Source organism: Actinopolymorpha alba DSM 45243, assembly GCF_000373925.1.
In the GTDB taxonomy this organism is placed as follows: Bacteria; Actinomycetota; Actinomycetes; order Propionibacteriales; family Actinopolymorphaceae; genus Actinopolymorpha; species Actinopolymorpha alba.
Map to the genome: position 1 here is coordinate 1 of NZ_KB892787.1, position 45,924 is coordinate 45,924.

The 45,924-nt window shown below is 66.6% G+C and carries 43 protein-coding genes, 1 tRNA gene and 2 pseudogenes; 23 read left to right on the forward strand and 23 right to left on the reverse strand.

Translation table 11 applies throughout. The features are described from left to right. Positions 1-649: 649 nt before the first annotated feature. A complete protein-coding gene (locus tag B141_RS0129235; RefSeq protein ID WP_020578743.1) occupies positions 650-1,009 on the forward strand; it encodes a YciI family protein in 360 nt (119 codons plus the stop codon). A 21-nt stretch (positions 1,010-1,030) separates the two neighbouring features. Here the strand turns inward: B141_RS0129235 and B141_RS0129240 are convergent, their stop codons facing one another. Then, the gene (locus B141_RS0129240; protein ID WP_237742842.1) at positions 1,031-2,230 is read right to left on the reverse strand and encodes an RNA polymerase sigma factor; all 1,200 of its coding nucleotides are present in this window, start codon (positions 2,228-2,230) and stop codon (positions 1,031-1,033) included. Positions 2,231-2,396: 166 nt separating this feature from the next. Between B141_RS0129240 and B141_RS48005 the strand changes: the two genes are divergently transcribed. After that, positions 2,397-3,311 (forward strand): helix-turn-helix domain-containing protein, encoded by a 915-nt coding sequence (locus B141_RS48005; protein WP_084678598.1) that lies wholly within the window; start codon positions 2,397-2,399, stop codon positions 3,309-3,311. Between the two features lie 56 nt (positions 3,312-3,367). On the opposite strand, the pseudogene B141_RS51805 reads toward B141_RS48005, so the two are convergent. Both B141_RS51805 and B141_RS50425 read right to left on the reverse strand, forming a co-directional pair. After that, positions 3,368-5,263 (reverse strand): annotated as a pseudogene (locus tag B141_RS51805) (CocE/NonD family hydrolase); the annotation flags it as partial. Then, the gene (locus tag B141_RS50425) at positions 5,152-5,529 is read right to left on the reverse strand and encodes a hypothetical protein (RefSeq protein ID WP_020578747.1); all 378 of its coding nucleotides are present in this window, start codon (positions 5,527-5,529) and stop codon (positions 5,152-5,154) included. The pseudogene B141_RS51805 and the gene B141_RS50425, both read right to left, overlap by 112 nt. Positions 5,530-5,843: 314 nt before the next feature. Between B141_RS50425 and B141_RS53005 the strand changes: the two genes are divergently transcribed. Continuing rightward, on the forward strand, positions 5,844-6,998 hold the full coding sequence (locus B141_RS53005; RefSeq protein WP_084678600.1) for an outer membrane protein assembly factor BamB family protein: 1,155 nt from the start codon (positions 5,844-5,846) through the stop codon (positions 6,996-6,998). 8 nt (positions 6,999-7,006) lie between these two features. Here the strand turns inward: B141_RS53005 and B141_RS49820 are convergent, their stop codons facing one another. Beyond that, positions 7,007-7,159 (reverse strand): hypothetical protein, encoded by a 153-nt coding sequence (locus B141_RS49820; protein WP_020578750.1) that lies wholly within the window; start codon positions 7,157-7,159, stop codon positions 7,007-7,009. A 269-nt stretch (positions 7,160-7,428) separates the two neighbouring features. On the opposite strand from B141_RS49820, the gene B141_RS0129270 reads away from it, so the two are divergent. After that, on the forward strand, positions 7,429-8,976 hold the full coding sequence (locus tag B141_RS0129270; protein ID WP_020578751.1) for an FAD-binding oxidoreductase: 1,548 nt from the start codon (positions 7,429-7,431) through the stop codon (positions 8,974-8,976). A gap of 31 nt (positions 8,977-9,007) precedes the next feature. On the opposite strand, the gene B141_RS0129275 is transcribed toward B141_RS0129270, so the two are convergent. Both B141_RS0129275 and B141_RS0129280 read right to left on the reverse strand, forming a co-directional pair. Beyond that, positions 9,008-9,517, reverse strand: coding sequence for an NUDIX hydrolase (locus B141_RS0129275; protein ID WP_040422674.1), 510 nt, complete (start codon positions 9,515-9,517; stop codon positions 9,008-9,010). Between the two features lie 83 nt (positions 9,518-9,600). After that, positions 9,601-10,149: a hypothetical protein gene (locus tag B141_RS0129280; protein ID WP_237742843.1), complete on the reverse strand. Its 549-nt coding sequence runs from the start codon at positions 10,147-10,149 to the stop codon at positions 9,601-9,603. Positions 10,150-10,451: 302 nt separating this feature from the next. Here B141_RS0129280 and B141_RS50925 point away from each other — a divergent pair, with 302 nt between their 5' ends. Beyond that, the gene (locus B141_RS50925; protein ID WP_020578754.1) at positions 10,452-11,651 is read left to right on the forward strand and encodes a 4a-hydroxytetrahydrobiopterin dehydratase; all 1,200 of its coding nucleotides are present in this window, start codon (positions 10,452-10,454) and stop codon (positions 11,649-11,651) included. Between the two features lie 80 nt (positions 11,652-11,731). On the opposite strand, the gene B141_RS0129290 is transcribed toward B141_RS50925, so the two are convergent. Both B141_RS0129290 and B141_RS52600 read right to left on the reverse strand, forming a co-directional pair. After that, on the reverse strand, positions 11,732-12,139 hold the full coding sequence (locus tag B141_RS0129290) for a nuclear transport factor 2 family protein (protein ID WP_020578755.1): 408 nt from the start codon (positions 12,137-12,139) through the stop codon (positions 11,732-11,734). A gap of 242 nt (positions 12,140-12,381) precedes the next feature. Beyond that, positions 12,382-12,642 (reverse strand): annotated as a pseudogene (locus B141_RS52600) (ATP-binding protein); the annotation flags it as partial. Positions 12,643-13,417: 775 nt separating this feature from the next. Between B141_RS52600 and B141_RS43435 the strand changes: the two are divergent. Both B141_RS43435 and B141_RS0129310 read left to right on the forward strand, forming a co-directional pair. Then, a complete protein-coding gene (locus B141_RS43435; RefSeq protein ID WP_474775232.1) occupies positions 13,418-14,146 on the forward strand; it encodes a VOC family protein in 729 nt (242 codons plus the stop codon). Between the two features lie 48 nt (positions 14,147-14,194). Then, complete coding sequence (locus B141_RS0129310; protein ID WP_020578759.1) at positions 14,195-14,692, forward strand: class I SAM-dependent methyltransferase; 498 nt, start codon at positions 14,195-14,197, stop codon at positions 14,690-14,692. Positions 14,693-14,741: 49 nt separating this feature from the next. Here the strand turns inward: B141_RS0129310 and B141_RS46320 are convergent, their stop codons facing one another. Together B141_RS46320 and B141_RS0129320 are read right to left on the reverse strand one after the other, a co-directional pair. Continuing rightward, positions 14,742-15,521: a GNAT family N-acetyltransferase gene (locus tag B141_RS46320; RefSeq protein ID WP_020578760.1), complete on the reverse strand. Its 780-nt coding sequence runs from the start codon at positions 15,519-15,521 to the stop codon at positions 14,742-14,744. Between the two features lie 131 nt (positions 15,522-15,652). Continuing rightward, the gene (locus B141_RS0129320; protein ID WP_020578761.1) at positions 15,653-16,798 is read right to left on the reverse strand and encodes an epoxide hydrolase family protein; all 1,146 of its coding nucleotides are present in this window, start codon (positions 16,796-16,798) and stop codon (positions 15,653-15,655) included. A 63-nt stretch (positions 16,799-16,861) separates the two neighbouring features. On the opposite strand from B141_RS0129320, the gene B141_RS0129325 reads away from it, so the two are divergent. Both B141_RS0129325 and B141_RS0129330 read left to right on the forward strand, forming a co-directional pair. Continuing rightward, positions 16,862-17,833: a helix-turn-helix transcriptional regulator gene (locus B141_RS0129325; protein ID WP_020578762.1), complete on the forward strand. Its 972-nt coding sequence runs from the start codon at positions 16,862-16,864 to the stop codon at positions 17,831-17,833. Beyond that, on the forward strand, positions 17,830-18,732 hold the full coding sequence (locus B141_RS0129330) for an aminoglycoside phosphotransferase family protein (RefSeq protein ID WP_026257667.1): 903 nt from the start codon (positions 17,830-17,832) through the stop codon (positions 18,730-18,732). Before B141_RS0129325 ends, B141_RS0129330 begins: the two co-directional genes overlap by 4 nt. A 115-nt stretch (positions 18,733-18,847) precedes the next feature. On the opposite strand, the gene B141_RS0129335 is transcribed toward B141_RS0129330, so the two are convergent. Both B141_RS0129335 and B141_RS51810 read right to left on the reverse strand, forming a co-directional pair. Beyond that, on the reverse strand, positions 18,848-19,480 hold the full coding sequence (locus tag B141_RS0129335) for a class I SAM-dependent methyltransferase (protein ID WP_020578764.1): 633 nt from the start codon (positions 19,478-19,480) through the stop codon (positions 18,848-18,850). Continuing rightward, positions 19,480-19,821 (reverse strand): hypothetical protein, encoded by a 342-nt coding sequence (locus tag B141_RS51810; RefSeq protein ID WP_020578765.1) that lies wholly within the window; start codon positions 19,819-19,821, stop codon positions 19,480-19,482. The genes B141_RS0129335 and B141_RS51810 overlap by 1 nt, the downstream gene beginning before the upstream one ends. A 102-nt stretch (positions 19,822-19,923) precedes the next feature. Here B141_RS51810 and B141_RS0129345 point away from each other — a divergent pair, with 102 nt between their 5' ends. Next, positions 19,924-20,514 (forward strand): helix-turn-helix domain-containing protein, encoded by a 591-nt coding sequence (locus B141_RS0129345; RefSeq protein ID WP_020578766.1) that lies wholly within the window; start codon positions 19,924-19,926, stop codon positions 20,512-20,514. Between the two features lie 714 nt (positions 20,515-21,228). On the opposite strand, the gene B141_RS0129355 is transcribed toward B141_RS0129345, so the two are convergent. Beyond that, positions 21,229-21,636, reverse strand: a complete 408-nt coding sequence (locus B141_RS0129355; RefSeq protein ID WP_020578768.1) for a hypothetical protein — start codon at positions 21,634-21,636, stop codon at positions 21,229-21,231. Positions 21,637-21,815: 179 nt separating this feature from the next. Further along, positions 21,816-22,991 (reverse strand): serine hydrolase domain-containing protein, encoded by a 1,176-nt coding sequence (locus B141_RS0129360; protein WP_020578769.1) that lies wholly within the window; start codon positions 22,989-22,991, stop codon positions 21,816-21,818. A 200-nt stretch (positions 22,992-23,191) separates the two neighbouring features. Here B141_RS0129360 and B141_RS0129365 point away from each other — a divergent pair, with 200 nt between their 5' ends. Beyond that, complete coding sequence (locus tag B141_RS0129365; protein WP_020578770.1) at positions 23,192-23,785, forward strand: TetR/AcrR family transcriptional regulator; 594 nt, start codon at positions 23,192-23,194, stop codon at positions 23,783-23,785. Here B141_RS0129365 and B141_RS50935 read toward each other — a convergent pair. The 7 genes from B141_RS50935 to B141_RS0129405 form a co-directional block, all read right to left on the reverse strand. Beyond that, complete coding sequence (locus tag B141_RS50935; RefSeq protein WP_202805962.1) at positions 23,774-24,409, reverse strand: hypothetical protein; 636 nt, start codon at positions 24,407-24,409, stop codon at positions 23,774-23,776. The two genes, B141_RS0129365 and B141_RS50935, sit on opposite strands and share 12 nt — an antisense overlap. A gap of 134 nt (positions 24,410-24,543) precedes the next feature. Beyond that, positions 24,544-24,879: a hypothetical protein gene (locus B141_RS0129375; RefSeq protein WP_020578772.1), complete on the reverse strand. Its 336-nt coding sequence runs from the start codon at positions 24,877-24,879 to the stop codon at positions 24,544-24,546. A gap of 81 nt (positions 24,880-24,960) precedes the next feature. Then, positions 24,961-25,365, reverse strand: a complete 405-nt coding sequence (locus tag B141_RS0129380) for a type II toxin-antitoxin system HicB family antitoxin (protein ID WP_202805963.1) — start codon at positions 25,363-25,365, stop codon at positions 24,961-24,963. Continuing rightward, complete coding sequence (locus tag B141_RS53010) at positions 25,362-25,586, reverse strand: type II toxin-antitoxin system HicA family toxin (RefSeq protein WP_040422677.1); 225 nt, start codon at positions 25,584-25,586, stop codon at positions 25,362-25,364. The genes B141_RS0129380 and B141_RS53010 overlap by 4 nt, the downstream gene beginning before the upstream one ends. A gap of 421 nt (positions 25,587-26,007) precedes the next feature. Then, a tRNA-Arg gene (locus B141_RS0129395) sits at positions 26,008-26,083 on the reverse strand. Between the two features lie 404 nt (positions 26,084-26,487). Beyond that, positions 26,488-27,522, reverse strand: a complete 1,035-nt coding sequence (locus B141_RS0129400; protein WP_020578776.1) for a TAXI family TRAP transporter solute-binding subunit — start codon at positions 27,520-27,522, stop codon at positions 26,488-26,490. Continuing rightward, complete coding sequence (locus B141_RS0129405) at positions 27,519-29,627, reverse strand: TRAP transporter permease (protein WP_020578777.1); 2,109 nt, start codon at positions 29,625-29,627, stop codon at positions 27,519-27,521. The genes B141_RS0129400 and B141_RS0129405 overlap by 4 nt, the downstream gene beginning before the upstream one ends. 16 nt (positions 29,628-29,643) lie before the next feature. On the opposite strand from B141_RS0129405, the gene B141_RS43450 reads away from it, so the two are divergent. Next, complete coding sequence (locus tag B141_RS43450; RefSeq protein WP_084678601.1) at positions 29,644-31,329, forward strand: FAD-binding oxidoreductase; 1,686 nt, start codon at positions 29,644-29,646, stop codon at positions 31,327-31,329. Here the strand turns inward: B141_RS43450 and B141_RS0129415 are convergent. After that, positions 31,277-32,362: an aldo/keto reductase gene (locus B141_RS0129415; RefSeq protein ID WP_020578779.1), complete on the reverse strand. Its 1,086-nt coding sequence runs from the start codon at positions 32,360-32,362 to the stop codon at positions 31,277-31,279. The genes B141_RS43450 and B141_RS0129415 overlap by 53 nt on opposite strands. 120 nt (positions 32,363-32,482) lie before the next feature. Here B141_RS0129415 and B141_RS0129420 point away from each other — a divergent pair, with 120 nt between their 5' ends. From B141_RS0129420 to B141_RS0129445, 6 genes are all read left to right on the forward strand, one after another. Continuing rightward, positions 32,483-33,133 carry a TetR/AcrR family transcriptional regulator gene (locus tag B141_RS0129420; protein WP_020578780.1) on the forward strand — a complete coding sequence of 217 codons (651 nt, stop codon included), beginning with the start codon at positions 32,483-32,485 and terminating at the stop codon, positions 33,131-33,133. A 155-nt stretch (positions 33,134-33,288) separates the two neighbouring features. After that, a complete protein-coding gene (locus tag B141_RS0129425; RefSeq protein ID WP_020578781.1) occupies positions 33,289-34,182 on the forward strand; it encodes a TIGR03621 family F420-dependent LLM class oxidoreductase in 894 nt (297 codons plus the stop codon). Positions 34,183-34,472: 290 nt separating this feature from the next. Next, complete coding sequence (locus B141_RS49830; protein ID WP_157181386.1) at positions 34,473-34,820, forward strand: hypothetical protein; 348 nt, start codon at positions 34,473-34,475, stop codon at positions 34,818-34,820. Between the two features lie 308 nt (positions 34,821-35,128). Beyond that, a complete protein-coding gene (locus tag B141_RS0129435) occupies positions 35,129-37,039 on the forward strand; it encodes a phosphoenolpyruvate carboxykinase (GTP) (RefSeq protein WP_020578783.1) in 1,911 nt (636 codons plus the stop codon). Positions 37,040-37,215: 176 nt separating this feature from the next. Further along, positions 37,216-37,446, forward strand: a complete 231-nt coding sequence (locus B141_RS0129440) for a hypothetical protein (protein WP_020578784.1) — start codon at positions 37,216-37,218, stop codon at positions 37,444-37,446. Next, entirely contained in the window at positions 37,443-38,333 is an 891-nt protein-coding gene (locus tag B141_RS0129445) for an SPFH domain-containing protein (RefSeq protein ID WP_020578785.1), read from the forward strand. Before B141_RS0129440 ends, B141_RS0129445 begins: the two co-directional genes overlap by 4 nt. A gap of 117 nt (positions 38,334-38,450) precedes the next feature. Here the strand turns inward: B141_RS0129445 and B141_RS52390 are convergent, their stop codons facing one another. Then, positions 38,451-40,187: an acyltransferase gene (locus tag B141_RS52390; RefSeq protein ID WP_020578786.1), complete on the reverse strand. Its 1,737-nt coding sequence runs from the start codon at positions 40,185-40,187 to the stop codon at positions 38,451-38,453. Positions 40,188-40,611: 424 nt separating this feature from the next. Between B141_RS52390 and B141_RS0129460 the strand changes: the two genes are divergently transcribed. The 5 genes from B141_RS0129460 (at position 40,612) to B141_RS0129485 (ending at position 45,785) form a co-directional block, all read left to right on the forward strand. Further along, on the forward strand, positions 40,612-41,196 hold the full coding sequence (locus B141_RS0129460) for a type IV toxin-antitoxin system AbiEi family antitoxin domain-containing protein (RefSeq protein WP_020578788.1): 585 nt from the start codon (positions 40,612-40,614) through the stop codon (positions 41,194-41,196). Beyond that, on the forward strand, positions 41,193-42,107 hold the full coding sequence (locus B141_RS0129465) for a nucleotidyl transferase AbiEii/AbiGii toxin family protein (protein ID WP_020578789.1): 915 nt from the start codon (positions 41,193-41,195) through the stop codon (positions 42,105-42,107). The genes B141_RS0129460 and B141_RS0129465 overlap by 4 nt, the downstream gene beginning before the upstream one ends. An 898-nt stretch (positions 42,108-43,005) precedes the next feature. Further along, positions 43,006-44,037, forward strand: a complete 1,032-nt coding sequence (locus B141_RS0129470) for a hypothetical protein (protein ID WP_157181388.1) — start codon at positions 43,006-43,008, stop codon at positions 44,035-44,037. A 255-nt stretch (positions 44,038-44,292) separates the two neighbouring features. After that, a complete protein-coding gene (locus B141_RS43455) occupies positions 44,293-45,081 on the forward strand; it encodes an aminoglycoside phosphotransferase family protein (protein ID WP_020578791.1) in 789 nt (262 codons plus the stop codon). A gap of 290 nt (positions 45,082-45,371) precedes the next feature. Continuing rightward, positions 45,372-45,785 carry a nuclear transport factor 2 family protein gene (locus B141_RS0129485; RefSeq protein ID WP_202805965.1) on the forward strand — a complete coding sequence of 138 codons (414 nt, stop codon included), beginning with the start codon at positions 45,372-45,374 and terminating at the stop codon, positions 45,783-45,785. Positions 45,786-45,924: the final 139 nt, after the last annotated feature.

Sequence of the window (45,924 nt, forward strand, 5' to 3'; positions counted from 1 at the left end):
TCCTGCTGCGGCTGGTCCTGTGGCTGGTCCTGCTGCGGCTGGTCCTGCGGCTGCGGCTGATCCTGTGGTTGGTCCTGCGGAGGCTGCGGCGGCGCAGGATCGGTTGGGTTCGGATCAGGCTCCGCGACAACAGATCCAACGGGATCCGAGGTTGAGGTGACGCTCGTCGGCCCGCTGGAGGCAAAGCCTGCGTTAACCAAGAGAGCGAACGAAAACGCCGCAAATACGGCGAGCCATCTGAATGCCGATCTCATACGACCTCCGCATTGTTCGAACCCAAGTCAACCTGGGATATATCGCTGACTTGACCGGGTCGGTTTCCTGTGGAGAAGTCAATGATTCTCGATCACATCTCGCGAGAACGACTCCCCTCGACAGGGGTGGTCGACGCCACTCCTTAGTAGTGGTCAGGGGCGCTATCTGCTTTTCGCGAAGCTAGTCGTTGTCCCACGTCCAGCGGCTACGCCCACGCGGTTACGCACGCCCAGCGTGCGCTGGACGGTGGCGATGTGGTTCTTGACGGCGGGCTGATGAGCGCCGCCGTTGGCCGCCGGAACTTCGGCAAGAAATTCGGCGGAACCTGTCGAGGACCGGTGCCGGCCGTTCGTTACACGGACGACGCAGCCCCTTCCAACCACGAGGAGCAACGATGAAGTACGCGATGCTGATCTTCGGCGACGACCGCGAGTGGACCGCGCTGTCCCCGGCCGACGAGCAGGACGTAATGAAGCAGGTCTACGAGTGGTACGAGCGGTGGCAGCCGACCGGCAAGATCGCCGACGGCGGCGCCGAGTTGCAGCCCCGGGACACAGCAAGGACGGTGCGCGCCGGCGCGAACGGCCAGCCGGTGATCACCGACGGGCCGTACCTGGAACTCAAGGAGGTCATCGGCGCGGTCATCATGCTGGAGTGCGACGACATTGACGAGGCCGGGCGGATCGCGGCCACCTGGCCACTCGCCGCCGGGATGAGCGCACTGGAGGTCCGTCCGGTGATGAGCCGCGAATAGCGGCGACGCTGGGCGCCGGTCTCACAGCCGGCGCCTCAGCTCACCCACCCGACGCGACATCAGCTCCCGTTCGGCCGGGTTCGTCGCCAGCTCCAGTGCCCGCTCCGCCGCCGTCAGCGCCTCGGCCGGACGGTCGAGCGTGGCCAGCAGGTCGGCCCGGGCGGCGTGCCACAGGTGGTAACCGGCAAGCCGGTCCCCGAGAGCGTCGACCTCATCCAGGGCCGGGGCCGGGCCCACCGCGAACCGCGTGGCCACTGCCCGGCTCAGCAGCACTACCGGCGACGGGTCCAACGCGGACAGCCGGTCGTACAGCGCCCGCACGTCGGCCCAGTTGGTGGCCTCGTACGAAGCGGCCAGGGCGTGTAGCGCGGCGATGCCGGCCTGCAGTTGGTACGGCCCGGGCCGGCCCTGGCGCACCGCCGCCCGCAGCCGCAGCGCCGCCCGTTCGATCGCCGCTTTGTCCCACAACCGCCGGTCCTGCTGGTCGAGCAGCACGATGCGGCCCCACGAGTCGAACCGCGCGTCGGCGCGGGCGTGGTGCAGCTCCAGCAACGCTGCCAGGCCGGCGGCCTCCGGCTCACGGGGCAGCAGCTCGGCGAGTTGGCACGCCAGCTCGACCCCCTCGCGGGCCAGCTCGCGCCGCTGGGCGGACCGGCCACTGGACAGGTATCCCTCGTTGAAAACTAGGTAGATCACCGCGAGCACGGCCGGTAGCCGGTCGACGTACTCATGTGGCTGTGGCACCTCGAACCGGATGCCGCGCTCCCGCAGTTGGCGTTTGGCCCGGGAAAGCCGCTGCGCCATCGTCGGCAGCGGCACCAGGAACGCGGCGGCGATCTCGGCCGTGCTCAGGCCGCTGGCGGCGTACAGCGTCAGCGCGACCCGGGCCGGCTCGGCGAGGTCTGGATGGCAGCACCCGAAAACCATGGCCAGCCGATCGTCCACGCCCGGTTCCGGCGGCGCTACCGCGGCCACCTGTGCCACCTTCTCGCGGCCGACGGCGTCGCGGCGTAGCCGGTCCAGCGCCTTGCGCCAGCCCGTGGTGACCAGCCAACCGGTGGGGCTCTCCGGCACACCCTCGTCGGGCCAGCGTTTGAGCGCTTCGGCCACCGCGTCCGACAACGCCTCTTCGGCCCGGTCGAAGTCGCCGAGCCGCCGGCTGAGCGCGCCGAGCATGCCGGCCGCGTCCATCCGCCAGATCCGGTCCAACAGTTCTGCCACGTCGCCCACCACACCAGGGTGCAATACCGCGGACCGCGCCGGACTCGCCTTCGCCATCAAGATCGCCCGGGTGCTCACCGGTACCGAATCCGAGCCTCGCGTACGTCCCGTGAGAGCAGCAAATCAGGTCAAGCGGTCGGCCTGGTCCAGGACGCACTATGTGGTCATGGGTTCACGGCCGGACGTATTCGCCACGTTCGTCGAGGTATTGACGAAGGCGCTGGACGACCATGATGCGACGGGGGCTGACCTGGCGGAGCGGGTGCACCTGTCGCGCTTCCACTTCGATCGGGTGATTGCCGCGACGGCCGGGGAGCCGCCGACGCGGTTGCGCCGGCGGGTGCTGTTGGAGCGCGCCGCGTACCGGCTGGTGACCACGGAACGGTCCGTGCTGGAGGTCGCGGTGGAGGCGGGGTACTCCACGCATGAGTCGTTCACGCGTGCCTTCACGAAGGCGTACGGCTCGTCGCCCGTCCAGTGGCGCGAACGCCCGACCCGGATTCCGATCGAGGCGCCGAGTGGTGTCCATTTCCATCCGCCGGACAGCTTGCGGCTGCCGGCCCAGACGAAGGTGAGCGCGATGAACATGCTGGTCACGATGGTCGAGCATCACGTGTGGCTGGTCGGGGAGATGCTGGCGCGGGCGGAGACGCTTCGCGCAGACCAGGTGGACGCACCGATCGAGCTCTCGGTCGAAGGCGTCGACGACGAGCCCACGATGCGGTCGCTGCTGTCGCGGCTGGTCGGCCAACTGGAGATGTGGAGCGCCGCGATCCAGGGACGGGAGTACGACTTCGCGGTGGAGCACCCCGAGGACATCGCTCACCTGCGGGCACGGTTGGCCGAGGTGGGGCCAACCTTCCTTACCCAGGTCCGTGACGTCTGCGAGCAAGGTCGCCTTGACGAGGCGATCGTCTGCCCGGGTGATCAGGTGGAGGTCTACACCTTCGGCGCTGTCATCGCGCATGTCCTCACGTTCGCGGCGCACCGCCGCACCCTGGTGGCCGGTGCCCTACACGATGCGGGGTTCACCGACCTCGACGGCGGCGACCCGATCCGCTGGATCACCCACCGTGCTTGAGGTTCGGGGAGGGCGCGTTCAGTACGGGGAGATCGAGGTAAGTCCTGCCCCAGTTCAAGGGTGAAGGTTTCCCCCGCCGGCCCGTACCTCGCGAAACACGCGGCGTCGTGGCCGGCGATCGCCACCCGGACTCGGTGGCCGGCCCGGAGGATGGCAGACACGGGCAACAGCTCGACAACAAGATCGAGGTACTGGCCGGGCACGACGGGTAGGCAGTCGGCCTGGGCGAAGCTTCGTGGTACGCCAAGGCGGGTTGGTTCGGCGGGGCCGGCCGTCTGGCGGTGGATGAACCGCAAGCAACCTTCGGTCAGGTACGTCACCTCGCCGCCGGGGCCGACGTCCTCGAGATAGACGTAGATCGCACCGTCAGACCCTGAGGTGGCCAACCGAAGCGCCACGACCGGGAAACCGAGGATGTGAACGTCAGCAAGGGACGGCGTACCGGTGAAGGTCAGGAGGGCGTCGTCGGCGGCCCTCCGGTCGGGATAGCTGGCGCCCTGGCCGAGGTCGATGGCAAGCCACCTGTTGGTACGTCCCGACGACGCGGTGGGGTCGACTGCGTGGCGCATGGTCTTTGCCGAGCCCGCCTCCTCTGTCAACCCACCCGCCGGGTCCAGGTAACGTCGCCGCACCTCGAGACCGTCGGGCGGCCACGAGCTGACCGTCTGCCACTCGTCGGTGCCGAGAGTGCCGAAGCGCAAGGTGCCGTGTCCGTCGGGCTGCTCGTTTCGCTGGACGTACCTCGTGAAGAACTCCACCAGCCGCCGGTCCTGCTCCTCGGGGCTGAGGTCGCCGCTCTCCAGGGTGCCGTCCGGGCACACCGTGTCCGCCAGGGTGTCTCCGCCGTGGCCCCAGGGTCCGATCTCGACCTCCTGGTAGTTGGAGAGGGTCGCGAACCGCGCGAGCGTTCCCGCCGCGAACGCCCCGTCGAGCCAGCCGGCGCGGACCAGCATGGGGACGCCCGCAGACTCGATAGCCTCCCGCGCGGAAGCCGGCGCGGTCGCCTCCCAGTCGAGGGCGTCCGCGCGGTCGTCGCGGAAAGGCAGGCGACCCATCAGCTCTCGGACATCGACGTTGGCCTGGTGCTCCCTGATCGCCTGCTCAAGAAGGGCGGGGCCGTTCGGCCCGTCCACCGGCTTGACCGGAGCGGGAAGCGGGATCTCCTCCACCGGCAGGCCGGTAACCGCCGCGAGCCGCTCCAGCGCCCCATCAACGCGGTCCTTGAGCTGGCTTTCGCACATCCACCGAGCGAACCGATCCGCGGTCGCGCACCCGCCTGGATAGAAGAGCTGCCGGTACGGGTCGAAGGGACTGAACAACGCGGCAACGGCGAACAGGTGAGGATTGCGGAGCCGGGCGACGAGCTCGGCCGCCTGGCCCTCGTACGACACTCCGTACGCGCCCACCCGCCCATCAGACCAAGGCTGCGCGGCTACCCAGGTGATGACCTCGTCGTAGTCGGCGATCTCGCGCTCGCCAAGCTCACCCGTCCGCGTGCCGAACGACGCTCCGGTGCCACGGGCATCGACCAGGACCAGCGCGAAGCCGGCGGCATTCCACAGGTCACCGGCGGCGACGTTGGAGTCCGCCTCCAGCTCGGGTCCCGACGGCGCTTGGGCACGGTGGTAGCGGGTCGACTTGACGATCGTACTGACCCTGCCGCCAGCGGCGGTCTGCTCGACCGGCAGCCAGACGTCGACCGCGAGCCGAACGCCGTCGCTGACCGGTACATACAAAGACTGGACCCGGCGCGTCACGTCAATGGTCACGCGCTGGATCGTGACACACCCGACCGCGTCCAGTGAACGTATTAAGTGGGGTACCGGTCGGAACTGAGTGGTCACTCGAGAAACTCGATAGCTCGGAGTCTCTGCCCCTGCAACGCGACCAGCTCCGGCGGGGTGTCGTTGCGCCAGGCCAGGCGCGGGTGGTAGTCGTCGAAGCTGGGCCATGTCACTGGTTGCCTGGGGTCAGCCGAGTTCCAGGTGATAGACACCTCGTCGAACTTATTGTGGTTGATCTCCACCCGCTCTCCGTCGAAGTCGAGGAGAGCCGGACAGTCGACGAACCACTCATCGTCGTTGAGATCCCAGACAAGCCACGTCTGCGTCAGTCGACGCCCGACAAGAGAGCGGAGCCGGCGGCCGTGCTCGGCACTGATGCTGGGCAGGCCGATCAGCCACCGAGGTTGATAACCGGATATGCCGAAGTCGAACACGTAGCGATTCTCCAGAATCTGTCCCTGACTCCGTTGTCATAGGTCTCCACCGGCTCGTGACCGACGCCGTGGGCAGCGAGGCGAGCCAAGATATCGTCGAGCCCTTCCACTCCGAGAGTGAACAGGGCATGGCCTGCCCGGTCGGCATGGGCGAAGTGCAGTGAAGTACAGCTACGGCCCGGGTATCACGACCCCGCCGGAATCGCCGCCATCGGCCCGATGACCTGTGTGTGAAGCCGCCCCTCGGTGCGTAGCCCGCTACGATCGTCCGCGTGCCGGTGAATGCCAAGCGAGCAGCTCGCGCGGTCTTGGTCATGTTGGTGGTGGCTGCGGGGCTAGCCGGTTGCAAGCCCGATGATCGGCGGGGTTTGGCGCCGCCTGGGCCTACCACTCCAGTTCCGACGCCATCGCGCTCCTTGTCGCCAGTGCCGGTCGATCGAGCCGACTGGAGTATCAATCTTGAGGGGGACTCGGTCGAGATCGCACCTGTGTTTGCGGGCGGTGACGTCTTCGTTGTTACGCATCACGGCAAGCTGGCCGCCTTGGATGCGCGGTCCGGGGCTGCACGCTGGCGACACGATCTTCGCGATCTCAGCTCCGCATTGGCCGTAGCAGACGCACGTTTGTACGTCCTCAGCAAGGCCGCCAACGCCCCTGAGTGTCAGCTGCGCACTTTCGACACTGCCAACGGAGCTTCCCTGTGGTCGTGGTCCTCCGCCCGCTGTCCGGCCGTGCGTGGAACTATGGCTGACGGCGCCGTCTACCTAACGGTGGACGGCGTCGACGATGGCACAGGAGATACACGGGACCAAGATCCCTCCCGCATAGTCGCGCTGGACGCTAGGACAGGCCGTCCTCGCTGGAGTCATCGATTCGATACCGCCGCACAGCTGTTGGAGCCCGTGGTCGAGGATCGCACCGTCTTTGTCAGTACCAGCCGGGCCGAGCTTGTCGCACTCAATACCGCCTCAGGCAAGGTCCGTTGGCAGGTGAACCTTGAGGGAGGAAACCTATCCGGGCCCGTGGCGGCTAATGGCCTCGTCCACGTCACCCGAACGCGGGGATATGGCGAATCTGCCGTGCACTCTTTTGACGGGCAGACTGGCCGGCGGCGCTGGTTGTACCCGGCCCGTGACCTTATTTCCACGGTGCCAGTGGTCGCCGCGAAGACCATCGTGATCGTCAGGCGGGACGGCAGGGTACACGGATTGAATGACCAGACAGGTCGAGTGCGTTGGACCCGTGACTTGCGGGACACAGACCCCGCCAATCCGGGTGACCTTTTCCCGGTCTCGGACGGGGCCACCGTTTATGTCAGGCGCGGCAGCGCCCTGCACGCCCTCGACGCAGACACCGGCCGAACCCGCTGGTCCGATCCGAGCCCGCCACCAGGTACACCCTTGGCGGCCCACAATGGCGTGGTTTACCTGTCCGCTAGCGACGGCACGTTCTCCGCCGCCAACGGATAGTGAAGGGGTCAGGGGTGCAACACCTCTGGGGAGACCACAACCTGAAATGACCTGACCGACCCTAACGCCGGCTGCTGGTCGAGAGCGACGAACAGTCCCGCCGCCAGCATCAGACCCGCGATGGCTAGGAGAACTCCGCCGATCACCAGGTGGCCGGTCACGAGACCGACTACTCCGGTGGCAGCGAGCCGCGGGTTCGACTGATGCCTGAAGCGTCAAATAGTGGGCGGCATCCTGGTCCCCTTTTCCCGGCGTAAAGGAAGTGCAGCCGATTAACTTTAGTTACATCTCTAAATTTGTCTTTCCTGGGGATGCACGACCCTTCCCATTACATGCCCAGGAAATCGTCCACAAGGGATTGCTTCGCCAGCAGGAGGGCAAGAATTCTATTAGTCGAATATTGGCGTAACCCGATCGAGAGGAGACAGGCATGAGCGCCCTTTCTCGTCGCAACCTGCTCAAGGTGACGGCGGTCGCTGGCGCCGGCGCCGTCGTCCTCCCGGGCACTGCGGGCGCCGACGGCTCGGACCCGTCCTCCACGACCGGCACCCCGAGCAAGCCGGGCACCACCCCGACCAATGGCACCGCCCCGAGCAATCGGTCCGGATCCGCGAACTGCCCGCCGGCGAAGCTGACCGGCCGCATCGTCCGTCCCAACGACCCCGGGTATGCGGAAGCGAGCCTCGGCTGGGACGAGCTCTTCGTTCACTATCCGCTGGTCATCGTTTACGCCCAGGAAACTCAGGACGTAGTCAACGCCCTCACCTGGGCCCGGCAGAATGACGTCGCGCTACGAGTGCGGAGCGGCGGCCACAGCCTCGAGGGCTGGTCGAACGTGGACAACGGCATCGTGATCGACGTCAGCGAGCTGAAGTCGGCCCAAATCGACACTGTCTCTCGCATCGCGACAGTGGGCGCTGGGCTCAACCAGTTGGAGGCCGTGACCGCACTCGGCGCGAAAGACTTTGCGGCGACGACCGGAACGGAAGGCAGCGTAGGCCTGTCCGGTGCGACACTCGGCGGCGGATTCGGCTTCCTCACCCGCTACCTCGGCATGGCCTGCGACAACCTGATCGGGGCTGAAATTGTCGTCGCGTCGGATGCCGACGGAGCCAAGGCGATCAAGGTAGACGAGAAGGAGAACTCCGATCTGCTCTGGGCACTCCGCGGGGCAGGTAACGGCAACTTCGGGATCGTCACCTCACTCACCTACAAGGTGACTCCGCTGAAGAAGGTCGTCTATGTGCAAGTGACCTGGGAGGGCCTGAAGGACCTGCAGGGGGTCTTCGACGCATGGCAGTGCACAGCACCGTTCGCCGACAACCGCCTCGGGACCCAGCTCGAAATCCACAAACCCCAGATCCTGCTGTTCGCGGTTCTCGCGGACGGTGCGGAGGCAGAGGCGAGGGAGTTGCTGGCCCCGATCCTGTCGGTTGGCCAGCCCACTGTCTCGGTGCAGACCGGGGGCTGGGCTGACATCTATGCGGGATTCCAGATTCCGACCCAGGCCGAACCCGCGAACTGGAAGTTCTTCTCGCAGTTCACCAGAGAGCCGTTCCCGGAGAAGGCGATCAGCCTGATCGGCGCATTCATGAATGACGCCCCCACGGATGACAGCAACTTCTTCACCCAAGCCTTCGGCGGGGCGGTACAAACGAGCGAGCCCATCGGTGGCACGGCGTTCCCGCATCGCGACGCGCTTTTCTACTCCGAGCCCGGCGCCGGCTGGGGAACTCGTGGAGTCGAGGACAGCGGAGAGGCGCTCACCCCGAAGGCGCAGGCCTGGATCGCCGAGTTCAGCCAGGCGCTGCGGCCCTACGTGGACGGCGCCTACGTCAACGTGCCGAACATCGGAATGCAGGACTGGGAAACCGCCTACTGGGGACCCAACTTCGGCCGGCTGCGCAAGATCAAGGCGAAGTACGATCCCAACAACATCTTCCAGTACGAACAGAGCGTCCCGCCCGCGACCTGCTGACCGGCAGTTGCCGAGCATCGCACCTGTTTGTTCAGTTCGAGCCCGGAAGGCGTACCGGCTCCTTAGGGTGGCCATTCGCGAGAAGGTACGACGTGAGGTCACCAAGGCCGATGGGCAAAAAGACCTCTGCCGGCGGAAGGCCCCTGAGATCGGCCAGTGGCCACCAGCGGTGCACGCTCAGTCCCGCCCTCTCGTCAGGTTCCAGTCCGGAATTATCGGGCGAGAAGGAGGCTGTGCGTAGCATCCAGTAGTCGTCATGAACGTGATAGACCACCCCGTCGGGCGCGTCCCACAACGTCTCGAAGTATGCAACCGGAGACCCGAGTTGGTTTGGCGAGACCACCAGCCCTGTCTCCTCTGCAAGCTCGCGCGCCGCAGCATCACGCGTCGTCTCTTCCCCATTGGTGCGACCACCCGGTGTGATCCACTGCCGCTGGAATCCGACCTTCTCCGGGTCTCGCATGCCGAAAAGAAGGACCTGCTCGTTTTCATCGACAACAATGACGCGTCCCGTCGTCCGAGGAATGCCTCTACTCGTCATGACCTGCAAGCTACCGTCATGAGCAGAGCGGTCATGCGCGGAGGGGTCACGGGGTCGGCTGATGGTCTGGGTCGTCCGACGGGTTAGTGCAGCCAGGTCACCTTGTCGAGGTCGGTGGTGAGTTCAAGGGTGCTCCATGCCGTCATGTCGCGGCTGCCCTCGCTTACTCGATAGATGGCGAGGTGGTTTTTCCCAAACTGCCTCTGCAGGGTGCTCGCGTCACTCTTCTCTGGGCAAATCTCATCCCTGCTACTGGGGTCCTGCACGCAGAACACGATGACAGGGAGTTCGTGCTCTGGTACGTCTTCCTTGGGGAAGAAGTAGACGCTCCAGGATGAGGCCCGCTTGGTGGTGGTCTCGTCGAGCGCCATCGGGTCGGGGTCGTCGTCAAAGGTGTTGGCGTTGTAGTCGCGGGCGATGTCGTACCCGGCGGGAAGTCTTACCGGAAGAACTGGTCTCATTCCACCGACCCGGCTCAGTTCTCCCCGGACAACTTCACGATCGCTCATGTCGGGCAGGTCCGGCTGATCTGCGATGTTCCAGATGACGCTGCCGACGGCGAAAGTGCCGGCGATAGCGGCGGCGGCAACACCAGCTAGGGCCCACGGTGGTGCCTGTCGAGTTGGGTTCACGCGCTGATGATGACACCTGGCGGGACGGTCGGGAAGCGGCACCTTCCTCAGCCACCAGAAGGTCTGAACAGCCCGGGTGGTTCAGTGTGGACTCAGATGGCCAGTCGCGGCACGCTTGCTTCGTGCTTTGGTTGTGGGTTGTTCTCGTCGTCCTCGTCGTCCTCGTCGGCACCGTCGCCGTGGCCGCTGGGCGTGGCGGGGGGATGGCTCGCGCCTACCCAGGTCGGGAGGGCTCTCCGACACCAGTTCGGTCGCGGCCTTCGCCGCGGCCTGGCGCGTCAGGCTCGGCAACGGAGGACGGGATGGGCGAGAGTGACGGCGCTCCGTCTGACTACCCCGACGCGCCGAACTGGAGACCGGCAATGACGGTGTGGCTGATCAATCAACTAATCAACGCTCTGGCGCTGATGGCCGCGGTCCTGCTGCTTGTGCTTCTTATCGCGCAATACGTCTTGACACTGATCTACCCCGACCGCGACATTCACGGCTTGGCCTTGATAATCAACGTGATTATCGGCATATTCTTGCTCGTTCCGCTCAGCCTGCTGGCGTTCGGTGCGGTTGCGCTGCACCGGTACCGACCAACGGGCTTCGTCTATCAACTGCTCGCCGGGGCTGTCGTTGGGCTCTACGGCGTGCTCATCTCGGGGGGACTGCCCACACCTCAGTTCATCGGCATTGGAGGTATTGGACTTGGCGCAATCCTCGCCGCGCCCGCGGTGGCCGGCCTGCTGGCCGCCCGTCGTCCGTCCTCCGGCACGTCGACAGCCACTCCTGCCCGGCAGATTTCGGAGCCATTTACTCGATTCGCGATCCTGCGCGAAAGTGGAGCGATGAACACCGAGACGCTGACCCGGCAACAGATCGCCGACGCCGGCCTCGACGGCTGGGCCTACCTTGTCCACTACGGCAGCGGCGCGCTCCAGACCCGGATCCACACCAAGAACTTCACGACCGGCCTCCAGGTCGTCAACGCGATCGGCCAGGCCGCTGAGCAGATGAACCACCATCCCGACCTCGACCTGCGCTTTTCGCGGGTTGACGTCCGACTGACCAGCCACGACGCCGGCGGCGTGACCGAGCACGACCTCAGGCTCGCCCGCAGAATCTCCGACATCGCCGCAGCCGCCGGCGCCGAGGCCGAATGCCGAAGCATCTCCAACATCGAGCTGGGCCTGGACACCCCAGAGCACGAGAAGATCGCGCCGTTCTGGGCGGCCGTGCTGGACGGGCGCCACGTCAGCGGCGACGGATGGGCCGACGTGGGCGACCCAAACCAGGCACTGCCACTGATCTGGTTCCAACGCTCCGGCAGCGAGGAGCCCCGGCAGCGCTGGCATCCCGACATCTGGGTCAACCCGGCACAGGTGCGGCCTCGAATCGACGCGGCCCTAGCGGCCGGCGGAACACTGGTCAGCGATCAGCATGCGCCATCGTTCTGGGTACTGTCCGATCCCGACGGCAACAAGGTCTGCCTGTGCACCTGGCAAGACCGCGACTGAGCAGCCTCCCATCCGGCAAAGCACGCACCTTGATCACGAGCTGCTCCTCCACGCTCCGACGGTCGTCGATCGGTCCCTGGCTACTGGACGATCGTCCCTTGGTGATACAGGATCTGCCAGCCGTTGTGCGTCCTCTGCCAGATGGTTGACCTGCGCGTCAGCCGGTCCTGATCTTGCAGCAGGGTGTAGGTGAGTAGGTACGTGTCGGGGCCGACCTCCCGACAGCGGAAGTCGCTGGTCTGCCACTGGTCATCGCCGGCGGGGTTGGCGTAGCGCTCCTCTAACGTGGCCAGGACGATCTCGCGGCTGTAGCGCCGTCCGGAGGCGCCGACTTCCCAGAAGTCAGTCGCAGTCTGAGCTTCGAAGTCAGGGCGGGTGGTGCCCAGCTCTGGCCGATGGAAGATTGGTTCGCGCTGCCGTAGTTCTTCGAGAACCTCCACCAGGCGCGGCTCGGTGGCCAGCCAGGGTTCCGTCTTCTTGTCGGCCATGCCGTGATCATGCCAGCGCGCCCCATGCTGGTCGAGTCGTGATGTCCACGTACAGGGCAGCGCCCACATCCTGGCGTCGGGCGAAAGCTGACCCCTTTCTCGAGACCCTGGCTCAAGTCGAGCTGGGGGAGGAAGTAGGTGTTGTCAGTGGAGGATTGGGCTGAGATCCGTTGGTTGTCTCGGGCGGAGAAGATGCCGATCAAGGCGATCGCGCGGGTGATGGGGATCAAGGATGCGCGTTCGTAGCTGGCGGAGACGAGTTGGAAGAAGAGGTTCGCCGCTTCGGGTTCGAACGGGATGTAGCCGACTTCGTCGATGACGAGTAGCGGGTAGCGGCCGAGCCGGGTCAGTTCGATCTGGAGCCGGCCGGCGGTGTGTGCGTCGGCGAGTGTGGTGACCCATTGGGCGGCGGTGGCGAACGCGACGCGGTGACCGGCTTGGCGGGCCCTGATCGCCAGGCCGACCGCAAGGTGGCTTTTGCCGGTCCCGGGCGGTCCGAGCAGGAAAAGGGGTCAACATTCAACCGACGCCAGGGGTCAAACTTCACCGGTCGTTGACACCCGGCCCTTCGGTACATGGAAGACACGGCTGTACGGGATGTGCAGGGTCCTCGTCGCACGCTCTATGGACCATCCCGTGGGCATACCGAGCCAGGATCCGCTGTCGTCCTGGAACAGGAACAACGCGGACATCGCGACGTGGAATGAGCCGCCCCACTTCGTTCCGACGATTCTGCACTTCGTGCCGCGAGCCACTCCCATCGCGGTCGCACCTCCATCTTCCGTACTCGGCAGATGTGCGCTCACCCTCAGCGTGGCTGAGGGTACGGAGACTGGCTCGGTGGACTAGGGCGTGTCCTGTAGATCAGGCTCGGTCAGCGAGCGGCACGCATCTTGTGTGAGGTGGCTGGTCGGTGGGGTGGGTGGAACCTGCTCGAGCTTTTGTCTCACCTTCTGGTCAATCCAGGGGGTTGTCTCACATTGTGTACACCTGGCGGGTACTTCACATGGCTAGCACCTGCCTTGCATGGCGTCCATGCCATGTGAAGCCCCTAATGACCACGTAAACGTGATCATTCAGAGGGCTGTCCTCCACCGGAAAACCTGATCTACAGGACACGCCCTAGACCGCTGTGAAGCTCGAGGTGGAAGATAGGGCCGCGCGGCAGCCGGACCCTGGGGTTGATCGACGCATCGGGCTGCTTTTGAGTGGGACGCATCGGGGATGGGACCCCATCTGGAGGCGGAGATGGCACATCTTCTTCGAGACACCGACGCGATGACGATCACGATTGGTGCTCCGGAGGTGCTCAACGGCAAGGAGGGACGTCACGTGCTCGCCGATTTCTACGGCGAACTGCTCGGCATGCAGGCGTTCGAGCCGTACGGTTGGCTGAAGCTCGCCAANCCCCCGCCGCTCAGCAGGTTCCAGCTCGCGCTGGACGGCGATGGCTGGTCTGATCAGCGACCGCCTCGATGGCCCGATCCGGAGTATCCGCAGCAGCTGCACCTGGACATCTTTGTGCCGGACGCCGAGGTTGCCGACAATCTCGTGACGGGCATGGGTGCGACGCTGCTGAAGGATCAGGACCACTTCCGGACCTACGCCGATCCCGCTGGCCACCCATTCTGCCTCTACCCGGACCCGTCCACCGCTACAGAGGGGCCGGTGGTGGGGCGGCTGGTCTTCGACTGCTTCAGCCCTCGCTCGTTGGCGACCTTCTACCAAGGCTTCCTCGGCGTGCGGGACCGACTCGAAGACACGCCCGAATGGGTTGTGATCGACCTGGACGACGACGATGGTCTACCGAATCTCGCCTTCCAGAACGCACAGTTCCGAGCCGCTCGCTGGCCTGACCCTGCCTATCCGGCGCAGCTGCACGTCGACTACCGGTTCCCCGACGGCGCCCAGGACCAGATAGAACGCATCGAACGACTCGGGGCTATCCGCATGCCGGTCGATGGGAACACCTACGCCGATCCCGCCGGCCACCCGTTCTGTTTGTAAACCAGCGGTGGCGAGCGAGGAGTACGGCCCGGTGAGAAGGTGGAGGTTGTGACTCGCCACCGCTACCACGGCGATCCGGCTCGATTCGAGGTTGTGGCCGCGTTCGTTGCGGACCGGTTCCCATCGGCTCGCTTTGTGGCGGACGTGGCCGGTGGTCAGGGCATGCTCGCGCGAGTGCTGAGCAAGCGGTACAACGTGGCCTGCGAAGTCGTGGACCCACGGGGTTGGTCGCTTCGCGGGGTCTCGGCACGGCAAGCGGAGTACCACGCGGACATGGCTGACTACTACGACCTGATCATTGGTCTTCACCCGGACGAAGCTCTCAGGCCGGTCGTCGAGTCGGGTGCCGTTCGTCCGGTCCTTGTGGTGCCATGCTGCAACTTCTGGTCCCACTCGGAGCGGCTGGGTCAGAAGGACCTGCTTGCGTCGATCAGTGGCCACCAGGAGGCAATCGGGGGTGTGGTCGAGAGAGCGCACCTGGCGTTCCGTGGCCCGAAGAACATCGGACTGGTCCTCGAACCGCCGCTGGCACCCCAGGCGCTCTAGCGTCACGCCGCCGTGTGACTTCAGCGTGAGCAATCGTAGGCGCAGGAATTCAGACCTTGAGGCGCATGACAACGCCGGCTTGACCGTTGCGCTGCGTTGGCACGAAGCCGAGGCGTTCGAACATCGACATCACCCCGAAGTGCGGCGCGGTTCTCGGCGTGAGTTCGGCGGCCTGGACCGGCCCAATGCCTGGCACGTCTTTCACCGGCCACGACTTCAGGTACTCCTTGACCTCCTCCGATCGCCACCCATACGTCCTTCTCAGCTCGCGGAGCTCTGGATCGTAGTGGCCGAACACGATCGGCAGCGCCTCGATCCAGCCGCCGCCACGTTTGCGGATCGCCTCCACGGCGGCCTCCAGCGCGATGGTCGCCACACCTCGCCGTCGGTGGTCCATCCGCGTGGTGAAGCAGGTGATCCGCCATTCCGACGTGGGATCCTTGGCGAACAACCGCTCCGGCGCCTTCTTCGGACCGACCACCGGCAGCTCACTCGTTCGACCGTACTGACACCACCCGACAGGTTCGCCGTCCGCGTACACCAAGATGCCGTGCGCCTGGCCCTTCCAGACCAGCTCCTTCATCGCCCTGGACTCTTGCTGCCGCCTCCATTCCTGGAGCGGGAAGCGCTTCTTGGATCGATCGGGATCGCCGAGCTGCTCGGCGATCTCCTTGGCCGTGCGTCCTGGTTTCGGTATGTGCCCACCGAGGCTATAGAGCACGCACATGCAACCGTGCACCTGAGAGAAGAACCGCTCGAAGTCCACGAACGTACGCCTCGACAATTCCTTCGTGGTGAACCGAAACGGCTTCCGCGCATCGGCGGCCATCACCACCACCTCCGTCAACCGAGTGGACCTCCCCCGCCATGGGTGTCCGCCGACAGCCGATCGTCTTATCCCAACCTTGTCAAGGCATCGGATGCCTGTTGAGCACGTCGTCTTGCCCTAACTGGTTGTCGTCAGCGGAGCTGGCGGAAGAACTCCCGCACGTCATTGACCAGGAGGTCGGGTGCTTCCATGGCGGCGAAGTGCCCGCCGCTGCTGAACTCGGCCCAGTGCACCACGTTGTGGTCGCGTTCGGCGAGGGGTCGGATGGTGATGTCGTTGGGGAACACCGCCACCCCGGTAGGCACCGGCGACCGACTCTGGGCCTGGCCCCAGCTGCGGGCCCCCTCGTAGTAGATGCGGGCCGCGGACCCGGCTGTGCCGGTCAGCCAGTACACCGAAACGTCGGTGAGAATCTGGTCACGGTCGATGGCGTCTTCGGGCAGCTCGGCGGCCGGGTCGGTCCATTCCTTGAACTTCTCGACGATCCAGGCGAGCTGGCCGACCGGTGAGTCGGTGAGGGCGTAGGAGATCGTCTGTGGCCGGGTCGACTGCACGATCGCGTACCCACTCATGTCCCGGCCCCAGGTCGTCATGAGCTCGAGGCGGGCCTGGTCAGCCTCGGTGAGGCCGGCCAGCTCGGCCGGGTCGCCGGAGGGGAAGGTGCCCAGGTTGTTGACGTGCACGCCGACCACATGATCGGGGTCGATGCGGCCGAGCTCGGGGGAGACGATCGCTCCGGTGTCCCCACCCTGCGCGCCGTAGCGGCGGTAGCCGAGGCGTTCCATCAGTTCGGCCCAGGCGCGGGCTACCCGGCCCGTGTCCCAGCCCGGGGCGGCGAGCGGGCTGGAAAAGCCAAAGCCGGGCAGCGACGGGGCTACCACGTGGAAGGCGTCGGCGGGGTCGCCGCCGTACCGAGCGGGATCGGTCAGCGGGCCGATGATCTTCATGAACTCCACGACCGAGCCGGGCCAGCCGTGGGTGATGATGAGCGGCAGCGCTCCCGGCTCGGGCGAACGGACGTGCAGGAAGTGCACGGTCTGTCCGTCGATGGCGGTGGTGAACTGGGGAAACTCATTCAGCCGCGCCTCGTGGGCGCGCCAGTCGTAACCGGTACGCCAGTAGTCGGCCAACTCTTTCAGGTATCCCAGCGGCACCCCGGCCTCCCAGGCAACGCCGGGCAGCTCGTCTGGCCAGCGAGTCTGGGCGAGCCGCTGGCGCAGGTCGTCAAGGCGATCCTGCGGGATCTCGATCTGAAAGGGGGTGATCTCTTCGCTCATGACAACCACGCTAGGGGCCTGCTAGGACAGCTTCGGCCCTAGGTGGATGGCAAACTTGAGGGCATGTTGGAGACCTCCGGCCGGCTGCTTCGCCTGCTCTCGCTGCTGCAGACCCCGCGCGACTGGACCGGCGCCGACCTGGCGCAACGCCTTGAGGTCGACGTGCGGACCGTGCGCCGCGACATCCAGAAACTGCGCGACCTCGGCTATCCGGTGCACGCCACCCCTGGCGCGGCCGGCTACCGGCTCGGCGCCGGAACGAAACTCCCGCCGCTGCTGCTGGACGACGAGGAGGCCGTCGCCGTTGCCATCGGGCTGCGCACCGCCGCCAGCGGCACGGTCACCGGCATCGAGGAAACCTCGCTACGCGCACTGGCCAAGCTCGAACAGGTACTACCGTCGCGTGTGCGGCACCGTGTCAACCTGCTGCACTCGGTCACCGTCACGGTCGCCGCCGCCGGCCCCACCGTGGACCCGGACGTGCTGACCATCGTCGCCGCCGCCTGCCGCGAGCACCAGCGGCTCCGCTTCGACTACCAGAGCCACGACGGCGCCAGTTCGGTACGCGACACCGAGCCACACCGACTGGTGCACACCGGCCGGCGCTGGTACCTGATCGGCTGGGACACCGACCGGAGCGACTGGCGTACGTACCGCGTCGACCGGATCCGTCCGCGCATCCCGGCCGGCCCGCGATTCACACCCCGACAAGCGCCCGACGTCAACCTCGCCGATTACCTCACCCGCGGCGTGTCCACCGCGCCGTACCGCTACCAGGCCCGGATCACCCTGCACGCGCCAGCCGAGACCGCCGCCGAACGGATCCCACCCACCGTCGGTGTCATCGAAGCCGTCGACCCGCACACCTGCCTACTCCATACCGGATCCAACTCCCTCGACGAACTCGCCATCTACGTCGCATTGTTCGGCTTCCGCTTCCAGATCCACGGACCACCCGAACTGATCGCACACATCCGAGACCTCACCGCCCGACTCACCGACGCAACGGCCGATGCGACTATCCTGCCGCGATGATCGCGATCCCTGAGGATTTCGCGGGGCAACTTGTCGATCGTGAGGGCGACCTCGGCCGAGCCTGGTTGGCGTCGCTACCTGGCTTGGTAGATGAGTTGCTAGTGCGGTGGGGCTGCACCCCAACGGCCCCGATCACTCGCGGCCATCTCGGGATCATCGTGCCTACTCAGCGTCGCGACGGCTCACCTGCTGTCCTGAAGGTCTCCTTCACCCATCCAGCCAATATGTACGAACCTCACGCCTATGCCGTCTGGGGTGGGCGTGGCGCCGTGCTGCTCTACGAACGGGACGACGCCAACTTCGCCATGCTGCTGGAGCAGGGCGAATGGCAGACGCTGGAGGACCTCGGCGACGTCGACCAGGCAACCGCCGTGACGGGACAGCTCGCCCGACGACTGGCCGTCCCTGCCCCGCCCGGCATTCCCAGGCTGGCCGATCTGGCCGAGGGTTGGGAGCAGTCGCTCCGCGAGAATGCCGAGAAGCTGGGCCATCCCCTGTCACAGCATGCGCTGGGCGCGGCGCTCGCCACCATCCAGGACCTCGCCCGCAAGCAACCCGACACCATGGTCCACGGTGATCTGCACTTCGGAAATGTCGTACGCGCCCAACGCGAGCTGTGGCTGGTGATCGACCCATCGGGACTGGCCGGAGATTTCGCCTCCGACGCACTCCAGGTGCTCAAACGCGGTGCCGCCAGCCTGCTCCAAGCCGACGACCTGGAGGTGGAGCTGCGGGGCCGGTTGGCCATCTTCGCCGACGCCACCGAGATCGATCGCGAACGGGCCATCCGTTGGGCACAGGCTCAGGCGGCGATGGGTGCCCATCACAGCCGGGAGGCCGGCAAGCCAGCCTGGATCATCCGGGGGCACGAGCAGATAGCCGAGCTTCTGGCTGGGTGAGGCACTTGGTCTGTGCTGGTCCGACGTCGGCGCGCTCGGAGGGATTCGAACCCCAACCTTCTGATCCGAGGTGGCGTTGCAGGTGCCCGATTGTCCGCGAGGTCGCGGTGCCTGGTCAGGTCAGTCGGGTGGCCTTCACAACCACGTCGTGCAGCACCGCGTCGCCGCCAGGCGTGGGGAGAGGCCGGCTGTGTTCTTCGGCGGTGTCGACCCGCCAGGTTGCCGGGTCCAGGCTGGCCGTGATTTCGGACAGGGTGACGCTCGCTTCGTCAGGAGGAGTGGACCCGTGGCCGTGGGTATCGCCGGAATGGTGGTGCCGGTGTCCCACGATCAGGAGCGTGCCGCCAGGGGCCACCCACTGGGCGATGCGCTGGTAGAACGCCAACTGCGGCATCGCTGGGTGCGCGTAGCTGGTGACGACCAAATCCCAGCGGTCCGGCGGGTTCCAGGAGGTCAGATCGGCCTCGATCCAGGTCGTCATGTCGGCGACGGAGGCATCATGGGCCTGCCCCTTCGCGGTTGCGAGGGCGCGTCCGGAGATGTCTGCGCCGGTGACCTGCCAGCCGTGAGCGGCCAGCCAGATCGCCTCGACACCGGCTCCGCAACCGGCATCCAAAGCTTTCCCCGGCCGCAGCGCACGGGCCGCATCGACCACGTAGGGGTTCGGGTGCGCGCCGTGGCCTCCAGCGACAGCCGACGGCTGGCCCCAGTGCTGTTCCCAATAGTTCTTGTCGAACGAGTGCGCCATCACACCTCCCCGTCCGCCCGGGTGCTCGCGACGGCGCGATCGGCGTCGGCGAAGACCAGTTCGGTATTGATCGTCATCGCCACCCGCGCACCGTTGGCCGCGGCTTCGCTTACCTGCATCGCCGGGGTTGACCACGTTCCCCGCGGCGCGCTCTCCCCACCCACGGAGACGCCGAATCCCTCAGATTCCACCGACACGACCTTCACGCGTCCTTGGACGATCTCGCCGCCGTACGACTGGACCTCGGCAACGCTTCGACGTGCCCGAGCCAGCGTCAGCGCGGCGCTCAACCTCGCCGCGCCACCGCCGACGATCACCACGTCCCGCATCTTCTCCGCCACGCTGAGCACTCCTCTCCCCGGTACAAGTTGCTGTCGTAACCAAAGTGGTCGAGCAATTGGCAGACTGGCAAGTTCCGTTGCTGAATGGCAAAGTGGAGGGTCATGAACCACGACGCGGACCAGGCCCTCGACGCGGTGGGCCCGAGGCTGAAGCGGCTGAGGCTCCGTCGCGACGTCACGCTTGCCGAGCTGTCCGAGCAGACCGGAATCTCCGCAAGCACGCTGTCCCGGCTCGAGGCGGGGCTGCGACGTCCGACGTTAGAGCAGTTGCTTCCGCTCGCCAGAGTGCACGGGGTCACGCTGGACGAGCTCGTCGACGCACCACCCACCGGCGACCCACGCATCAACCTGCGCCCCGTCGCGTGCGCGGACGGATCGACCATCCTCCCGCTCACCCGCAGGCCCGGCGGCATCCAGGCGTACAAGTTCGTGCTGCCTCGCGGCTCCGACCAGCAGCAGCCGGACCTGCGCTCCCACGAGGGCTATGACTGGGTGTACGTGCTCAACGGCACCCTCCGCCTGGTCCTCGGCGAACACGACCTCCTCCTGGCACCCGGTGAAGCCGCCGAGTTCGACACCCGCACCCCGCACTGGTTCGGAGCCACCAGCGCCGGATCAGTCGAGTTCCTGAGCCTGATCGGCAAGCAAGGTCAACGCGCGCATGTGCGCGTGGCTCCGAAACGTAACGAGTGAGCACCCCTGCGACTGCATGGGTCGTAGGCAAACGCGCAGATCAAAGCCGGGGGTCAGCTGGCGCGCTCGCAGGGATTCGAACCCCAACCTTCTGATCCGTAGAGCTCGACAGGCGTCGATCCCAGCGGCCAATCGGCTGCTTGTCAGTCGACGCCTGGGGGTAGCACGTCGTACCCGCCGTGGTTCCACAGGTAGACCTTGGCGAACCTGTCGACGAAGGGTGTCCAGTGCAGGATCCGCACCCACCGAGGCATGCGGTCTAGGCGGAGCCTGGCTCCCAGCGGCGGTACCCAGTCCAAGCCGGCACGTCGCCCTTCGGGCGCCGTCCACCCCCCTGGCGAGGCAATCGCATGTGTCAACCAGAGGACTTGTTGCCGGTCGGCCATCCGGCGGATCTCTTCTGGCGATGGCGGTTCGTCCACGAGGCCATACTCGCTCGTTGGGTGCCCTCTGGCAGCGGATACCGCCGCGGGCCCCCGCTCTTCGGGACCCGGACCAAGCGAGGTGGCTAAAGCCGCGGGCGCGGCGGCGGTGGCGGGCCGAGCAGCCCACGTCAACCTGATCGAGAGCATCGCGAAGTGGGGCTTTCCCCAAGCAGGGTCCACTTCTCAGGGGAAAGCCCCAGGAGTCGCTTCGGACGAACCACTGCGCCGCCGTGTCATGGGCCAGAGAGGACCACCGTGACACGGCGGCGCAGCGTGGGTCGGCTTCCCGTTAAGCGGCGTCGAGGGCTTCGGTGATTTTGCGGGTGATGTCGGTCATGGTGGGGCTGGGCTCGCCTTTGTGGGCCCGGGTGGCTGCTTCGATGGCGACGAGTACGGTGTTGCGGAAGTTCTCGGCTTCTGCCGGATCTTGTTTCTTGAGCAGGTTCATGGATTCGGTCAGGGCTGGCAGCACCTGGTCAGCGATTGTGGCTACGGACTTGCTGTCGAGTTTCGTGCCCTGTGACCCTTCGGCGAGCACGTGCCCGACCAGGCCGGTCGCGGAGGCCAGGGCGATGGAGCCCGCGGTGGCGACCTTGTGGGGCGAGCCGGCGGCACCAGCGGCGGCCATCAGCGAGACGGCGCCGTGCGCGGCTGTCCGCAGGGTGAGGTTGTCCTGGTCGGCCAGGGTGATGGACATGGTTGTGCGCTCCTTTACCTCTGTTACGAAATTCCGTTGAACGGACGGACTGTGGAATGCGGTTAGTCCTTGGGCGAACAGGGCCAAGACCACACCTCGCGGAAACATCGACGGTTCAGCCGCCATGAAGCTCAGCATGGGATGTCGTGGGTTGAGGGCGGGTCTACGAGGGCTCGGCGTCAGTCGTCGATTGCCTGGTAGGTCGTGGTCCAGAAGTCGTGGATAAGCCGCACCGCGTTCGGGACTGACAGCCCGACCTGGGTGAGCAGGATTCCGGTGAGCTGGTTGTCCGGGTCGGCGTAGGTCGAGGTGCCGCTTCCGCCGTCCCAGCCGAACTGGCCTACGGAGGCGTAGTCGCCGCGGTAGGTGCGCACCGCCATCCCGAAGCCCCAGCCGCCGTGCTGCCCTTGGCCGAACGACACATGGACGTTGTTGACGGCCATGGCGTGTCGGGCGGCTTGTTGCTCGGGTGTGAGGCGGTTGGTGGTCATCAGCTCGACGGCGAGCCGCGACAGGATCCGTTCGCTCCCGTGCATCCCGCCGTTCAGCAGCATCCGGAAGTAGGCGTGGTAGTCGTCGACGGTGGAGACCAGCCCGCCACCGCCGCCCTGGAACGCCGGAGGCTGGCTCCACCGTCCACCTGCGGCCTCGTCCCACACGTTGAACTCTCCGGTCTGCGGGTCGGGGGCGTAGAGGGTCGGCAGCCGGTCGATCTTGTCCGCAGGCACGTGGAAACCGGTGTCCTTCATCCCCAGCCGATCGAAGATGCGTTCACGCAGGAACGTCTCAAACGACTGGCCGGTGACCCTGGCGACTAGCACGCCGACCAGATCGCTGCTGATCTGGTACTGCCACCGCTCCCCGGGCTGGTGCATCAACGGCAGCGTTCCCAGGCGGCGCATCCACTCGTCCGGCTCGGGCATCGGCTCCGGCAGATCGGGCGTGAGGCCCTGCTCGAAGACCGCGCCCATGATCGGTGTGCCCAGCGACGTCATATCCATGCCGAGCCCGAACGTGGAGGTCAGCACGTCCCGTACGGTGATCGGCCGCCGCGCCTGCACAGTGTCGTCCAGCGGGCCGTCGATCCGCTTCAGCACCCGACGGTCGGCGAGCTCCGGCAGCCACGGCTCCACCGGGTCATCCAGCCGCAGCCCGCACTCATCGAGCAGGACCATCGCCGCCGCGATCGAAACCGGCTTGGAGGTTGAAGCCATCCGGAAGATCGTGTCCCGGCGCATCGGCGGGCCACCGTCATGGCGCATCGTCCCGATCGCTTCGACGTGCGTCTCACCGCCCCGGCCGACCAGGGCGACAAGCCCGGGAATCTTCCCGGAATCGACATGCCGTGCCAGCACCTCACGCAGTCTGCGTAGCCCCGCTTCGGAGAAGCCGCTGTTGCCTTGTCCCCATCATGAATCTCCTGACGTACAGCGTTCGATCTTTCAAGTCGCTACACGCTACGTGCCGTGTAGCCTCAGCCGGCTGGCGACACGCTACGTGCCGTGTGGCCGAGATGTCAACACGACACGTGCCGTGTCCTGCTAAAGTGCAGGCCATGCCCACATCGCCCAACCCACTGCGCCGCAACGAAGCCAGCCGCCGAGCCATCCTGGACGCGGCGCTGCAACTGTGCGCCGAACTCGGCTACGGACGGCTCACGATCGAAGCCATCGCCGCGCGCGCCGGCGTCAGCAAGAAGACGATCTACCGGTGGTGGCCCTCCAGAGGTGCCGTCGTCCTGGAGGCCGTCGACGACATGGCGACCACGGTCGCCAAGTTCCCGGATACCGGCGACCTCGCCGCCGACCTACGCACTCAGCTCACCGCCGTCATCGGCCTGTTCACGCCGCCGAAGACCTCCGCCGTCGCAGGGCTCATCGCCGAAGCCCTCTACGACGACGAGCTGGCACACGACCTGCGGGAACGAGTCATCCGGCCACGCATCGACGCGTTCAAGAGGCGCATGCAGCAAGCTCAGCGCGACGGCCAACTTGCCGCCGACGCCGACCTCGACGTGGCTCTCGACCTGATCTACGGGCCCGTCTACCACCGACTCGTCTACCACCTCGGCATGCCCGACCCCGAGCAGCTCCACACGCTCGTGGCACACGCCCTCCGCGCGTTCAGCCCGGCGCCTTCAAAGCGATGATCGCAAAGAACGACCAAGGTTCATCAAGCACGGGCTCGTCCGCCCCGATCGGGTGGGCCAACGTCGCATGACATCCGACGAAGGCAGAGAAGATGACCACGCAGACCCCACCCCGTCGACCACGAACTCATCGAAGCCGCAGCCCACGTCGCGCGCACTCGCTGCCGGGGCGACAACCACACCGGCTGTCTGGTGTTGGTCGATTCTGGTGAGTAGATCGTCGAGGTCGTTTTTGGTGAACTTCCATCGGAACGGTTTCGCGGTGGCGTTGTAGCGTTTTTCGAACGCCAGCAGGCGGTTTTCGACCTCAGCGAGGTCGGTGAAGTCGTTGGGTGAGACGACTTTGTGTTGCACGACGGAGAAGTAGACCTCAACCTGGTTCAGCCAGGAGGCGTGGACCGGGGTGTGCACCATGACCGCGTTCGGGAAGCGTTTCGCGAGCCGTTCGATCGCCTTCTTGCCACGGTGGGAGGAGGCCCGCTCAAGTTCCCCGGGCATCTTCTGCAAGCCCAGCTGGGAGTAGAAGCAGGCGAGATCCGGCAGATCGGCCTCCTGCATGTCCCGGGCTGTTAGGTGCAGCGTTAATACGCCCGTGTAGATAGTCCCAGTCCCCAAGACCTTCACCCCTCGCTCCTCGACGTATCTCCCGACGTTCGCGGACATCGTGGACCGACGGCTTGTGGAGTCGTTGACACGGCCCGCTGGGACGGGCTCCAGGTAGCCCGCGCCGATCCCCGCGTACAGCACATCAGCGACAGTCATACGGGCGACAAGCGCGGACTGGCGTAGTGCCGGGACTGGTAGATCCGGTCCTGGGTATCGCCGAAGCTGTCATCCGGAGTGACATCCACGATCGTGTCCTTGCCGTCAGTCCGCTCCCCCCGACGTACCCGGGCCGGTCCCTCAAGCATCGGTGCGAGGACCTGGCCATCGATCTCCCCCCGCCAGGTGCCGTCGCCGGCGTAGATACCGGCGCTGCCGGTCTCTGCAACATGCGCCAGGATCTGCTCGACCGCCTCATCCATGACAAGACGTGCGCCGGTGGGGATCTCGTAGCCGCCGATCTCGCGCCGGTACTGCCGCTGCCCACCCATAGCCCACATCATGCGGTGGGTGAATACAGCGCATTCACCCGCACGGGTCCCGCCGGGAGTGCGCCTTACCACTGAGCGGCGTTAGCTGGCCTTGGCGTGGCCGCCGGTTACCTGGGAGATTCGCTGAGGACTGACGCCGAGCAGGATCGCCGCGTCGCGTACGGATACGCCGCGTGCGACGAGTCGCTGTGCGGCGTCGACTGTTGAGGTGTTCACCTGTTCGGCGAGTTCTTGAGCCCTTGATCGCAGAGCACGGACGCGTGCGGAGTCGTTGTCGATCATCGGGTCGCCGGTGCGGAAATCCCAGTCCAGTACCAGGCTCGGCATCGCTTCATCGGGCAGGTCGGCGGCCAAGGTGATGACTTCCCTGATGTACCGGTCGAGGGCAGGTAAAGTGCGGGCGAAGGTGTGAGCGCCTTGCAGTTCGGGAACGTCGGCGAGCCAGTTGTCGCCTTCCCTCGTGACGACAATCCGGTACGTGGTCACCTCAACCACCCCTTCCCGAAAGCTGGTTCGAGGTCGCGCTCGATCGCCCGCAAAGTGCCGGCCGGGATGTCACCTGGATGTTGGGCAACCGTCGTCGTAGCTGTCGCCTTCTCACCGTCAGCGCGCGTGTAGGTGGCTGCGTAGCGGCGGTGCGAGCCAACCTGACGGACCATCTGCCCGCCGAGCCGTTCGATCCTGCGATTGACCTCCCGTGCCTTCACCAGGCTATGTCTAGTCGCTTGACGAAGCAACCGTCAAGTCGATAGACAGCGGCAGCACTAGGCGCGGTCGGTGCTTCAATCTCGGGCACGACTCGACCCTGGGGCAGGCGCTGTGGGTGATCACTCCGATGTGGATGGTGACCTCGTAGCGGACAGCGAGCTCGCCATATCGAGTCGCGACTACCCGGCTGCGCTTGAGCCGCTTGATCACGCACTGCACCGCTTAGCGTTCGCGCTAGCGGATGTCGCCCGCCTCGCCGAGACCGCTCGCATCGGCGTCCGCCGCCGGGCAAGTTGCCCCACACCTGCGCTTCAGGACACCTCGGTCATGAAACGGATGTGATCAAACGGTGAGCAATGACGGGATCAGATGGGTCTGCTGACGGAAATCGCAACCATGCAGGTCAGAGCCGGGGACAGCTGGCGCGCTCGGAGGGATTCGAACCCCCAACCTTCTGATCCGTAGTCAGATGCTCTATCCGTTGAGCTACGAGCGCTTGGGCCGACTCAGGAGTGTACAGGTTCGCCGACTTCGAGGTGGTCCCCGGGTCCGGACGCCTGCCTCCCCGTACCACCCGCCAGCCCGCGAATGCCCCAAGTCTGGACGCCCTCCATCGAACCACGCCAACCCAACGCTCGACCAGCGGGCAGGCGCCCGGCCCGGCATGGGCCAACCGCCCACCCGCCACGCCAGCGACCCAGCCGTCCTTCGCCCGGAGCTGAACCGGACTTGATGGGGCGTACTACCTCATCCACCGCAATCGGACAATCCCGGGCATCGGAGGAACGCGACCGAGCCAGTGAAAGCGGAGATCGTGAAGACTTCGGGGGCCTAGAGCACCCCAAAGTCTTCACAATGAGAAACCCCGGCGGATCCTCCCACCACCCCGAAAGAACCCGCCTACTTCGCGCCGAGCTTGTCCAGGGCCTTGACCGCCCCTGGGTTGAGCGGGATCGGGTTGGTCTTCTTCGCGTTCTCCAGGGAGATGTCGCCCGCCGCCGGGTTGACCTTCTCCAGGTCCGCCCGCTTGTCGAAGATCAGCTTCACCAGCTGCCCGGCCAGCTTCTGGTCAAAGCCCTTCTTCGCGACGAGCACGTTGGGTACGACGATGGTGGCCACGTCCGCCGGCTGCGCGTACGACTTGGCCGGGATCGAACCCGACTCGTAGATCGAGCCGTACTCCTCCTGCAACGCCGGCAGCTGGCTGGAGAGGTCGAGGAACTTCACCTTGCCCCGCATGGATGTCGTGAGGTCGGTGATGCCGCCAGTCGGCAGGCCTCCCGACCAGAACATCGCGTCGATCGTGCCGTCCTTCATGCCGTCCTGCGTCTCGGGGAGGCCGAGCCGCTGCGCCTTGATGTCCTTGGCGGGATCGAGGCCGGCCGCCTCGAGCAGGCGGTGCGCGATCACCTCGGTACCGGAGTTGGGCGAGCCGGTCGACACCCGCTTGCCCTTCATGTCGGCCACGGAGTCGATGCCCGTGCCAGAGCGGACGAGGACGTGCGTGTAGTTGGGGTAGAGCCGGGTGAGTGCCTCGACCGGCTGCGGCGAGGAGAAGGCACCCCGGCCCTCGACGGCGTCGTTCGCGGTGTCGGCCAGCGAGAAGGCGATGTCGTACCTCCCGCCCACCACGCCCTGGATGTTCTGGACCGACGCGCCGGTCTCGCTCGCGGTCGCCTTGTATCCCTTGAGGTTCTGGTCGATGAGCCGGGCGAGCCCGCCGCCGAGCTGGTAGTAGACGCCGGTGGTGTTGCCGGTGGCGATGGTGAGCCGCCCGCCCTTGGCGGAGCCGCTGGATCCTTCGCTGTCACCGGCGTCAGTCCGTTTCCCGCCGCACCCACCCAGCGCGAGTACCCCCGCGAGCGCCGCAACCGCAATCCGGAGGATCGTTCCGCGACGCTGTGCGCCCCTGGTCGCGCGACCTCTCAATGTCATAAGGGATTCCCTCTCGAGTTCGGGACCGGCGACGCGAACCGCCGGCGGGCAAGATGCGTGGCGACGGCGACGACGAGGAGCAGGACACCGAGGCCGATCGTGAGCGGTTTCAGGTACAGAAGCAGGAGGGCCGCGGCGAACGCAAGCACCCGCTCCGCGGCGTGTGCGGGCCCCACGATCCACCCGCCGGTAGCGACGGCGAGCGCGGCCACCGCGACCACGGAGACCAAGGTGGCCCAGGCGATCCCGACCAGCGGCCCCTGCGCGAGGAGGAACGAACCGTTGTCGGTAAGGACGAACGCGAACGGCACAAGGAACGCCGGCAGCGCGTACTTCCAGGTCGCCCACATCGTCCGCATCGGGTTTCCACCGGTGATCGCGGCAGCGGCGACCGCGGCCAGCGCCGTCGGCGGGCTCACCTCCGACAGGACGGCGTAGTAGAAGACGAACATGTACGCCTCAGGCCGGCTGACCCCGAGTTCGACCAGGGCCGGGGTGATGATCACCGACGCGATGATGAACGACGCCGTGACCGGAACCGCGAGGCCGAGCACCGCCACCGCGACCGCCGCGAACAGCGCCGTGAGGAGGAGTACCAGCACCGGGTTGTCGCCGACCACACTCGCCGCGTCCACGATGATCGATGCCAGGTTGAGCCCGAGCCCGGTGAGCGTCACCACCGCGACGATGATGCCGGCCGCCGCACAGACCGCCGCGACCGGCAACACGCTCCGCGTTCCTGCCGCGAGCGCCTCGAGCAGCCGCTTCGGCGTCATCCGGTGTGCCGGATCCAGGAACGAGAACACGAACTGCAGGATCGTCGCGAACACCACGGCCTTGAACGGCGGAATGTCCAGCGCCATAAAGATGACGATCAGGAAGAGCGACAAAAAGTGATACCCGAATCGGCGGAACAATCGCCACGGTGACCCACTCGCGATCTCGACCGGCCTGGCGCCCTGCTTTCGCGCGTCGATCTCGATCGCGAGGATGATCCCGACGTAATAGAGAATCGTCGGGATGATCGCGTAGACCAGCACCGTGAGATAGCTGGTCCGCAGGAGTTCGGCGATGATGAACGCCGCCGCGCCCAGGGTCGGCGGTGACAGGATCGCACCGATGCCCGCCGCCGCGAGCACGCCGCCGGCCTGTTCCTTCGGATAGCCCGCCCGCCGCAGAATGGGCCAGGCCACCGAGCCGAGGCTGACCGCGGTCGCCGTACCCGATCCCGACACCGTGCCGAGCAGGAAACCCGCGAGCGTGACCGTACGCCCGGGCGCCGTCCGCGAGCCCGGGCCGCGGGTGCCCGATGCGGTTTTCTTTCCCCGCATGAGGGCGAACGACAGATCGATGAAGAACTTCCCCGCTCCCGACATGTCGAGGACCGCGCCGTAGATCGTGAACAACACGATGTAGGTCGCGGCCACACTCAGGGGAGTGCCGTAGAAGCCGCTGGTTCCCATAAAGAACTGCGGCACGATCTCGTCGATGTTGAAGCCGACGTGGGCGAGCGACCAGTCGACGGGCAGATAGCCGCCGTAATAGGCGTACGCGAAAAATGCCAGGCAGATCGCCGGCAACCACCATCCGGTCGTCCGCCGGCACGCCTCCAGGACCAGGAGGGTAAGGATCAGCCCGACCACGAGGTCGAGGGTGGTCGGCGTCTGGCGGCGTTCGAGGAACCCGTCGAACCCAACCAGCGGATAGGCGGCGGCCGCCAGCGAGACCGCGGCGAGCGCCCAGTCGAGCCAGCCGGGGTTGTCGTGCGCCGCGGTCGCCTCGCCGTTGCCCGTCCGCGTACGCCGACGAAACCCTGACCGGTACGACAGAAACGTCAACGGCAGCGTGACGGCGAGGAAGAGCGTGAGGAAGTACTGCGTGCCTTTCGCCAATGGTTCGAAGACCAGATAGAGCACGACCACGCTGAGCAGACCGCACACCACGGTGACGCCGAGGGCGACTGGACCCGAGAGCCGCCGGGCCGGGCGTTCCTCGTCGTACTCCGCGAGGATCTGCTCGACGTCAGGGTTCTCCGCGACGCCCGGCGGATCCGACCCGCGCTGGGCAGCATCCTGCGCGCTATCCGGGTGATCAGCGGTTGCCATATGTCACGCTCTCCCCATGGACGAGCTTGCACACGCAGGACTAGGTGCCCGCCCGTTTTCCCGGTGGGCGGGACGAGAGCACGATGTGGTGCCGTCGAACCGCGTCCTAGTGTGGCTTGCACAGCGCCTTGGTGAGCTGACGCCACAGCCGGCCGTGCCGGTCTCGGTCATTCCTGTCCCACCAAGCGGGCTACCGCGCGCGGCGGCGGAGGCGCTCCGCGACGCCGTCGGTGGGGAGTACGTCGACGAGGATCCAACGGCCCGGCTGGCCCACGCGGGCGGGCAGTCGTACTCCGACCTGCTCCGCCGCCGGCTCGGCCACCACGTCGTCGTACCCGACGCGATCGTGTGGCCGGCCACCCACGACGAGGTGGCCGCGATCCTGGCCGTTGCGAGCGACCACGGGATCGCGGTCATACCGTACGGCGGCGGCACCAGCGTTGTCGGCGGAGTCGAGCCGCAGCGGGGGCAGCACGAGGCTGTGGTCACGCTGGACCTGTCCCGGATGGACCGGCTGCTCGCGGTCGACGAGGTGTCGCGGACCGCGACGTTCCAGCCCGGCGTCACCGGCCCGCGCGCCGAGGCGCTGCTCACCGGCAGCCGCCTCACCGTCGGCCACGTACCCCAGAGCTTCGAGCGCGCGACGCTCGGCGGCTACGTGGCGACCCGCTCCGCCGGGCAGGCGTCCACGGGATATGGCCGGATCGACGACATGGTGGTGGCGCTGCGGGTCGCGACGCCGGTGGGCGAGCTCCGCCTCGGTACGGGTACGCCGAACGCCGCCGGGCCCGACCTGCGCGCCCTCTTCACCGGCTCCGAAGGCACGCTCGGAGTCCTCACGGAGCTGACTCTCCGGGTCCGGCCGGTACCCGCCGCGCGGAAGTACGAGATGTGGGCCTTCCCGGCGTTCGAACGCGGGCTCGACGTGATCCGCATGCTGGTCCAGGACGGCATGGTGCCCGATGTCATACGGCTGTCGGACGAGGAGGAGACGGAGGCGACGCTCGCGCTGCAGGGCGCGAAGGGCCGGGCCGCCGGGCTGTTCGCCCGGATGCGCGGTGCCCGGACCCCGGCGTTCTGCGTCCTCGGGTGGGAAGGCAGCGCTGACGCGGTACGCCGGCGCCGGCGGCTCGTCCTGCCCGCCCTGCAGAAGTCCGGCGCCGTGTGGATCGGGGGGCGCGCGGGTGAGGCGTGGCGGCGGCACCGGTTCTCCGGGCCGCACCAGCGGGACGCCCTGCTGGATGCCGGCCTCCTCGTGGAGACCGTCGAGACGGCGACCAGCTGGTCGCGGCTCCGGGAGTTGTACGCCGCCGTCCGCCGGGCCCTTCGCGACACACTGGCCAGCCACGGGACCCCCTCGCTGGTCCTGTGCCATGTGTCGCACATCTACCCGACCGGCGCGTCGCTCTACTTCACTGTGCTCGCCCGCCAGTTGCCCGGCGCCGAGGCGGCGGTCGAACAATGGGAGCGGGCCAAGGCGGCCGCCAACGCCGCGATCACGGCCGCTGGCGCGACGATCAGCCACCACCACGCGGTCGGCCGGGCCCATGCGCCCTATCTCGAGGCCGAGGTGGGCGTCGCGGGCGTCGCCGTACTCTCCGCGGTGAAGTCAGCGCTCGACCCGCGCGGAATCCTCAATCCGGGTGCCCTTATCCCGCCGCCGATCCCGGCTCAGCGCACCCACGCGTCGGTACGCCCGTAAGCGGTAGTGGTGGATTGAGGCGCGCAAAGCCCTCCTGACGCTGGTAAGGGAAGTACGGGTAGGGCGCCGTGCGGATGCTCGCCGCGTCGAGTTTCGCCACCTGCTCTGGCGTCAGGCCCCACCCGACGGCGCCGAGGTTCTGGCGGAGTTGCGCCTCGTCGCGGGCGCCAATGATCACCGATGCCACGGTCGGCCGCCGCAGCAGCCAGTTGAGCGCGATCTGTGGAACGGCCCTGCCGGTCTCGTCCGCGATCTCGTCGAGGACATCGACGATCCGGTAAAGGTGTTCGTCGTCCACCGGCGGGCCATAGCCGGCGGTTTGGTGCAGGCGGCTCTGGGCCGGCAGCGGCTGACCTCGACGCACCTTGCCGGTCAGCCTCCCCCAACCAAGCGGGCTCCATACGACCGCACCGACGCCCTGGTCGAGACCGAGCGGCATGAGGTCCCATTCGTAGTCCCGGCCGACGAGTGAGTAGTAGACCTGGTGTGCGACGTAACGCGGATAGCCATACGTCTCCGCGATCGCGAGCGACTTCATGAGCTGCCAGCCGGCGAAGTTGGAGACGCCGACGTAGCGAACCTTCCCCGCGCGGACGAGATCGTTGAGGGCGGACAGCACTTCTGCGATCGGCGTTCCAGCGTCGAAGGCGTGCAGTTGAAAGAGGTCGATGTAGTCAGTGCCGAGTCGGCGGAGCGCGTCTTCACATGCCCTGATCAGGCGGGAACGCGACGAGCCGGCGTCGTTGGGCCCGTCGCCCATCGGCAGGCTGGTCTTGGTGGAGAGGATCACCTGGTCCCGGCGGCCCTTGATGGCCTCGCCAAGCACTTCCTCCGATGCCCCGTCCGAATAGACGTCAGCGGTGTCGAACATCGTGACGCCTGCATCCAGACAGATGTCCACCAGGCGGCGCGCCTGCCTGGCGTCGGTGTCGCCCCAGGCACCGAACAACGGCCCCCGGCCACCGAAGGTGCCAGCTCCGAAGGACAGTGCGGGCACCTTGAGCCCAGATGCGCCCAACTGTCTGAATTCCATGTCTGTCCGCTCCTTTGGAGGTCGTGGTGGTGGGTCGGGTTCTTAACGGTTCCGCAGCTCCGTTTAAGATGGGAGTGACCATAACAGAGACTGAGGAGTTAACGAAACTGGAGGACCGTTATGGACCCTGAGGGAAGTGCCGGGCCGGGCACCGTGCGGCCGGGCGGCCGGACTGCGCGGGTGCGCGCCGCGGTGCTCCGAGCAGCTGAGGACGCGCTGGCGGAGCAGGGCTTCGCGAGCCTCGACCTCGCCGACATCGCGCGGCGCGCCGACGTGGGCAGGACGACCGTCTACCGCCGCTGGGGAACGCTGCACAACCTCCTGTCCGACCTCCTCAGGGACATGGCTGAGCAGTCCCTGCCGCGTACCAACACGGGCTCCCTGGTGGGCGACCTGACGGCCAACGCCAAGCTCGTTCGGCGTACGCTGACCGACCCACGCCAGGGCGCGTTGTTCAAGGCGCTCATCGCGGCCGCCACCTGTGACACCCGCACGGCCGAGGCCCTTCAGCGCTTCTACGACGCTCGCATCAAGGAGTGGGCGCCGTGCGTACAACGGGCGATCGACCGGGGAGAGGTACCCGAAGGGACGGACACCCACGAGGTGATCCGCGCCGTCTCCGCGCCGCTCTACTACCGCCTCCTGATCAGCGGCGATCCCCTCGACAGGACCACTGCGGAACGCGCCGCCGAAGCTGCCGCGGCCGCGGCCAGCGCGGGAGCCTTCGTGCGGGCGAACCGACGCCGGGAACAGCGGGACGACCGTGGGTAGGTAGCCGGATGTGTACGTCGGTTGATGTAGACGCGGGCTCGCCGATGACGCCTGCCGACGTACGCCAGATCGCGCCAGTCGACCGATGACCGCGGACCCCTGTCGCCGCGATCCTGGGACCTGACCGCGCACTCGTACGCACAAAGGGAGCCCCGATGTCCACACGTCCGTTCCGCTTCGGCATCGTCGCCGGGCTGGCGACCACCGGGGATGCATGGGCCGCCACAGCCCGCCGCGCCGAGGAACTCGGCTACTCGACCCTGCTGGCGCCGGACACGCTCTGGACGCTGTCGCCGTCCCCTGCCCTCGTAGCCGCGGCGTCAGCGACCCGCACGCTCCGGGTCGGCACCTTCGTCCTCAACACCCCGGTCCGCTCTCCGGCTGCGGTCGCACACGAGACCGCCAGTGTGGACCTGCTGACCAACGGCCGCTTCGAGTTGGGCCTGGGCGCCGGCCGGCCGGGCGGGGAGAAGGACGCCGAACGCCTCGGGACCTCCTTTGGTACGCCAGGCGAACGCGTCCGCCATCTGGCCGAGACGATCCGCACGGTCAAGGAAACCCTCGACAAGGGCGACGAGAACGCAGCGGGCGGCCCTTCGAAGCCTTCGGGCCCCAGCGAACTCCGCCCCGTCCAACGCCCGTACCCGCCGATCCTCGTCGCCGGCGCCGGGCGGCGGATCCTTGAACTCGCCGCACGGGAAGCCGACATCGTGGCGATCGGCCTGGGTCCGCAGGCGACGGAGTACGACCTGGCCACGAAGGTCGGCGAGCTACGCGACATCGCTGGCGACCGCTTCGACCGGCTCGAACTCAGCATGAACCTCGCCGGCGTGGGCGAGAACCTCCCGGCATGGATGGCGAAGCAGCTCGGGACCGACCCCAGCGACCTTGTGGCAAAGGGTTCCGCCGCCATCCTCACCGGGTCGCCCGCCGAAATGGCGGACACGCTGCTCAGGCGCCGCGATGCGCTCGGCATCTCCTACATCTCGGTGAACGGCATGTTCATGGACCAGCTCGCCCCCGTCGTCGAGCGACTCGCCGGCCGGTAGCCGCCGCGCTACCCCCGCGCCTCCGTGATCATGTCCGTGATCATGAAGGGTTTCGGGACGTATAGCCCTTTCTGGCTTCATGATCATGGGCCCTCAGGTTGTTGGGCAGCGTGCCGTGGCCGGTACAGGCGCCGTGATGCTTGCCGTTTGGGTCGGGGGCACACTTGTACGGCTCTATTGGCCAAGGGGCCCCCGACCCAAAACGATGGCCCTGCCGGCCGCCGGATGCCCTTGTTTCGTTGGGCTTTCGGGGCCGGGGAGTTGTCGGTGGTCGCCGCTAGTGTTCGGGCATGGATTCGACCTCGGCGGACACGGGCCGGCACCCGTTCTCGGTGCTGGTCGAGCGGATACGTGCCCGTCTCGACGAGGAGTCCGGTGCACTGTTGTGGTCGGTTCCCGGCCAGGAACTTTCCGACCTGCTCGTCAGTCTTGAAGCTGCCTCGCCAACGGCACCCTCCTGTGCGGCTACCACCACCGCCTCATCCACCAAGGAACCTGGCAAGTCCGCATGGCAGCGGATGGCGTACCCGAATTCATCCCACCCGAATGGATCGACCAACAACGCAACCCCATCCGCAACCAACGCCTCCGAACCTGACAGGCCAGGAGCAGCAGAGCACCACCGAGCCGCTGACTGATGGCGTTCGGACACCAGCACAGCCGCCCGCATCTCCGCCGTCCCTGGGTAGGACCTTGGTCCCCAACCTCATCGGGTGCTCATCTCCGGTCGATCGGCGCACCAGCTGATGAACGGCGCAGCGCCGGCTTAGGTATGGCCTGGTCCGTACCAGCGGAGTAGCCTTGCGGTTGATCTGGTCTTGCCAGGACAGCTGCTTGCAATCCTTTGCAGCCGATCCGCAAGAACACATCGGACAGCCCTTTCCGGTGATTGTGGTCAGGACTTCAGTCATGCCGGATCGGCTTGTGTCCCACCTACGGTGACCGCATGTCCACGACGACGACACCGACCGGCAAGGTGATCGGAACCAGCGGCGACGCTCCCGCCGCTATCCCCACCCGCCACGCCCGACTGCGCGCCTGGGTACAAGAGGTGGCTGACCTGTGCCAGCCGGACCAGGTGTACTGGTGCGACGGCTCCGACGAGGAGTGGCAGCGCCTCACCGACCAGCTGGTCGCGGCCGGCACCCTTGCGCGCCTCAACCCTGACAAGAAGCCCAATTCCTTCTGGGCGCGTACCGACCCAAGCGACGTCGCCCGAGTCGAGTCGCGCACGTTCATCTGCTCGGTCAGGGAGGCCGACGCGGGTCCCACGAACAACTGGATGGACCCCGCGCGGATGAAGGAGACAATGACGGAGCTGTACCGCGGCAGTATGCGGGGCCGGACGATGTACGTCGTACCGTTCTGCATGGGTCCACTGGATACTGACAGCGGACGTTCCGACAGCTCCGGTCAGCCGGACCCCCACCAGCCGACACCGCACCAACCCATGTTCGGCGTGGAGATCACCGATTCGGCGTACGTCGTGGCATCGATGCGGATTATGACGAGGATGGGGCAAGCCGCCCTTGACGCACTCGGTGAGGACCGGAATTTCGTTCCCTGCCTGCATTCTGTCGGCGCCCCGCTGGCCCCCGGCGAGGACGATGTCGCGTGGCCGTGTAGCCAGACCAAGTACATTTCGCATTTCCCGGAGACGCGCGAGATCTGGTCATACGGCTCGGGATATGGCGGCAATTCGTTGCTGGGCAAGAAGTGTTACTCCCTGCGGATCGCGAGCGCGATCGCGCGGGACGAGGGTTGGCTTGCCGAGCACATGCTGATCCTCAAGCTCACCTCACCGCAGCAGCGGGTCTACTACGTCGCCGCGGCGTTTCCGAGTGCCTGCGGTAAGACGAACCTCGCGATGCTCGAGCCGACCATCCCCGGCTGGAAGGTCGAGACCCTCGGAGACGACATCGCGTGGCTGCGGTTCGGTGCGGATGGGCGGCTCTACGCGCAGAACCCCGAGTTCGGTTTCTTCGGCGTCGCGCCCGGCACCGGCTGGAAGACGAACCCGAACGCGATGCGCACCATCGAGCGCGGAAACTCGCTCTTCACCAACGTCGCGCTCACCGACGATGGCGACGTCTGGTGGGAGGGCTACTCCGAGGAACCCCCAGCACACCTGACGGACTGGAAGGGTCGCGACTGGACACCTGAGTCAGACGAGCCGTCCAGCCACCCGAACAGCAGGTTCTGCACGCCCATCATGCAATGCCCGATCGTCGCGCCGGAGTACGACGACCCGCGCGGCGTACCCATTTCCGCGATTCTCTTCGGTGGCCGCCGCGCCACGACGGTTCCGCTGGTGACGGAGGCGCGGGACTGGACGCACGGCGTCTTCATGGGTGCCACCCTGTCGTCGGAGACCACGGCCGCGGCCGAGGGCCAGGTGGGTGTCGTACGCCGCGACCCGATGGCGATGCTGCCGTTCATCGGTTACGACGCCGGCGACTACTTCGGCCACTGGATCAGCGTCGGCAAGCAGCAGGATGCGTCGAAGTTGCCGCGGATCTTCTACGTCAACTGGTTCCGCCGCAACGAGGCCGGAAAGTTCCTGTGGCCTGGCTTCGGCGAGAACAGCCGGGTGCTCAAGTGGGTGATCGAGCGCCTCCAGGGTGCGGCGGAGGCGGTCGACACGCCGATCGGGTACGTCCCAACGCCCGAGGCTCTCGACCTGAGCGGCCTTGACCTCAACCGGCGTGATGCCGAGGCGCTGGTCCGCGTGGACGTCGAGGAGTGGAAGGCGGAGGTGCCGTCGATCGCGGAGTGGTTCGCGAAGTTCGGTGACACCCTCCCCACGCCGTTGTGGTCGGAGCTGGATGGTTTGAAGCAGCGGCTCGGCACCGAGTGAGCGGAGTGGTCGGCAAGCGAGGAACGAGCACAGCCGCCCGCGCAGCGAACGAGAAGCCGAACGCGACCATATACACAGAGCGGCTCGGCGCCGAGTAGGCGGGATACGCCACACTTGTCGGAGGTTTCGGGGTTCTGACCCTGGAGCCTCCGACAAGTCTGTCCTCAGGGGGAACCATGCGTACAGCCTTGCTTGCTCTGTGGTTCGCCGTCTTCCTCGCCTCGCTGGGCGCCGCGGGCGCGGCCTTCGTCCATGCCGGGCGCCTGCGACGGGAGAAGGCCGCGTTACGGGACCTCGTCGCGCGGTTGAAGGACCTCGCCTGGGACCAGCGCGAACTCGACCCCCATCTCAGCACGATCATCATCGACGAGATCCGCACCTACGAGAAGAAGGAGCTGCGCGGATGAGGAAACGCTCCATTCTGGCCCTGACCATTGTCGGAGTGGTTGGTGCGGTCATCGCGCTCAATGGCTGTACGAGCATCAGCACCCAGCCCGACGAGGCGGGTCTCACCTACAACGCCGGCCCGTTGTCCAGCACGAAGTTCGACACGTGTGTCAATCCGAGCACGCGCGGCTGGGATGGCCCGGGCGACCTGCACTACACGTACCCCTTCGGCCAACGGACGTACGACTTCAGCGCCGGCAAGAGCTCTGACGGCAACCCGATCAGTGTCGTCACCAGCGACAACGTCACGATGACGGTGACGGGCGTCGCGACGTTCGCACTCAACACCGACTGCAAGACGCTGCGGCAGTTCCACGAGCGGATCGGCATCAAGTTCCAGGCCTATATGGACGAAGGCCAGACCACCGAGGGCTGGACGACCATGCTCAACGTCTACCTCAGGCAGCCACTCGACAAGGCGATGGATGCCGCCTCGAAGAAGTACGGCTACAAGGCCCTCTACTCCGATCCCGCGGTGAAGGAGAAGTGGGAGGACGAGGTGGGCCGGCTGGCCTCGCAGTTCATCAAGGACCAGGCGGGCGCTGACTTCTTCTGCCAGCCGTCGTACGCCGGTGCCGGCCCGTGCGGGAACGCTGTCCTGACCCTGCAGGCGCCGGTGCCACCGGAGAACATCCGGGCCGCCCTGACCGCCGAGCAGGAGGCGGTGGCCCAGAACAACGCGCAGAAGCAGCGGAACGAAACCGTGCGGACGGAGTTGGAGTCGATCCGCGAACTCGTGAAGGTCCTTGGCCCCGAAGGCTATGTGCTCTACAAGGCGGTCCAGGAAGGCAAGGTCTCTGTCGTACCCGTGCCGGCCGGCAGCGGCATCAACATCAACCCGAGGTAGCGGGCCTCCTGGACGCGGAGGTTCCTCCAGCACGCGGAGGTTTCTCCTGGACGCGGAGGTTTCTGGGTCGGGGGCGCCCTTGTACGGCTCTATTGGCCAAGGGTGCCCCCGACCCAATCAACGCGGCTGGAGTCCGCGTAACGATGCCGCCGGCTCCGGCCGGTGTACGCCACGCGGCCGATAGCCGAGCGCGTCGCTTTCCCCGAGGTAGTCGGCGAGCAACCAGATGATGGCGAGCCACATCTCGGTGCCCTGAAGGCCGGCAGTCCGCTGACGGTCGGGCCCACGTTCCATGGCGAAGGAGAAACCCTCGCCGTCACGCCAACCCAGCAACGCCCGCTCCAACTGCCCGAGCGCCCAGACCTCGCCCTCCTGGCGCCGGGAACGCGTCTGCTTCCCGGCCAGCCACAGTGGGTGGATCACGTCGAGGACATTGCAGGCATTGCCACGACCTTCTCCGAAGTACGCCGCGTCTCGGCTGTGGGTGAGGACCGTGTCGACGGCCTGCTCCGGATACGGCAGCGGAAGCCCGAACTGCGCGTACGTCCCACGGGTGAGCCGGTAGAACCCGTTGACTGGCTGCAGCCAACGCTGCTGCCCATCAGGCTGGCTCCACATGGCATGGAACGGATCGGCGTTCGCGAGCAGCCAGCCGAAGAGCGGCTCGGCCGGGCTGCGCAGGCCGAAGTCGACCAAGTTGCGGTAGACGCCGGTGCCGAACGCATCGACCCAGGAGCCGGAGTGCCAGCCGCGGGTATTCCACGGCATGGATTCCAGGCGCGCGATCAGGTCAGCGGGTTCCATCTCGGACACGGCCCGCACGGGATGCGCGAACGACGTTCCCAACAATTGCAGGGCGTAGCCCACACAGAGGATGTGGTAGCTACCTCCACCACTGTCAAGGGAAGGTTGCGTACCTTCGGAGTACTCCGGAACGAGGCCGGTGTCGGGGTCCTGGAGCGACCGTAGGTGGGCCGCGATCGCCTCGCCGCCGACCTGTGGTGGCGCCGATCCGAGCAGCAGGTCAGCGATCTCGACGGCGTCGCACCAGGCCCGGACGGTCGACCCCGCATCCGGCCGATCGAGGAACCGTCCGCCGAGTTCGCTGTCGGAGTCGGCCTGCCAGCAGCGGGAGAGTACGTCGGCGGCCTGGCCGCGCGCCTTGTCGGCGAACGCCCCCAGCCGGGTGGCCAGGTCCCGCTCCGACGCCCGGCCGCCCAGGTCGCCCCGGTCGCTCCGGTCGCTCCGGTCGCCGGCCCGATCGCTGTCTCGGGCGTCGCGACGGTCCCGGATCTGCCGGGCCGGGTTGCCGGCGACCACGGCCCAGGCCGGGACGTCCTTGGTCACGATGGAGCCCGCTCCGATGACCGCATGGTCGCCGATGGTCACTCCGTCGACCACGACCACGTGCGATCCGATCCACACGTCGTCGCCGATGGTGATACCCCGGCTGGTCGTGGGTTGCTTGCAGACCGGACGGTCGGGCGCCATCGAATGGTTGAAGCCGAGGAGGGAGGTGTGGGCTCCGACCCGCACCTGGTTGCCCATGCGTACCCGCCCGCGGACCACGGAGTAGGGGTTGAGGGTGCTCTCGGCGCCCATCTCGAAGTCGTCCACGAGCACGTACGCGTGTGCCGCGATGTAAGAGCTCTCGCCCACCCGGAGTCGCTTCGGGATGACCGCGGCGAGGGACGAGACGAAGGCGTCCTCGGCGAAGCTGACGTCGCCGCGCTGTGAGAGCTGCGCCTGCCATCCCAACTGGACCTTGCGCTCGGCCTCGTCAGCCTGCCGGCGGTACGCCCACGGGGCGAAGTCGTAGAAGGTGTCGGGGGTGGGCGCGCTGCCGTCGTTCATGGAGTCCTCTCCCGAGACGACCCGAAGTTTCTCTCCTGGGAAACCGCTCTCCCAGTCCGGAGAGCTTCCCGCATTAGTCTGCGCGCACCAGAGCGGCCCCGACAACGAAAGCTTCAGGATGCGGCCGTCCGTTCGACGGCAGGCGGCGCCGCCGCCCCGCGCTTGACCAGTACGCGCTCGCTGTCCGACTTGTCGGAAACGACGCCTATCTCACGGGCGACTCGGTCTTGGCTCAACGCAACCTCACGTTCTTGAACCCATCCCGGATCACGTTCTGCACGGTCAGGCGCGACCGGATCGGGAGCGCGATCCGCGCTGGCGGGCCTGAGCCGGGCCTCACCGTACGAGCAGGTGCTCCCGCTCATGACAAACGAATTGCTTACAGGTAGCATCGATCTGTAAGCAATTCGTCCGAGGTGGGGTTATGGATATCGCGGCATTGCCGACCGTGATCAGTCGAGCCGACCTAGCCGAACTTGGCTTGTCCAAGCATCAGCTGTACGCGATGGCTCATGCCGGCCAGCTCGAGCAGATCGCACCAGGAATCTACGTCCGACCCGGCGAACTGGACGATACGACGGCGAGCTGGGCCGCGATCGGCCTCCGAAAGCCCGATGCGACGATCTGCCTGCTGTCGGCCCTCTCGTTGCACGACTTGACCGACGAGATTCCACGTGAGACAGACATCGCCCTGCCCAGGGGCGAGCGGACCCTATCCGTCCGGTTCGCGCCGATCCATTGGCACTCCTTCGACCGTGCGACGTTCGGCCTTGGACGCACTCAACACCGGGTGACCGCTGAAGGTCTTACGATCGGGCTCTACTCGCCAGAACGAACGATCATCGACATCTTCCGCCTGCGTCACGAGATCGGCTCCGACATCGCCAACGACGCGTTGAAGAGATGGTTGCGCCGCCGCGGCAACACACCAGCGGCACTGCTCGAACTGGCTCGCTCATTTCCCCACGCCTTGCCGGCGTTGCGTTCGGCGCTGGAGATCCTGCTGTGAGCCCGGCTCCGCGGAAGGGGGCGCCTGCCGGCGACGCCTTTCTCGCCATCCAGAAGCTCGCCCGGAGCACCGGCGGGGATGTCCAGGAACTCCTGACGCTCTATGCGCTCGAGGGCCTGCTGGCCCGCCTGGCCGCCTCGCGCTACCGCGAAGACTTCGTCCTCAAAGGTGGTGTGCTGCTTGCCGCCTTCAGCCTGCGCCGGCCGACCAAAGACATCGACCTGCAGGCAACCCGAGTCGCCAACGAGATCGATGATGTGCTCGAACGGATCCGTGAGCTTGCCGCCATCGACATCGACGACGGACTGGAGTTCAACTCATCCTCAATCACCGCGGACACCATCCGCGAGGACGGAGACTACGCTGGCGTCCGCGTCCGACTGACCGCAGCGCTTGGGCGCGCCCGCCTCCCTATCGGGATTGACGTCAACTTCGGTGACCCGATCTGGCCCGCACCCACTCCGATCACGCTTCCCCGTCTGACGCATCTAGGGCAGGAACCGGTCCAGGTTCTCGGCTATCCCCTCCCCATGGTCATCGCGGAGAAGACCGTGACCGTTCTCGAGCGCGCCGAATCCAACACGCGATGGCGCGACTTCGCTGACCTTCTCACCATCAGCGCTCGACACGAGATGACGGCCGTTGATCTACGCACGGCGTTGGAGACGGTGGCTGCCTACCGGCGGGTGAGTCTGCGGCCACTACTGCCCACGCTGACCGCCATGCCCGCTATGGCACAGGCCAAATGGTCCAGCTGGCGGCGTCGACACACCCACACCCACGACCTGCCTGTGCAGTTGCACGATGCGCTCATTGCGATCGCCTCGTTCACCGACCCCGTGCTGGGCGCGATGTTGACCCAGGACGCACGATGGGATCCGAGACGTCGGATCTGGGATCTGAAAGCCTGACTCGTCAAAAGTCGGCCTAGAGGAAGCCGAAGTCGCCATCGTCAAGGCCCGCGAGCTCCTTGAGGCGGCCCGACAGCTGTTTCCGGCCACGGCGGCAGCCCGCGCTGCTTGGAGGCCGTCGCCGCAGGGGTGGCTGCCGCCTTCGATGAGCGAGATCGGCTCGGGGCAGACGTGCTGGTGGGCGTGAACTCGGCCGGACTGGCGGAGCAGTCCTTTTGGCAGTAGCTGGCCGACGCGATGGGGCCCGAGCAATTGGAACGCAACCCCCTTCGTCGCGGTGCCGTAAGACCAACCCAGCCGGCCGAACACCGTCGCCGTCGCCGTCGCCGTCGCCGTCGCCAGCGTGGCCAGCGACACGATCCCCAAAAGGAGGAACGACAGGACCGCGCCGACGGCGCCGGCGACCGTGGCCTGCCAGAAGCTGATCCCGAACCCGGGTAACAACGATCCGTAGCTGATCGCAAGTACGGAGATGTTGACCTGGCTCGGCCCTGGCTCCTCCTGTCGTCCGGATGAACAGTCACTATTTTCCCTGCGCGGCTTGGCGATTTATGGCTACTGTGCGCTGGCCGCTCGCCTGTGGGGCGGTTCCGGAGCGTTGTTCTGCGAACTGTCAGTGAAGGGCGGTCCTGCCATGCGGCGAATCCTTGCGGTTACGGCCGCGACGGTTGCGGTTCTCACCGCGTGCTCGCCAGATCCCGAACCGGTTGTGCCTCCAGCGCCCGGCACACCCTGGCCGGTCGCCGCGGTCCAGGCGGTGGCGTCGCCCGCTCCGTCGACGGCGGCGCCCACATCCGTGCCCACGTCAGCGCCGACGCCATCGCCGGGCTCCCCAACCCGTTGTGATCCGCTGCGACTGACGACGCGCGAAGCGATCCCGTTGGCGACCTCGCGGATCGTGACCGCCGAACGAGTGTCCTCCGACGCCCGCCAGCTCGAAACGTACGGATCGCCACGGACACTCGGCGAGTCGGGCGAGGTGCTCGTCGAGATCGGTGCGCACAGTCACAAGATCGGGCAGGACGCCAGCTCGTGGCATCCCGGCGCACTGGCGGTGATCGATCCGAGGACTGGGAAGTCCCAGCTGATCCGGGCCGCGGAAGACGTCGATCGGGACATGCACACGTCGGATCCAGCGTTCGACGACGAGCATGTCGTCTGGATCGACTTCACGGAGGGATACAAACCACGCCTGCCAGGTTGGACGTTGTATGCGGCCAACCGGAAGACGGGACATGTCACCACAGTCGCCCGCGCGGACCGCGACGATGGCATCGCGAGCCTGACGCTGAACAACGGCTGGGTCTACTGGACACGCCAACGAGCGAATCCCGTGACGGGCAAGCCGCCGATCAACGTCGTCTACGGCAAGAAGCTGGACTCACCCGAGCGGACCGCGATCATCGCCGACGATGCGGCCTGGCCGGTCGCGGCCGGTGACTGGCTCTACTACCTCGGCGACGGTGAGCATCCGAACAATCCTGAGTACGCGATCTACCGAAAGTCGCTGACTACTGGAGCGACCACGCTGATCCACCGCGGCTCACGGGATCGCCCCCACGGGCAGGTGGGTGGCCTCGTGGCGTACGGCGACATGGTGGTCTGGGTCGAGGGGAGAGACGCGGGCCACGACAATCCCGGTGACACCGTCTATGTCTACGCCGGAGACCGGAAGATCGCCCAGATCGAGGCACCCGAAGAGAACCTGGGATCGTTCAGTATCGGCCCCACCGCCGTCGGGTTCCGTGACGGGAGCTATGCCCCCGCCAGCAACTACCTCCTCGACCTGCGGACCGGCTGCCTGCACAACCTCGGCGACGCCCCTGGACTCGCAGAGGTCATGCTCGCCGGGAGGACGATCATGTGGGCGACGTCTGACGGGAAAGAGCCCCACGCGCGCCAGCTCTGGCACTACGGCACGCTCCGCTGATGCAGGAGGAACTAACGACGCCGAAGGCCCCGACAGTTCGGCTCCGGACAGTCGACCGTCATCGCATCCCACTCGACCAGCCCGCGCCCCTGCGAACGATCATCAGGCATGGTCGATCACCTTCTCTGAACAGCTGAGCAAGTCGCAATGCTCCGCCTGAATAGCGGAAGGTCGGCGGTTCCTCGGTTGGCTCCCCACCGGCGCCGCCCAATAGTGGATTGCGCGCAGCCGAGGACGCCGGGCAGGGTTGGGCAGATGCCTGACAGCACTGAAAGCTTCGGAGAGAGACTCACTGGTGGTGTGGTCAACGACGTCTGGCGCGTCGGGGACACCGTGAGGCGCCCGACCGGACCGTGGACGCCTGCCGTACACGCACTGCTCCGTCACCTGGAATCGGTTGGCTTCCCTTACTCCCCGAGGGTGCTCGGGATCGATGACCTCGGACGGGAGGTCCTGACCTACATCGATGGCGCCCCGGGGTTGCGACCGTGGCCACCAGTGCTGCGCACGGACGATGGCCTACGCGCAATCGGTCGGATGTTGCGGGAGTTGGCAGAGGCGGTCCAGTCCTTCACACCTCCACCTGGCGCAGTCTGGCGTACGACTGTGGCGGGACCCCCGTTGCCAGGCGGCAGCATCCGCCACGGCGACCTGGGAATGTGGAACACGATCTGGGACGCGGAGCGGTTGGTCGGTCTGATCGACTGGGACTTCGCCGAACCAGCCCCACCTCTCTGGGATCTGGCTCAAGCGGCGTGGTACGCAGTTCCGTTCTTTCGTGGCGAGGCTGGCTGGCGGGCCTGCGGTTTTGCTGAGGAGCCAGACCTACGGCACAGGTTCACGATTCTGTGCGATGCGTACGGCGCTGATCCGGCAGCGGTGCTCGACGCGCTCAGCGCCCTTCAGTCCGCCGAGCGTCAACGAGTCGCAACGCTCGGAGCCGCCGGCATCGCACCGTTCACTGACTTTCTCGCAAGAGGCGATCTTGACGAGCTGGATACTGAGGCCGCCTGGCTCGCCGCACACCGCCAGAGCCTGGCCTAACGAAGCTGGAAGGCGCTGTACGCGTGAAGCATGGCCGCCACGTTGGGAGCGGCTAGTGTGACGCCTATGGGTTTCCGATAGGTACGTCCACCGACACGGGCACTTCATTCTGGTCCGTCTGCCGTGGTCTTGGCACGCGGCCCGCCTCGTTGCGTTGCGATCCCCGACAAGTGCGGCGGACTGTAAGGAGGCAAGCACAGTGGACGGATCAAACTTGATCTTCACCGTCATGCTGATCGTCATCTCGATCTGTCTGTTAACCGACGTAGCCCGGACGCTCATCGGCCCAGGTGAGCAGGACCATGGATCCTGACGCCAGGACCCGGGCCCGGCTAGAGCAGCATTGGAAGGCCTCCGAGCGCGGGGACATCGACGCTGAGCACGCGATCTACGCTGCAGACGCGATCCTGGACTACCCGCAGTCCGGGGAGCGCTTCCGGGGCTTGTCAAGGATCAAGACGCAACGCGGCGGGCACCCGGCCGAACGCCATTTCACCATCCTCCGGATCCTGGGTGGTGGCGAGCTTTGGGTTAGCGAGTGCGTGATCACCTATGACGGCGTGCCCACCTACTCGGTGAGCATCATGGAGTTCACCGACGGTCTTGTCACGCACGAGACCCAGTACTTCGCCGACCCCTTCCAGGCACCTTCCGGGCGGGCGGCGCTGGCTGAGCCGATGCCTGGCCGAGACCCTGATGGATGAGACGGGAACTGAGACTGAGACGGAACGCGCCGGGCCGCCCCTGGTGAGGGGGTTGGCCCGGCGTCCGTGCCTGCACGTTTGTGCAGCTCAGCGCGGAGGCGGCGGGATTTGAACCCGCGAGAGGGGATGAACCCTCAAC

Bases quoted from the DNA above. Each gene is read 5' to 3' on its own strand.
- B141_RS0129400 (WP_020578776.1), bottom strand. From the start codon at position 27,522: ATGACATTGAGAGGTCGCGCGACCAGGGGCGCACAGCGTCGCGGAACG.
- B141_RS52390 (WP_020578786.1), bottom strand. From the start codon at position 40,187: ATGAACGACGGCAGCGCGCCCACCCCCGACACCTTCTACGACTTCGCC.
- B141_RS0129275 (WP_040422674.1), bottom strand. From the start codon at position 9,517: ATGACGAGTAGAGGCATTCCTCGGACGACGGGACGCGTCATTGTTGTC.
- B141_RS0129420 (WP_020578780.1), top strand. From the start codon at position 32,483: ATGGACCCTGAGGGAAGTGCCGGGCCGGGCACCGTGCGGCCGGGCGGC.
- B141_RS50925 (WP_020578754.1), top strand. From the start codon at position 10,452: ATGGGCGAGAGTGACGGCGCTCCGTCTGACTACCCCGACGCGCCGAAC.
- B141_RS0129375 (WP_020578772.1), bottom strand. From the start codon at position 24,879: ATGGGTGGGCAGCGGCAGTACCGGCGCGAGATCGGCGGCTACGAGATC.
- B141_RS43450 (WP_084678601.1), top strand. From the start codon at position 29,644: ATGGACGAGCTTGCACACGCAGGACTAGGTGCCCGCCCGTTTTCCCGG.
- B141_RS0129270 (WP_020578751.1), top strand. From the start codon at position 7,429: ATGAGCGCCCTTTCTCGTCGCAACCTGCTCAAGGTGACGGCGGTCGCT.
- B141_RS53005 (WP_084678600.1), top strand. From the start codon at position 5,844: ATGTTGGTGGTGGCTGCGGGGCTAGCCGGTTGCAAGCCCGATGATCGG.
- B141_RS0129330 (WP_026257667.1), top strand. From the start codon at position 17,830: ATGATCGCGATCCCTGAGGATTTCGCGGGGCAACTTGTCGATCGTGAG.
- B141_RS0129440 (WP_020578784.1), top strand. From the start codon at position 37,216: ATGCGTACAGCCTTGCTTGCTCTGTGGTTCGCCGTCTTCCTCGCCTCG.
- B141_RS48005 (WP_084678598.1), top strand. From the start codon at position 2,397: ATGGGTTCACGGCCGGACGTATTCGCCACGTTCGTCGAGGTATTGACG.
- B141_RS0129335 (WP_020578764.1), bottom strand. From the start codon at position 19,480: ATGGCGCACTCGTTCGACAAGAACTATTGGGAACAGCACTGGGGCCAG.
- B141_RS0129290 (WP_020578755.1), bottom strand. From the start codon at position 12,139: ATGGCCGACAAGAAGACGGAACCCTGGCTGGCCACCGAGCCGCGCCTG.
- B141_RS0129365 (WP_020578770.1), top strand. From the start codon at position 23,192: ATGCCCACATCGCCCAACCCACTGCGCCGCAACGAAGCCAGCCGCCGA.
- B141_RS0129445 (WP_020578785.1), top strand. From the start codon at position 37,443: ATGAGGAAACGCTCCATTCTGGCCCTGACCATTGTCGGAGTGGTTGGT.
- B141_RS0129460 (WP_020578788.1), top strand. From the start codon at position 40,612: ATGGATATCGCGGCATTGCCGACCGTGATCAGTCGAGCCGACCTAGCC.
- B141_RS46320 (WP_020578760.1), bottom strand. From the start codon at position 15,521: ATGGCCGCCGATGCGCGGAAGCCGTTTCGGTTCACCACGAAGGAATTG.
- B141_RS0129405 (WP_020578777.1), bottom strand. From the start codon at position 29,627: ATGGCAACCGCTGATCACCCGGATAGCGCGCAGGATGCTGCCCAGCGC.
- B141_RS49830 (WP_157181386.1), top strand. From the start codon at position 34,473: ATGGATTCGACCTCGGCGGACACGGGCCGGCACCCGTTCTCGGTGCTG.
- B141_RS43455 (WP_020578791.1), top strand. From the start codon at position 44,293: ATGCCTGACAGCACTGAAAGCTTCGGAGAGAGACTCACTGGTGGTGTG.
- B141_RS0129425 (WP_020578781.1), top strand. From the start codon at position 33,289: ATGTCCACACGTCCGTTCCGCTTCGGCATCGTCGCCGGGCTGGCGACC.
- B141_RS0129415 (WP_020578779.1), bottom strand. From the start codon at position 32,362: ATGGAATTCAGACAGTTGGGCGCATCTGGGCTCAAGGTGCCCGCACTG.
- B141_RS0129235 (WP_020578743.1), top strand. From the start codon at position 650: ATGAAGTACGCGATGCTGATCTTCGGCGACGACCGCGAGTGGACCGCG.
- B141_RS0129435 (WP_020578783.1), top strand. From the start codon at position 35,129: ATGTCCACGACGACGACACCGACCGGCAAGGTGATCGGAACCAGCGGC.
- B141_RS0129345 (WP_020578766.1), top strand. From the start codon at position 19,924: ATGAACCACGACGCGGACCAGGCCCTCGACGCGGTGGGCCCGAGGCTG.
- B141_RS0129355 (WP_020578768.1), bottom strand. From the start codon at position 21,636: ATGTCCATCACCCTGGCCGACCAGGACAACCTCACCCTGCGGACAGCC.
- B141_RS0129320 (WP_020578761.1), bottom strand. From the start codon at position 16,798: ATGAGCGAAGAGATCACCCCCTTTCAGATCGAGATCCCGCAGGATCGC.
- B141_RS0129325 (WP_020578762.1), top strand. From the start codon at position 16,862: ATGTTGGAGACCTCCGGCCGGCTGCTTCGCCTGCTCTCGCTGCTGCAG.